This is a genomic window from Enterococcus sp. C63, assembly GCF_040887215.1.
Taxonomy (GTDB): Bacteria; Bacillota; Bacilli; order Lactobacillales; family Enterococcaceae; genus Enterococcus_B; species Enterococcus_B hirae.
This window is the reverse complement of sequence record NZ_JBFOFI010000002.1, coordinates 115,343-173,013: the sequence shown is the minus strand read 5'-3', so window position 1 is coordinate 173,013 and position 57,671 is coordinate 115,343. Positions and strand designations below refer to the sequence as shown.

Here is a 57,671-nt window from a genome sequence, read left to right as displayed (position 1 = left end):
CGACAAACGGGGTAATAGGCTTCATTTCCACCAATTTGTACCTGATCCCCCTCGTAAACTGGTTGACCATCGATATAATGTAAATTCATGATTGCTTTCTTATGGCAGAACCAGCAGATCGTTTTCATCTCTTCGATTTTGTCTGCATAAAGCAATAGATATTTTGATCCTTCAAATAACTCATTTCTAAAATCATTCTTCAAACCAAATGCCATCACCGGAATGTTTAATTCATCAACAATTTTCGTAAACGCAATTACGTGTTTTTTCTTTAAAAATTGCGCCTCGTCGATCAATATACAATATGGCTTATCCTCCATTTGAAAAATAACATCAAAGACATCTGTTTCTTCAAAAATCGGCGTGGCTTCTCTTTTTAACCCAATACGACTAGAGACAACACCAACACCATCTCTGGTATCGATCCCACTTGTCATCAAGACAACTGGTTTATTCTGTTCTTCATAATTATGTGCGACTTTTAAGATCTCAATTGTCTTGCCGCTATTCATTGCGCCATACTTAAAAAATAGTTGTGCCATTTACTTGCTCACCTTCCAGTTTGTTCCTATGGTATTATACTTGATTTTCATTATTTTTTACAGTGAGAATTTTTCATCTGGTAAAAACGTTACTTTAGATTAAAACACTCATACATTTAAAACAATAGCTGCGTGTCTTTCAATTCTTCAAAATCAACTAGTGGTTTGGGAAAACAGATTTTTTTGCTATACTTAATAAAATTCATCTAACTTATGAAGTCAGGAGTGACCTTATGTCAGAAATCTTCAATCAAATCGCAAACCATTATGATACTCCCGAAAGAAAAGCACTAGCAAAAATTATTCAAGACGAACTAATTTCTCAACTACCTTCTTCCACCAAAGAACTGACTTTTATGGATTATGGCGGAGGTACCGGTTTGGTTTCGTTAGCTTTAGCTGACCGATTCAAGCAACTTCTTCTAGTTGATTCCTCTGATGCGATGCTAACAATTGCTGAAGACAAAATTAAGACTAGCGGATTAACAAACGTCTCTTCGGTAACGTTCGATGCCACAACCGAATCCATCGATCAAAAAATCGATCAAAAAGTAGATCTTATTTTGATGTCATTAGTCCTACTGCATATTCCTGACACACGTTTGATCTTAGAAAAACTCTACCACATGCTTACGCCAAACGGTCAACTTTTGATCATTGATTTTGATTACAATGATGCGATCAACCATCCAAAAGTCCATAATGGATTTGACCATGAAGCACTTATGGCTCTACTTGAACAAATTGGGTTTCATTCCACGAATATCTACACTTTTCACTCTGGTAAAAATTTATTCATGAACCAAGATGCTTCTTTGTTTTTTGCTAGCGGAAAAAAATAAAAAATAAGCCACAGAATCCTTAAAATAGGAAAAACTATTTCGGATTCTGTGGCTTATTTTCTGGGCTAGACAACTTGGTCATGACCACTGTTGCCTACATTTTTGCTCATGCTCTTTCTGATACCTGCTCAGAAAGAGACTTAAAAGATTTTGATTTCGTTTAAAGGCCAGTAACGGAAAACTACTTTTCCTTGAATCATGTCTGCATCCACCAAACCAAATATTCGGCTATCTTTAGAGATCAAACGATTATCTCCTAAAACTAAATATTTTCCTTTGGGCACGACATATTCAAAATCACTTGTGAAATGCTGCGAATTTTCAGCCTGTGCTTGGAAAGCTTCACTGTAAGAATATTCATTCTGCAATTTATCTTTCGCAAAATCTTTTTTAAACTCATTTAAATAAGACTCATTATATTTTTTACCATTAATCGTCAATTGATCATTTTCCATTTTCACGGTATCGCCCGGCATGCCAATGATTCGTTTAACGATCATTCGTTCTTCATCTCCAGGTTCTTTCGTCGTGATAATATCAAAGCGTTCATACTTTGAGATTTTCGACGAGATCAATCGTTGACCATCACTCAACGTCGGATCCATTGAATGTCCATTAACGGTAACTGGCGTAAATACATAGACCCGAGCTAATAAAATAGCTGCTAGTACTACGATCAAAATACCCCAATTTTTAAAAAATTCTTTCACAACATACCTCCCGCTTTACTTTTGTTTTCTCTTCGTATTATTCAATTGATTTTTTTATTGTTCTTTTTTATTTTACCTTTTTTAGAAAGTAAAGGAAAGAATAAGAATACATCACGTATAACTCTATTTTTTTCTTTTATTATTCAAAGGGAGATTCTGTCATTTTTCATCCACAATTTTCCAATCTGTCTTGATCAACGTGATCCATTAACTTCGTGAATGCTTTCTTCGTTGACTTCTACTGTAAACCATTGCTTCATTTTCTGGTTGTTCTTTTTTCACGATAAGTTTTAAACGATAAGGCTCATGATACCTTAAGCCTTCTTTGACGAAGTCACCACCTACAATAAACAACCCAACTGGTTCGAGCTTTTCATCCGCCGAATCCATAAGAATCGTTCCAACAGGGGCTAAATCCGAGTAGCTGCGCCCAATACTCAACTGATATTCTTTTTCTGCTACTTTTTTAACGTAATAATAAGGATAAAGTGTGTTACGATCCACAAGATAGCCATCCATTCTTCCTAGATCATTTGTTTTAATCTCACCATTCCCGATTAAATAACGCATGTTTTCAGCTAATCGCAATTGATAATCTTCATCATAAGAAACACTGACTTCTTTCGTGTTCACTTTGTCGATTGCACCGCTATTCAGTATCGCTTCTTCTGTTTGAATATTGAATGCTTCTTCCGGTAAATATTTGACAAACAATTGTGTCACATCCGCTTTGGTATTCTTATCCAGAAAGTAATAAAATACATTCAAAATGATAAAATACACTAACACTAAAAAGCCGATTCCATACAAGAAAAATTGTAAGTAATTTTGGTTTTGCCAAAGTCCATAAATAATCCGTAAAAGATACATCGTTGGGATCACACTTAAAATCGTATAGCCTCGATTTAAATATTTAGGACTAATATCTAAATAACCTAAAAACTTATGCACGCTATTGATAATATCTAATAAAATTGTCATTGTGAATCACCTGCTTGCTGATTATACACTTGCTTCCCATCTGTATTTTGGGTTGGCGTTACATTTTTCACGGTAGCCTCTCCACTATCTTGTCCTTCAGTACTTGGTGTCGTATTACTTGGTACTGTTGACGAACTTGAGCTTGGTTCTGTATGATTTCCTCCATTGATCGCATTCGTATCACTGGTTTCGGATGAACTGCTTCCTTGCTTGTCAGACTTTTCTTTCGAACTACTTGGTTGCTCTGTAGAATACGTATTTTCATTGGTTGAACTCGTATTTTCTTCCCATGTGCTCGATGAATCATTCGTCTGATCCAGTGTTGTCGACGTTTCATTAGATGTGGTCTCTGGTGTTGATGTTGGTGTTGTTTCTTCCACCGAACTTGAACTAGGGGTACGATAACTTGAACTGTTGACAACACCGGTCGCAGTAGCAACGATTGTTGAAATAGTTAAGACTGCTATTGGTTTCAAAATAGGTGCTACTTTTCGCATCATATCTCTTCCTTTATGTTTTATTTTTCATCACTATTATTTTTTATGCTTGGTCTAAAATTCATTTTTCCACCAAACTGAATATTCGTTTTCAATCGAATCAATCGCTTTTATTTTGACACTTAATTATACTTAACATAAATTTCTTATTTTTTTCTTACGTTTTCTTGAAAATTTTATAATAGAGCTAATTAATTGAAATTTTTGAACTTGCTAAATAATCCTTTGCTTCTTGATTTATTTTCTTTAAATCACAACCTTGCTGTTTAGCTGCAAAGACACAGCCACAGTAACACTGACGAAAAATGTCATACTCTTTACACATCTGGATCGATCGCTCATATCCTTTATTTTTCTTAAAATCACTTGGTAAGTAATGAGTTCCATAAATTTTTTGGATATCCATCCCGATTTGGTTGATCAGAGCAGCATTTTTCTTGGGTGAGATCGTTAATGCACTCCCAAAATAATCATAACCAAGTTCTTGGGCTTTTTGTGCTACCAGGTCTAAACGCATATTAAAACAGGCACTACATCTTGCGCCACCTTCTTTTTCTTCCGTAAGGCCTTGCGTAATGACCATTTTATTAAACTCGCTGGGGCGGTAATCATCAACGATCAGCTGAACATGATGATTGGTTTGCTCGTTAAACTGATCAACAAATCGCTTTTGTTCATGGAGTCTTCTTAAATATTCATTTTTAGGGTGGATATTAGAATTTGAAAAAAATAAAGTAACCTCTGCAAATTGGCACATAAATTCTAACGTATGTGTGCTACAAGGAGCACAACAAGTATGGATTAATATTTTTGGTCGAGTTTCTTCTTGTTGCCATTGTTGGATCATTTTTTGTAGTACTCGATCATAATTTATTTTCTGGTTTTTCATTTTTTCAACAATTACCTTTGCATCAATCATTGGGAGACCTCGCTATTCTTCAATTCTTCCATAATTATATGCTATTTGATAGCAAATCAAAAGAAAACGTACATTTTGTTTAAGATTTCTTTGAGTATTATTTATAACCTCGGTATACTGAAAGAAACAACTTTTAAAAAGGAGGATAGTTTCTTGAAATTAACCCTTTTCATGCGGAAATTAAGACGTCGAAGCGAACGTTACGCTTCTAGTCACTTTTCTTCAATCCAAGTCATTGTTTTTTACTATCTTATTATGACCATTGTCTCTTTAGGATTGTTTTACATTCCTTTTTTTCGTGAACCAGATAGTCATGTACCTTTTATCGATATGCTTTTCATGGCGATCAGTACAATCAGTGTAACGGGATTGTCCACATTTGATATTAATTCGGCTTTTAATGATAACGGGGTAATCTTACTTGAAATACTATTCCAAGTAGGTGGATTAGGGATTATGATGATCTCTACTGCTTTTATTATCTTTTCTAAACGAAGAATCACGTTACGACAGCGACAACTGATCATGACGGATATGAATCAGCCACGATTATCTGGTATTGTTCGTTTGATTCGTATCACCTTTGTAATTTTGTTGTGGTTCCAAGTCCTTTTTGGCGCTTTCTTTTCCATTTATTTCTATTATCGAGGCTACTTTGATCATTGGCGGGATGCTCTTTTCTATGGATTTTACCAATCGATTTCTGCTGTGACCAATTCGGGTTTCGATGTCACAGGAAACTCAATCGAGCCGTTTGCACATGACTATCTGTTCCTATTTGTTATCATGTTTTTGATTTTTATTGGTGGGATAGGATTTCCTGTTTTGATGGAATTTCGTGAATGGATTTTGTATAAACGCTCAAAAGCAAAATTACCGTTTCGCTTTTCCTTATTTACAAAATTAGCGGTTTTAGCCTTTATCATCTTATTTGTTGGTGGGACGCTGTTAATCTTTTTACTTGAAAAAGACCATCTTTTTCAAGATTCTAGTTTAAGTGTCAAGTGGATCAATTCTATGTTTTACTCTATGACTACTCGTAATGCTGGCTTACAAATCCATGATTTGGGTAATTTCCAAATCACTACATTGATCGTTTTTTCTTTATTGATGTTCATTGGATGTAGCCCCAGTTCGGTAGGTGGTGGGATTCGTACAACGACCGTAGCAATTATTGGTCTTTATCTCTACTCTTTCCTTAAAAGCGAAGACAACATCAATATTTTTGGTCGTCGAATCGATAATGATGATGTGCGTAAGTCAGTCGTTGTATTTATGTTATCTCTTGGTATGTGTTTTTTCTGTATCGTCTTTTTATCAGCTACAGAAAATCAGCCTTTAATTGCAATTATCGTTGAAGTAACTTCAGCCTTCGGAACCACTGGCTTATCCCTGGGAATTACTGGGAACTTGTCAGTAATTGGGAAAATCACGATCGCAGCTTTAATGTTTATCGGTCGTATCGGTATGTTGTATACTTTGATGTTATTTGTTCCAAAAGAAACACGAGATTTAGGCTACGAATACCCTACTGAAAAAATTATCATTGGGTAAAATTTCAGACAATCGACAAACCTTGAAAGGCTGAATCTGTGTTTAGTATACAAAAATGCATCCTGTGTCGCTCTAATAAAAATAACCCAAAGTAGTCAGAAAATAGAAAAGCTATTTTCGGCCACTTCGGGTTATTTATTTGTACTGAAAGCTTTGTTCTTATTTGTCTAAGAGGATAATAAACTTCCTAAAACAAAAGCAATTAAATCAAAAGCATAATGCACTGCCCAACTAGTATTCAATGACTTTGTTTTTAAATAGGCTTGGTTAAACCAAAGTCTAATTCCTCCTTGAACTAAGATGACTTGCACAATCGTGAACAACGCTGAACTTCCTAGATAAGTTTCAAAATGAATCAGTCCAAAAATAATTGCTGTGAGCAATGATGCCACCTTAGTATTGATCCCCATTTTTTTACGTAAAGTATCAAATATAGTGATCGAAAATAGTTCTTCTCCCAGTAAAGCAATTGGTAAAATAAATACAAAAAACCACCAAGGATTATCTTGCGCACTATTTGCTTTCGTCTGAATATCTAACAACTGTGCCAGTATTCCCATTATCATCGAAGCCAACATACCATAAATTTGTGAACCAACTAAAATCAGCAAGAATGTTTTTATCAATCGTTTAGGTGTACTAAATAATTGCCTCACACCAACAAAACCAAATACCAGTAAATAGCTTACTAAACCACTAATAACAAGAAAACTAAACTGAATATAATAAAAGTCAACCTGGGTCAACCCATAGAACCCTACCCCTAACACTCCAAAAGCAATCATTATTCTAAGGACTTGATTATTTGGTTCTGTAATTCTTTTTGTCATATTTCTTGTTCCTCTTCCGTTAAATAATTATCATTTGTTCATTGATTAGTCGCTGACGACCCTTCACATGAGTATTGTTTACGTGTCTTTTATACTGCCCCATCTCCTCAAACAAGCCTTCATCATTGACAGATTTCCAATGATTTATCATGAATGTTTTCCTTTAATTTTCCATAGTATAATCATCTACGAATGAAAATTCTTTTATAGTCCTATATTTAAGACTTTTGGTACTTTGTATCTAAAAATAATCTGACCATAAATACAATAAATATGCGAATAATTAGTTTTTTTGAACTCCACTTGACCTTCATTCGTACTTATTTGTTATAAGAAACGTGCGGATAACACCCCTCGTCTAACTCTACTAAATTCTCTTTCTTTCAGTCGCTTTTCTGGTCACTTTTCCAAAAGTATCTTTCTTAGAATTTTGACAATTTTTTTGCTACTATTACTTCATTACATAAACACATAAAATAATTTTGATGGAGAGATACTATGGAGTATGGTCAGTTAGTACGAAAAATCCGATTAGATAAAGGTTTTTCTCAAAAGGAAATCTATTCAGGAATCGTAACAAAATCTTATTGCATTGAATTTGAAAAAGGAAACCATGACTTGTCTTTCCGACTTTTAGCTCAAGTGTTGGAGCGATTGCTGGTAGATGTGGAAGAATTTATCTTTTTATATGACTATTATCACTCTTCTTCACAAAATTTATGGAAACAATATGAATTGGCTTCTAATACAAAGGACTTAGAAAAGCTCTTTGAGATCTATCAAACGACAACCGCTTCAAAAGATAAAAAAATTCAGCTTCTAAACGCTTTAACTAAAATTGGCCATGATCAATTGAGCGACCATCAAATAGACAATGAGACCTTGGAGTTCCTTGTTGATTATTTAAAATCCATCGAAACATGGACACTACAAGAAATCAAAATTTATACCAACACCTTGAATTACTTTTCAGAAGAACAGCAACAAATTTTCTATAAAAATTCATTAAAAAAAATTCAGATCTATCAAGAATATCCCGCTGGTAAAAAAATTTATTTGACGTTGCTTCTTAATAGTTGCGGTCATTTTATTTCCTATGGGAATTTCTTTTTAGCAAAAGATGCGCTTAGTCATTTAAAGGAATTAACTACCGGAACTGAAGATACAATCTTTAAATTATATCGTATTTATTTTGAGAACATTCTGATTTACTGTACAGAAGAAAAAAGCACAAGTGAAACAATGATCCACTTTATTATCGAAACCTTAGACAAACTGGAGTATTCTTTTTTAAGCGAACAATGTACACTCTTTTTTCAGACGATCAAAAACAACTATTAATTCACTATAGTTATTCCTAAAAAATCAACTGTTATCCGCTGGGGCTATTCTTAGACTAAACGAAACTTCAAATAAACAATCAAGCCTAGTACCAATCGTTGTTAGACAAGAGAATTGCAACCATTTCTTAAAAAAAAGAAAAGCAATTTAACCTTTTTTTGAACATATGGTATGATTAATTGAATTTACTCGTCGTTAAGACGTTTTATGGAGGTTACATAATGGGAGTACGCAGTCAATTTGCGATTGCTGTTGGTAAAACATCACAATGGGCATTAAAAACCTTCTTTAAAGGAGGATCAAGTTTACCGGGTAAACTTGCACTTAAAATCGACCCACACATTTTAGACAGTCTTGCAAAAGATTATCAAGTGGTTGTCGTTACTGGAACAAACGGAAAGACATTGACAACTGCTTTGACAGTTAATATATTACGGCAACAATTTGATGAAGTATTAACCAACCCAACTGGGGCAAATATGGTTCAAGGAATCGTTTCTACTTTTTTGCAAGCCAAACCTAAAAAAGGGCAAAAAAAATTCGCTGTTTTAGAAATCGATGAAGCAAGTTTGAGTAAAGTAACTGAATACATGAAGCCTGAACTATTTTTATTTACAAACATTTTCCGTGATCAAATGGATCGTTATGGAGAAATCTATACCACCTACAAAATGATTGTAGACGGAGCAGCGAAATCACCTGATGCCACAATTATCAGTAATGGAGATTCGCCAATCTTCAACTCTGTGGAAACAATCAATCCTCGCCAATATTATGGGTTTGATCATGAAGAAGACCATGAACAAATGGCTCATTATAATACGGATGGTGTGCTCTGTCCTAAATGTCATCATATTTTACATTACAAGATGATCACGTATGCAAATTTAGGGAAATACTATTGTCCAAACTGTGACTTTAAACGTCCTGAACTTGATTATCGTCTAACGGATATGTTGCGCATGGACAATGTCTCAGCTGATTTTACGATTGATGGTCATAACTATGGAATTGAAGTGGGCGGGATGTACAATGTCTACAACGCGTTAGCTGCCACAGCGGTAGCTGAATATTTTGGGGTAACCCCTGAAAAAATCAAGCAAGGACTAGGATACGACGAAAAAATATTTGGTCGTCAAGAAATCATTGATATCAATGGTAAAAAATGTACACTCGTACTTGTTAAAAATCCTGTTGGGATCAATCAGGTCATCGATATGATCGGCTTAGCCCCTTATCCATTCTCACTAGTTGCTTTATTAAATGCAAACTATGCAGATGGAATTGACGTTAGTTGGATCTGGGACGGGAATTTTGAACATTTTGCTGATATGGATATTCCTGCAGTGATCGCTGGTGGGGATCGTCATACCGATATGTCGTTACGTCTAAAAGTTGCAGGAATCCCTGAAGATAAGATCATCGAAACAAAGGAACTGAATGAAGTCATTAAAAATATCAAACAATTACCGACCGAACACGTCTACATCCTAGCTACCTATACAGCAGTTCTTCAATTACGAAAAGAATTAGCGAATCAAGGATTTATCAAAGGAGGGATGAATCATGCCTAATTATGAATTGAATATCGCCCATCTCTACGGTAATTTGATGAATACTTATGGAGACAACGGCAATCTATTGATGCTTAAATATGTCGCTAAAAAATTAGGTGTGACCTGTCATACCGAAATTGTCAGTCTGCATGAACCATTTGAAGCAGATAAATATGATCTAGTCTTTTTTGGTGGCGGACAAGATTATGAGCAACTGATCATTTCAAAAGATATCCAAGAAAAAAAAGCAGCACTAACAAACTACATTGAAAATGATGGTGTGATGTTAGCTATCTGTGGCGGGTACCAATTCCTTGGACACTATTATGTGGGTGCCAATGGAGAAAAAATCCAAGGAATCAGTGCATTAGACCATTACACCTTAAGTCAAGAAAATAATCGTTTTATCGGCGATATCGTTATCTATAATGAAGAGTTTAATGAAACCTATTATGGCTTTGAAAACCACAATGGGCGGACATTCTTAGGGGAAGGCGAACGACCTTTAGGAAAAGTCGTTCAAGGTCACGGAAATAATGGTGAAGACCAATCCGAAGGCGTCATTTATAAAAATGTTTTTGGCTCTTATTTCCACGGACCGATTCTTGCCCGAAATGAGAATCTTGCGGAACGATTGATTCGTTTAGCACTTAAACAACGTTATGGAACAGAACTTGACTTACCAGTCGAATCTTTAGCATAAAACATAACTTTTGTTACCATAAATATTTGCTGGATTGTGATTGGAAATGAATCAATAGTAACAAGCGCAACACCACAACAGAAATAGCAAACTTTAATAATTGAGCCAAAGAATACGAAAATCACTGCTCTGATTTCTGGTATTCTTTGGCCTATTTTTGATCAAGTAATGATTATTACCTTGGGATACGATTGGAAAAGCAAATGACTTCACTGACGATAAGAAAGAATCGTTTGAAAAAGCGAACTAACTTTTCTGCCGTTCCCTCTTTTCATTAACACTTCAACACTATTTTTTAACTAATAATTTTAGCTAATTTGCCAATCAGTTTTTCTTTTTTATTATTCTATTCCCCTTAATTAGTTACCCTTCGACAAATAACAACTGAATCCAAGACCACTCATTCCCTATCATTGATATCTGATTGACCAATCATTTCTAATCGTTGTTCCCACAATAATTGATTTTCCGGATCTTCATTTTGCTGGTATAACTCAATAAAATCGATAATGATGGAAGCTTGTTCGATATAAGTTTGTAATATTTTTTTCACTTCTTCCTCTTGGATCAATTCTAAATGTTTCGTTGTTTCTGCAATCTTCTTCTGTTTTAAAAAAAACAGCCCTTTCTGTAAATAATTTTGGTCTAACTTTTTTGATAGTTCTTCACTTTCTAAATATTTATTTAATATCTCTGCTTCGGCCAATTGTTCTAATTCAATGTAAGCAAATGCAAGCATCACTTTTCTTTTGTCAGGTAAATTTTCTGGGGACGTTTTAATAACTACTTCCCAATTTTTTTCAAAAAAAGCTAAATCAAATTGTGCATCTGCGGTGGGGTAATATTCATTGATCTCTTTCAACCATGTAAATTCTTGTTGCTCTGTCAAATAGTCGATCAATTCATGACGCTTTTCTGGATATTCCGTTGCTGCTTGAAGATAGGCTTGCGCTTCGATTAATTTTGCCCATTCCTGCTCCTCTGTCGTGGTAATTTCTTTTTGATCTACTTTCGTAATAAAGTGTGGCCACATTACGCTAATGCCTATGAAAAGACTGAAAACAATCACCACAATAAACCAGACCCTTTTGATCGTGGGGATCAAAGATAGTAATTTTCCTTTGGTTGATCTGCTAGGTTCACCATACTTAATTGCTTTTTTCGTGCGTATCGCTGCTTTACTTTTTGTCGTCTTCTTTTTACTTCGGACTATCTGATATTGCCCACTGATTATTTCTTCTATGGCATCCTTTAACGGAAATTGTAATTCCATTGAATGAAGAAGGTGATTTTTATGATTATAAATCCGAATACGACAACTACCTATGCTTTTATTAAGGATCGTTTGTTTATTGACCTCTTCTAATAAAATGAGGGCCTCGAAAATCGGTAGACGTTCTTCTTCGATTTCTAGCCTTTTGACATGATCAATCAGTACAGTTTCTCTTGCCATAGATAGACATCCTTTTCATTTACCAAAAGTGATGGACAAAACCGGTATTTTCATTCTGCGTATTCTTTCGATTCCTTTTCAGCTATCTCTATTGGTTGATACCTTTCCACCAAAAAGTGTTTTGTAGCTGAATCAAACACATACCAAATTTGAAACAGCCCTTCATTCTCAAGTGTTTTAGTAGACTTACCTTCTTGGTTCAAACTATCAATCGTCCTTGTGACGTTGGCAATCACTTCAATTTGTTGGTCATTCACGTGACGTATAAAATTCTTACTTTTTATAAAACGAGAATGACCAAAAAATTGTGGAAAAAAATCGCTTTGCTTTCTGCTTTCTTCTTCAGCAATTTTCGCTTGTTTTGCTAAAAATTTCTCATAATTCAAATAATTATCCCCGTACTCTGTGAAAGTAAAATACGAGCGTAAAAAATCATTGACCTGTTGTTCCGAGAAATGAGCAACAGGTATACGGTTATTTGCTTCTTGTTGTGTGTTCTTTTTACCAAAAGTATATCCAATACTTACCGCTATACTGCTACTGATAACCAAACAAGCAATCGTTGTAAATAATTGATGTTTATTTCTGATTTTTACCCGCTCCCTACGATTCGATAAAAGTAAACTGGTGCCAGTTGTGGATCACCATAATACCCTGCAAATGGAGTAATGACGACATCACCATTTTGACTAAATCCTTTTTTCGTAGCGGGTGTACAGTGAATAATCGTTTTTCCACCAGCATCTAAAAAGAATCCTGTATGCCCAAAATCGCCCGACGAATTACCTTTTTCTCCCCAAATAAATAAGTCACCTGCTTGTACTTCGGAATAGTTGATCGGATAGAGAAGTTGTCCTTCCAAACCATAAAGTGTTTCTGTATTTCCCAACGTACATTTAGTCCCATTTCATTCAACACCCAAATTACGTAAGACGAGCAATCGTGATAGGGAAATACGCCTCTTTGGTTTCCCTGAGAATAATACACACCTTTTTGATGAAGACTTTGTGCTTTAGCTAAAAGAGCCTCATGAAAGTCAGAGAATCGCTCCCACAGCAATCCCATCTCTTGCTTTCCACCCAATTGCACCATTAATTGTTTGATCGCAGGCACCCAATAACGATTGAGCCCCATGGGATCATTTGTCGCATCAATAGGACAATAGACCGCTCCTAATTGTTCGACAGTTACTCGTTGCTGGTCAATAATCAGCTTTTTAAGTGTTCGACCAGTTGCTTCGATTCCTTCGTCTAACGTACGATATGAAATTAAACCTTGATCATTCATTAGACCAGCTGGGTTATTTTTTTCTAGGATTCCTTTACTAGTCCCCCAAGCACTTTCATGAATCATGATCGCCGCTAAGATCACCGGTGAGATGCCGTTTCTTTTTGCTTCTTGTAAAATTTTATCTGCTCGATCGCTAAACGCATGACACTTAAGCAGAATTAATTGCCGAAATGTCCATTCATCAAATGACGTGTTTTGATTACCAGAGTCTAATTGGAATGTTTCCGAATATGCTACTTCTTCAAAATAAAAACTTGGATTTACTGATTGTCCATTTTTGGAATATTCAATGGTTACTTCATTTTCTTTCTCTACAGTTCCAATCAATTCCCCCGAAACGACTTCTTGGTCATGATTGACTAATGGTGAAACATTCTTTAAGACAAGCTGTCGATTATTGAATTGGATCACGATTGACTGATCAGTCACAGTCGTTTTCCCAGCCATCGGAGCATATAATTCTATATTTTTCTCAGCTTGTAATTGGATTCCCTGAAATAGCTTTTTTTCTTGGCCATCGAGAAAGTAACCATATCTTTGATTGACCATTAATCGATGATCTTCCTTAAATGGCGATTGTAGTTCCATCAATTGACGATAACGACCAATCGTTGAACCAGCATTCAATCGTTCTTTCAATTCTTCTGTCCATTCAATGATCTGAGTAAAATATTTTGTTGTTAATGTTGCTTCGTTCCCTTTTGCATGAAGGGACCATAAGTTATCATGGATCTCATGAATTTTCGCTTTGATTACTGGATTTTCGAGTTCCACATTCTCATAACAAATACCCAAATAAGACAATACTTCATCAATATTAGAAACCAAATTCATATCTTGTGTCATCCCCATCTGTCCGTTGATTTTAATAATGTTATGCTGCTGACGAAGCACTCGATTTTTTTCAACATCCAAATGAGTCATGTACGTCCAAATATTTGTTAATTCAAATTCATTGATATTGGGTACACTCGAATAAATGACACTGGTTATCCCTATCGTCAGTAAGAATAGTAATACACTACTAAGAACCATGAGTGATCTAAAAAAATGCCATTTATTGGGCTGAACAGCTAAGAACTTACGACGCTTTTTTCTGAAGGGAACTAACATTTTATTTGTAACGCTCCGTTTTATCGATTGATTCAAGCTACTTGATAGAAAAATTTTCCGATACTCATTGTCTCGTTTGTTCCAATTAGATTTATTCATCGGATTGTTCCTGTTTTCTTTTTATCCGTTCCTCGGGATCAGTCGTGATTAATTCATATAATCTTGTGGTTGAATCAACGGTATTAGAAAAAGGCACGATTGCATGACCTGCACGTATCAACCCTGCACCTTTTGGCGGATGGATCAAGTGTTTTTGTTGTTGAGTAGAAAGACGAAAAAGAGTAGAAAGTTCGTCCAGATCACTTTTAGCCTGTTTTAGCATAATGATAAATTCAGTGTTGCTTAGCATCCTCCGTGCTTTATCTGAAAGCAGTAACGTCTCCACATTTTGCGTGATCCCTGTAGGAATTGCTCCCCACTTTCGGATACGACTCCATAATTCAAAAAAATAATTTTCACAGTAAGGATCATTTAGCATCAACTGCATTTCATCAATGTAAATCCACGTAGTGATCCCTCGATCCCGATTACGTACCACCCGATTCCATACTTGCTCTAAAACCACCATCATCCCAAATGTTTTTAACTGACTTCCTAACTCTTTGGTGTTGTAGATGATAAAACGCTTATTTAACTCAATATTTGTCGTATGGGAAAAAATCGCTAAAGAACCTTCAATATATAATTCTAAGTCTAATACTAGTGCCTGCGCTTCTTTTTCCGGCTGTTCTTTGAGCAACGTAAACCATTCCTTCGCTAATGTTGGCATTTGCTTGTCCTGAGAATGAAAATAGTTAAAATAAGTCAAGCGAGTCACACGATCAATGATGGAACGTTGTGCGGAATTCAAACCCGATTGTCCACCGATCAAAGCTTCAAATGCTGTTAACAAAAAGTCGGATTTTAATTTTACTGGATCAACTTCCCCACTTAAATCATCTGTGATATCCAATAGATTGATAAATGTATCGGTATTTGGTGCAATTTTAACAATTTGCGCATCAAAAGTTTGCCCAATTAATGTATCTTCATCTTCAGGATCAATCGAGATGATTTCGTCTGTTGGATTTTTTAGTAGTGTAGTAATTTCTTCATATTTTTTGGCTATCCCTTTTCCTGAGCCTGAACTACCTAAAATCATTCCACTTGGGGTATTCAACCGTTTCCGATTGATCCGAACTACATTTTTCGTTAGCTCATTCATTCCATAGTATTTACCCTCCTCGTGGTCAAGTTCTTGCGCAGTAAATGGAATAAAGATAGCTGCACTTGCTGTAGTTAATGTTCGACGAGTGGTTATCCAATTTTTTCCAAATGGAAGGACGGAGTTCATCCCTTCTAGTTGTAAATAATCCAAATAATGAAAGCCACAACCATTTTTTCTGGCAATACTCAAAACTCGTTCGGCTATATCAGTCAATTTTTCTTTTGTGTTTGTTCTGAAATAGACAAAAACCGAAACGAAAAATAAGTTCTGTCCTTCTTTTAACAAATCATCTAATAATAAATTAGCTTCATTGATACTATTGGTTAATTCATATGGAATACTTGTATAAGGATCGTAGCCTTTTTGAGTTGCTTTTCTTTGAGCAGCAACTTTGTCTCCTTCCATATAGGCTTTTTTTATTTGAACCAGATGATTGGCTTGCTCAGCCCCGACTGGATCAATGTGGATCGATAACGTGATTTCTTCGGGTATTTCCATCAATTCTGCCATGAGTTTATCTGACAATCTAGCTGGATAGTCTTTTAGGTAAAGAATCTGGGCATATTCCTCATTGATTTCAAAATAGTTTTTCTTTTTAAAATTAAAACTGGAAGGAGCAATCACAGCTTTTGTTGAAAGATGATTAAAGACTAAATCGGAATAGTTAAATTGAAAGTGTTCCGATGATTTCAACAACTGATTGACCAATTTTAGACGCTTTAAACCGTCCAATGGGTCAACCGTTGAGCCAATTTCTTCCAAATTTCCGATTAAATTCTTTTCGATTCGTCCCAATAATTGTTTTGCCTGCTCTAAGTGATTGGCTGGAGTACTGAAAGTCAAATAGTTTTCTTTTGTAAAACGATTCTCCCCTTCATTGATTTTTTGAAGAAGCATCTGATTGACTTCTTCACGATAGCTATCATGTTGATCGCCTTTACTCTCATAAAAAAGCTTATCCGTCATCTCATCAAGCTCAACTCTTTTTTTTAAGATCGTGATTGTTAGATGGATCGTATCATCAAGACTGTTCAATAGTTCGCCATATTTTTGGAAAATCAACAATTGTTCGTCTTGTTGAGCAATTTGATAATTCACATCTGAAAATCGAACACTTTTGGAATAATAATTAGGTACAATTTCACAAATGCCACTTTCAAACATTTTTTCATAACGCAACAAATCTTGGACATTACGCTTTGGCGCTAACTTTTTTTGATATTGCCCTCTTTTTTTCTTTTGTTTTTGCATCAAACGAATAAATTTTTTATTATTAGTTTCCGTACTCAACTTGTTTTCTTTCGGCACGCTTACTCCTTTGACCCACCATGGCATTTGAATACAACTCCTCTACAATAGGATAAGTATAATAATTCGCCAATTGAAAATAATTCCATCGAATCTGCACATACTTTTCTAAAGGTAAGTGATTAGGTGTCAGCCAGCCCACTGACAAGATAGGGGCACTGAGTACCATAAAAACGATCCCGATATCATCAATCGGATACTTCCAACTGACATAATTTAAAATGCCCAGAGGAACGATAAAAAGCAACGTTACAACAGCAGAGATAAATTGTCTTAACGAAACGCCAAAAAACAATTTTTCTTGGTAGGTTAAAATTTCTTTTCGAATTGGTACTTCAATCATCGATTTTATTTCCCTCCAGTTAAAAATGATTCTCTAGGCAGTTGCAAGAATGATTTTTGCCCATTTATTGGTATAAAATAAACTAGCACATAATGTTAGACAATTCCCTGATATCCCACTGATCACTGCAATCATTCCCTGTTTTTCATCAATTGAAAACACAGAATGTACGAGCAGTGGATAAAAACTTAATATAATAAATAAGAGGATCCCTTGCAGGGAGGAAGCACAAACTAATTTCAAAAAATTTTTACCAATCGAACTAACTTCTTCATTAAGAAACGTCACAAGAGGTAATGGAGAAATGCTAAAATACAAATAAATTTCAAAAAAACGCATGAAAATAACCAGTTTTGTTAGCACACTTGTTAGTACGGATAAAATCAACGGGATCAACAAAATAATTAACAACGTAAGTTTTTCAAAAAAGCCCCAATGGTAGATTCCCTCAATCAATGAAAGAACATCAACAGCCTTACTTCCACCTTCTCGAATCCCAATTTGACTGATACCATTACTGATTGTTGTACTAATTTCAACGATCATATGGATAAATATTGTTAAATGGCGCATGATCAACAGGCTTACTCCTAATTTAAGAAAGAGTGGGAGGAACAACTCCATGCCACCAAAACCGGAATAATTTCCATAAATCTTTTGTGCCATTTGTTGAAACTCCAGCAATAGTAAAAAGCCTAGTACAGAATAAGCAATTGGTTTGATCACTCCATTCATAATTAACTCACTGTATTGATAGATATCAGGTAGATAGGTTTCTAGATTTTGTAGTAGCATATTTTTAGGGTCGTTTGAAAAATTTAATTGATCAGCAATTGTTTGTAATAAAAATTTGATTGCACCGTCCAGCTTAGCCACTTCCTTAGATTGAAATAGTTGCTACCCAAGCGCCAGCTGCAACGATAACAGCCCCACCAACGATCTGAAAAAGAGCATTTTGCATTCCGGGACCATTATGTTCTTTGATAGCCGCACCGAGTTGAATAATCCCCCATACAGTGAGCAGACTGCCAGAAGCAAGTACTCCTTTTGAAAACAACGACATCGCTTGCTCAAAATAGTCCATACTATTCTTTCTCCTTTTCTATCGCTTGTTGATTCATAACTGTTACTTGGTAACTAGCATGTACCCGCTCAAAAGAATCACTGATACTCAAACTGACAGTGTAAGTTCCTGGTTTGTTGACATCGACGTTTTCAGTCACTTCGACATCTGTTTAAAGATAATGTTTCTTCTTTGTCGTAAACCTCAATTCCGGCTAGCGGATCAAACGCCTCTCCAATAGTTAGCACCTTATCGGCTATGCCTATAAATCGTGGTGGTTCATTGATGACCGTGATTTTCCCATAACCACTGGTTGTTTTGCCATTTGTATCAGTGACTTTAAGAGGAAGCAAATATTTTCTTAATTTAGATGTATCGATCCGATTCCATGCTGCTTCATCTATTTCAATATTTAATCGTTCTAATGGATCTTCTCGATCTGAAACAACCAGTTGTGCAAAATAATCTTCTTTCTTCAAAGCAGAGAAAACATTGACTTGAAGATCCGCCTGGATAATTTTAGGGGCTTCATTCGTTACTTGTACGAGAAGTCGTCTCTCCTCTGCATATTTTCCATATCGATCTTGCACATTGCCAATCCTAAAGAAATATTTTCCTTCTTTATTGGAATCAAAATTAGTTTCTAAGATATTGGTTTTAGTTAATGAGATATCTCCGTCTTCCCTATCCCAAGCTTTCACATAGTCGAAAATATTCAACTCTTGATTTATCTGATGGTCAATCCATTCGGGTATATGGATTACCGGTGCATCATTTTCAATTTTGACAAACGCTTTCGTTTTCGCTTGAGCCCCATGTCGATCATTGACAGAATAAAGCACCTCATAGCTTCCTTCTTTGTTGATATCAAGATTTGTTTCGACTTCAATCTTTGCGGTTAAATCCCCATCTTCTTGGTCCATTGCGGATACTCCTGCTAACAAATCAACTGGTACACCGATCTGCTGGTACATTGTCGTCTGCTTCAAGTTGATTTTCGGTAAGCTATTAACAAAAAAGTAGATGGTGGCATCTGTAAACATTCCTGCCGAGTCGGTGACACGGATCGTAAATTTTTGCTCGCCTAGCTTCGACGTGTCAATAAAATTATGTTTGACTGTGGGAAAAGCGTCGTTACCCGTGAGAATCTCAAAATAGTCTGTTGGTTCAAATTTACTATATTGCTCAATGACCATGTAAGTGGATGCTAGTGAAATTTGTGGTTTCTGCCAAGTCGTTTGGTCACTCTCACGATTCTTTTCTTTTTCAGCAGAAACTGGAGGGGCCTCATAGACTGGGGCTTGTTTACTATCCGCTCTTTCTTTTGAAGTTTCTAAAGTTGTGACTTCTGTTTTCTTTTTTTCTTTAGCAAAGGCAACGACTAATTGCGCTACCTCATGCTCTAGTTGTTGAAGTGGCAATTCCGTTCCCTCAGTTTTAGAACTAAAATAGTCAAATTGTTCCATGACTGCGATTGCCGGATCATGATCCTCTTCAAGAAAATAATGAGTGGGTATTTCTTCTTTTTCTATGTTTTTTGTATCAATGATATTTGCTACTTGTTTTTGTTTACTTGCTACTGTTTTTTCCTGATTGTGACTTAGGTAGATGCTAGTAATTCCTGTGATACTTCCACTGATAAAAAGGAACAAAAGTCCATATTTTATCCTGCCTAGATTCTTTTTCGATAACTGATCTACAACGATTGAACGTTTCACCATTCTTTAGACCATCCTTTCTTTTATCTTCTAAACACTTTGATCATACTTTTAGTAAAAATAATCGAAATCAATTTTTTCACAACTTTACATGTTTCTGCTTTTTTTGAAGATAGAGATAACTGCTAACGATAATAATCAAGCTCAATCCAAGAAGAACCATCTCTAGCGAACGTCGTTCATTCGTTTTTGGCAGTATGCTTTGCTTTAATAATAATTGTTCTTTTTTTAATGTAATTGTCTGATCTTTGTTCCTTAAATCATCCTCACGTCCTACTTCATTTTTTTGCTCTTCTTCGTAATATAAGACGTGGGTCGCTGTTAATTGATCGCCATCTTTGAGGATATTTGCCTTCAACTCAAGAAATACTTCAAATGTATCTTCTTTACTTTTCGCAGTATAGGTAGACGTTGATTCACTGACCACTTCTCCTGTTTTTGTATTCTTATATTGCGTAAAAACAGTATAAGTGTGTCCGATTTCGATTGCCTCGCCTTTGACCCACACCACATCTTTCAACTGATTGTCTACTGTTGGATCAAGTGTTTTTTCGCCAGCAATATCGGTAAATAAAGAGGTCAACTCTAATGGTTCCCGTTCATTGTAGGCTTCAAGAACAAGTAACTCGCCGTCCTTTTCAACCGTGACAGAAAAATCCATTGGTTCTTCTAATGGCAAATAGCCTGCCAAAGGTTCCACTTCAACAAATTTATAGTCGCCATAAGGTAGTGCCTCTACATTGATTTTCCCTTCTTTATCAGTCAAATATTTTTCAATTAAGGTTTCAGTCAATTCTCCATTTTCATCCGCTGCTATGTTGTATAAATGAAATGGGACATTTTCTAATGGTTGTTCATTCAACCGATCTCGTTTGATCAATTGGATATCTTGTCGAGCTAAGCGATTCGGAACTTCTAGGCGAATCAAGGCATCCGCATTCTCTTCTGTGACACTAAAAATGAGTGGTTCTTCTAGTGGTACATATCCTTCTGGTGCTTTGATCTCATGGAGTTCATAGCGATCCACACCCCAAGGCAAACTTTCTGTGGTAATGATTTCGCCTTTGTCATTGGTTTCAAAAATATCGGTCTGTTCCGTGTCATTGGGTCGTACCATCGAAACAAATTCGCCTTCTCCTTCATTTGCCCATGTATCAAAAATTTTGAACTGAGCGCCTGCGTAAGGAATGTTCTCGCCTGTCTCTTCATCCACTTTGACAATATGCAATCGAGATTCAATCACTTCATCTTCCAATAAAAAGAAATGGGTATAGCCGTCTTCCGTGATCGTCACTTCAAATGGTTCGATCAATAAATAGCCATCCACACCTTTGGTTTCTTCAATGGTATACGTGTCATAAGGTAGATTCTCAAACTTGAAATACCCGTTCTTACCAGTGACTTGGATATATTCTTGTCCAGTGGTGTGAGAAGTAGCTGTCAGTTCAACACCTTCTAAAGGTGGCTTTACCCCCTGTTGCTCTTTCGCCAGTCTGGCAATTACTTCAAAAACGGTTTGAGGAATCAAGGGGCGTGAACCAAACTTATAGCCTTCTACATTTCCTTTGATGACTCGATCAGTCACCGTTTTACTGTGAAGCGCTACGGTTTCATTTTGTCCAGCATACGTGAGGTTAACGGTATGTTTTGTATCATCCAAATTGTAGCCTTCTGGCGGTTCGATTTCTTGGAGATAATAGGTTCCTAACTTTAATCCTTTCACCTCTGCTTGTGCTATGCCATTGACATCTTGCATCGTTAGTTTACTAATAGAAGTCCCATTCTTATCGGTTAATTCGTAAACAGCTCCTACCAATTGAGAAGCCCCTTGTGGTTTACTGCCTGTTTCTTCATCTTCTTTGATCACTTTGAGATTTGCTAGTTGCTCTTTATTATCTAAACTGATCGTGGTGGTCTCATTGGCTTTGATGGTCACTGTCTGAGGTGTGGCATTGAGGACATAGCCATTCGGTGCTTTGATTTCTTGTATCGTGACTTTTGTGTCGACTAACAAATCATTCCAGGTAGCATAGCCATCAGAACCTGTAGTGATTTCTTTGGTTTTTCCATCAGACGTAGTAAAACGAAAAACGGCACCTGCCAATGGTTGCTTGGTCGTTTCATCTACTTTGCGTACACGGACATTGCCGTTTTTTAAAACAGTTATGGTTAAAGAAATTTTTTTACGTTCATTTAATCTGCCAACCATCATATTTTGGGTATATGGGTGTTGATAAATTAGCGGAACACCTTGAAAAGTAGAGGCAATATCATAGTCAAATTCAACTCGACTAGTCGCTTCTGCATTTTTGTTGGCAAGAATCGTTAATTGATTTCCTTTTTTAGAAATACTTAGTCCTTGTGAGACGAAAGATGGTAATGACTGATAATTACTAAAGGCATGGGTCGTGTCAGTTAAGGTGATACTTTCTCCAACTTTTAAGGTTATCGTTTGTTTGTCAAAAGAAGGTGATGTATAGAAATAATTGACATTTTTCATGACAGCAGATTTAAAGGTTTGATAGTCCGTCATCGAAAATACCCCTGAAATACTTAACGGTGTAATCCCTTGTTGTTCCCATGCCAAAATTTGAGTCATCAATTCTTTTTTCAACGTGTGGCCCGAAACCATCAGCCCGTAATACTTAATCAAAGAAATTTTTTTCATCTGTTCAGTATTTCGCTCAGCGACTGTATAGCCAGAGTTATTTCCAAGATTAAGTGCAGCACCTGGTTCTATGCACAAGGCAATTTCATTGTTGATCCGTTTACCGTACCAACCATATTCACGTACACCGTTCGATAAGCGAATATCAATATTGGAGATATGAGCATTGGGGTCAACATAAATCGTTTGATTGTTTCGTTGGTGGGTTTGAGTTTCTCCTAAAGCAGCATGAATCGAGTGAGTGATGTAGTTCGAAGGAGTTGTCGTATATAATTTGCCGTCTTCAGTTTGAATCAACTGATTCTCTTGAAGAAAACTTATCTTACGATCGTCTTGATCTGTATTTTCTAAATTTCCTGCTAAAACAACAAGTGGTCGGCAAAACGAAACGGATAATAAATGAATGATCAAAAATATGCGTACAACTAACTGGTATTTTTTCATCGAAATTCTCCTGTTTTTTGATAATAAACCTGCTTATCTACAAAAGTTCTCTCATAAACATAGAATTACTACTGACACTAAAAATCAAAATATTCGCTACTGAATCAAGCGAATCACATATTCATTTTTAGTGCGGTCATACCTTAAAACGCCACTTTTTTGTATCTGATTGATCAATTTTGCTTTGTCTCCATTTGTCCATCCATCTTGATGAACAAGCTGTTCATATTCACGCAAAGTAATCTGTTTTCTTTTACTACTACGCATAAAAGTTAATAATCGCTGGAGTTCTGTCATCAAGTTGTCACTCCTTAAAAATTTTAAGGCCACACCATTTTTAGGATAAATGGAAACCTGACTTTTTTAGGAAAAAGCCAACCCCTATCCTCACGGTCCTCGGAAAAAACATTACGTAAGAAATTTTTCTTCAAACCGTTAATCACAGTTATCGGTTCCGTCCTCCGTAAGAGATTCTAGTCATACTTTTGCTGTTAGCATGCCAACACTAACAGGACTGTCATTTAGTTGAGCATCGATAAAGATTGACAGCAAATCATCGTTATCAGTTAGATTGCTAACCAGTAATGATGCTCACATATAACATTTTCAACGAACAAATATGTTTTTTTGCAACGACTAAACTTGCCAAGCTTTTACTTTCATTGGTCGTTCCACGTACTGTAAGTTTTGTTTTGTGTTCCTTCGTTTAGCAAAGATAAGACCGCCAGAAGAAACGGCTGTTTTTATTTGTGGATAAATCTTGTAGTCAGGTAATTCTTTTTTTGTCTCTTGATTGATAAACTGTCCATTTCCTAAATTAGCCCACGTAGAACCATCAAATAATCGAATCGTTAGTGCTTTACTTCGAATTGCTTTTTTTGAACAGATTCGTAACACGTAAATCCCTCCTCACTCTATAATTACGATTTATTTGCGATTCTTCCAAAAAAAATAAAAGACATTGATCAACTTAAGTCAATCAATGTCTTTCAGTTCAGCTTATTTTGTTTTGGGGAAGAGTTAGATCATTACAGTGATCGTAGCAGCAGCTAAAATCAAGACTAGTCCAATAACTGTAACAGTCATTTCTTTCTTGGTTTTCTTTTGTCCTAGGAACCAAATACCAGTCAGTGTCGCTAATACTACGGATGTTTGAGAAAGAATAAACCCTGTTGCTAACCCATTCATATCTGGTTGAGCTGAAATTAAATAAGTTAAAGCAGCGAAGGCAAAGAAAAATCCTGAAAAAATATGTTTATAAGAGACAACTTCGACAAACGCTGATTTTTCTTTAAAACTTAAAACAGCTGAATAAACAACAGCAACGATTACCATACCAATTGCTTGAGGTAAAAAGGCATGCATTCCATCAATTGAAGTTGCTTGAGGAGCTGCGGAATAAGCCCAGTAGCCGATTTCACCTACTGCTAACAAAAGGACCGCTTTTTTCAATAAGTTACTGCCTTCTGTATTTTTCTTTTCAGTCCAAACAGTCATCCAAGCACCTAAAATAATCAAAACTAAAGCAAAGGCACCCAAGACTTTCGCAGTAGCGCCTGGCCAATTTCCTAAAGCAAACACGCCCCACAATGAAGCTCCTAATAATTGAAAAGCAGTAGTAATAGGCATTGCACGAGAAGAACCAATCAAGGTAAAGGATTGGAATGTAATGATTTGGGCGATTGCCCAACCAACACCAGATAAGATTGAAAAAGTCAGGTCAGATCCTGTTGGTAACTCCATTCCTTTATATAAAGCAAAAACAATTGCAAAAATCAATGTTCCTAATGTTGAACCTAAAATTTGATTGACCGGACGTCCCCCGATCTTAGATGCGATCGTAGGATATAACCCCCAACCAAGTAGTGGGCCTAAGCCAATTAAAAGCGCGGTAGTATTCATGGTAGACTATTCCTCCTTCTTTTTTAAAAAACGACGCCGCTTTCTAAAATAATATTAGCATAAGGTGTCATTTCCCCTGTGCGAATAAACGCATGACACTGATTCAAATCAGCTTTCATTTTACTATGAGGGATAAAAGTAATAGGTGTTTCAGGTAGCCGTTGTTGAATTTCCGATAATACTTTAGGGTTTTCTGACTTGATTTCTTCAGCTAAATAAATACGTTGAACTTCTAACTCTTCAAGCACATTGTTCAAGACTTCCATAAAGCTTGGAATACCATTATCCACAGCCAAATCGATTTTTTCAGTTGTCATCGGCACGGGCATACCTGCATCACCGATACTTAATGTGTCAAAATGTCCCATTTGTGCGATTACACGAGAGATATCTGAATTGATTACTTTTGATTTTTTCATAATAAAAACGTCCTTTCTTAATTCAATTCTTGTTTATATGGAATAGAAGGTTGTGCGCCAAAACGTTGAACAGTCAAAGAAGAAGCTTTATTTCCATAAGTAATTGCTTCCTCTAAATTACTAAAATCAGTTGCTAACATGCTACTCATCGCACCAATGAATGTATCACCTGCAGCTGTCGTATCGACTGCATTCACTTTGAACGCTGGCACGATCCCATTTTCGCTGTTTTTAATCGAGTAAAATGCGCCTTTACTTCCGATCGTGATAATTACAACTTCGATTCCTAATTGATGTAAGTGAGCTGCAGCCTGTTTTAAGCTTTCTTCGTCCGTAATCGAAATCCCTGTTAAAATTTCTGTTTCTGTTTCATTAGGAATAATCATATCTGTTACTTTCAATAACTCTTCAGGCACATTTTCTAATGCTGGGGCAGGATTCAAAATTGTTTTTACTCCAACCTCTTTTGCTAGTTTAAAAGCTTCAATCGTACTTTCTACAGCGCTTTCAAACTGTGCGATGATAAAATCACTTTTTTCGATGATCGCTTTGTTTTGTCTAACTTGTTCTGGTGTAAACGCATTGTTCGCTCCGGCATGGATCATAATACTATTTTCCCCAGCATCATCAACGATGATGTAAGCTTGACCAGTCGCTTGGTTTTCAAGAGTTGCGACACCTTGTAAATTGATTTCTTCTTGTTCTAAAAGCTCAGCCATTGTTTTGCCAGCTTCATCGGTACCAATCGCTCCAATAAAATGAGTAGTAGCTTCTGAACGTCTTGCAGCAACTGCTTGGTTTGCTCCTTTTCCTCCGCCAGCTGAAAATGTTTCTTTCGTGTGGATCGTTTCTCCTGGCTTAGGCATATGTTTGACTCGGATGGTCCGATCTAAATTAATGCTACCGATAACTGTTACAGTGTTCATTCCTTCATCACTCCATATTACATATTAATTGAATCAAACGCCATTCATCAATAATTAAAACGTTTTAACTCTACACCGAAAATATACCACAGATTGAAAGCTATTTCAAGAACCTATTTTTCCTAATTTTTTATTAGCAATCAGCAGCTTCATTTTTACCAGCATTCTAAAACAAAAAAGCTGAACACTTGTGCTGACTTGCTTCAGTTAGATCTTAGTCTAACTTAAGACATTCACAACACAAGGCTCAGTTTTTTTATTTCACAACACTAATCAGAAAAAATAACCATCTGCAAAGTTAACTAATAAATCACTGATTCTTTATTTCGATGCTTTACCTGGTTCAGAGGCAATGATTGATAACTCTCCTTGAACCGTCCATTCTGTCACATCATTTGGTAAAATAAAACTTGCCCCTTTAGTTAATGGGTAAATTTTTTCATTAACAACTAACTCTCCTGCTCCATCGATTACTGTCGCTAATGTATAAGGTGCTTGTTTTTTAAATGATGTAATTCCTTTGATATCCCATTCATAAACATTAAAAAACTCGGTCTCTAAATACGTAACGATCGAAGAATTCCCTTTACGTACTTCTTTCATTTGAATCTGTGGCGTAATAGCTGGAACAGTTGTCACATCAATTGATTGTTGGATATGCAATTCACGCGTATTGCCATTGGCATCTTTACGGTCATAATCATATACACGATAAGTCGTGTCCGAGCTTTGTTGCGTTTCTAAAATCATGATCCCTTTACCAATTGCATGGATCGTTCCACTAGGGACATAGAAAAAGTCGCCTTTTTTAACTGGGACTTTTTTCAATAAGTCATCCCAACGACCCTCTTGGATCATCTCAGCAAGTTCTTCTCTTGTTTTTGCATGATGGCCATAAATGATTTCTGCTCCAGGTTCAGCATCAATGATATACCAACATTCTGTTTTTCCTAACTCACCTTCGTGCTTCATTCCATAAGCATCATCTGGATGGACTTGTACTGATAATTCATCTTCTGCATCTAAGATTTTAATTAATAATGGAAAGACAGGCTCAGTTGGGTTGCCAAACAATTCCTTGTGCTTTTGCCATAACTCGTCTAATTTTTGTCCTTGGTATTCACCGTTTTCAACGACACTTACACCATGTGGATGTGCGCTGATCGCCCAATCTTCACCGATTTTGTCATTAGGTATATCAAATCCAAATACTGATCTTAAACGGCTGCCTCCCCAAATCTTTTCTTGAAAAACTGGTTTTAAAAACATAGGTTCTTGCATAGTTCAAACTCCTCTCAATGTTCATAGTTATTATAGCATCATTTTTTTAATAACGCTTTCTCTTTCAAAAATTTTTCAACAATTTCATCACGACAACGAATATAAGCTTCACGATGATCCGTTGGATGGATACGGTTTGATAAGAAAATAAATGCTTCTTGTTCAATAATGTCAATTAGTAAGAACGTGCCCGTATAACCAGTATGAAAAAGAATTGGTTGCTGTTGTTCTAATCCTTTTTTTAAATCCCATCCTAAGGAACGATTGCCTTTTTTCGTTGGCGTATGATCTTGTAAAAGTGAACGAATCGTTTGTTCTTCTAAAAAACGCCCATTTTCAGCTTTCCCTAAATTCAAATACATTTTTACAAAGGTAATACTGTCCTCTAAATCAAGAAACAACCCAGCATTTCCTGCATGCTCAGCGAGTACTCTCGCTTTAGGATCATGTGTAACGCCCCGCAAAACCTCACCTGAAGCGAGTTGTTGTGTGGGAACAATTCTTTTAGAAGGATAAGGTAAAAACGTACTGTGCATCATCCCTAAAGGCGCTAATACTTGTTCTTCAAATAATTCTGTGGCTGGCTCTTGGAAAATCTCTTCAAGCATCAATCCTAATAAAATCGTGCCTGCATCTGTATATTTCACTAATTTCCCTAACTGATCACCAGGTTGAAGCTTTAAATAGGCTTCGATCAGCTGTTCTTGAGAGAGTTGATCTCGATTAGGAATCCAAGTTTCAATATTTGATGTATGAGTCAGTAAATGTCGTATCGTGATTGTTTCATTTTCAAAAGCCGGTAAATAATGGTGTAACGGTTTGTCTAAGTCGATTTTACCATCTTCCCACAAGCGCAACACTAGACTGGTGGTAGCGATCACTTTTGTTAAAGAAGCCACATCAAATAATAGATCTGCTGTCATTGGTTGGGTTTCAGGTACGATCTGTGCATGACCTGCTGAAAAAGTTTCAACATGCTTATGCTTAATAAACGCACCAACAACACCAGGATAATAACCTTCTTCAAGTTTATTTAAAATCAACTGTTTCGTTTCTGGGTACATTTTATTCTCCTTCTCTGTCGAAGAAATCAATTTTTGTTCATCATGCTAAATCAAATCATATAGCTTTCTCCAAGAGGATGCAAGTAGATAAAGGTCGTGAAAGAAGCGATTAGCTCCGAGCGAATAAGAGAGGATTTTTTAAAATAGCTTCTCATATTTTAGAAAATCATCGCTTATTGCTGAGGAGTTGCTTCTTGAACGCCGTGGGTAAGGTCGTGAAAACATCGGTCAGCTCCAATGACAATAAGAAAATTTTTCAAATCAACTTTTCTTCCATCATCTTATATCTTAGAGAAACTTCTTTAGTTGAAGAGTTGTTTCTGGTATCTCTTTATATATTGAACAAAAAATCAGCTTTCGATTTCCGTTGTTGCTTGTGATGCGCTTTGCCAACAATGAACAAATGCAAAAGCCCCTAAACATCAAATCGTTAGGAGCTATTTCTACCTATTCAATTATTTGTCTTCGCTTTATTTTTTGGCTTTTTTTGTATCGATCACAAACCACCATTCGATACCAATCGCATCATAAATTGTTAACACAGTATGCCTTTGATCGATAAAGAAGTCAACTGCAGTTTCATTTAAATGCTGAATCAACTGTTCCATGCTTTCTTGATCAATCACGAATTTCAAGAAATCTAAACCTAATACTTCATGAGTCGGCAATGCTAATGCCTCACTATTTGCTTCTGAGATTCCTACATGGAAGTTCCCTTCATTTAAAACATGTAATCCGCTCTTTTCTTCCCGAACTTTTAGTCCCAGTAAATCACTTAAAAAACGGCGTTCTTCTTCGCTATCAAAAACGTTTAAATGGATTTTTTCAAAGTAAGAATTAGCGGATAATTTTTTGTAACGCTCTTCTGACTTACGTAATAATGACTCTTGATCCATTGCTTCTGGTTGATTTCGTTCTTGAACATTGTCCTCTTCGTGATAAATTTCTAATTCGTTACCTTCTGGATCCTTAAGTAAGATCCCCATGCGCCCTTGATCTTCTAACGCATCTTCAATTGGATAGTTTGTTTTACGGATACGGGAAAGGATATCAGCCATTTCTGCTACCGTTGGAATAATCAATGAAAAACGTTTCAGTTTTTTGATTTCCCCAATGTAATCATGCGCTCTAGGACTTTCTTCTAGCAATAGCATCTCACTATTTTGCTCTTGTGTCCCTAAAATAGCTAATTCATTTTCTTCCCGTTTCAAATCAAAACCGATCGTATTTTTGTAAAAATCAATCATTTTATCTCTATCTTTAACCCGGATTGCTACACTTTTTAGGTAAGTAGTAGACCCCAATTTAAATTCTTTCATTTTTCTTGCTCCCCTCTACGTCCAGCTTTATTTTAACGATGCTTCACATTTCTTTCAAGCAATAAATGGGTTTTTATTAAAAAAAATGTGAGAATTTTCGCATTTTCCACGCAATACTGCAATTATTTTTAAATAACATTCATTATAATAAATAAAACGCATGGAACGCTTCAGATGCTCTTTCCATGCGTTTTACTATTAATGAATTGTTAAGAAACAGCTTCTTCGGAAAACTGGCTGTTATATAAATCAGCATAAAATCCATCTTTTTCCATCAATTGATCATGATTTCCTGTTTCAACAATTGAACCATGGTTCATGACAATAATGTTATCAGCATCTCGAATGGTTGACAGACGGTGAGCTACTACAAAGCTTGTTCGATTTTCTAATAAACGATTCATCGCTTTTTGGATCAAAATCTCTGTCCGAGTATCCACACTAGAAGTTGCTTCATCAAGTATCAATACATCCGGATTAGCTAAAAATGCCCGAGCAATCGTGATTAACTGTCGTTGCCCTTGGGAGATGTTGCTGGCATCTTCATTTAATACCGTTTGATAACCTTCAGGCAGTTTGCGAACAAAGTCATCAACATGGGCAGCTTTGGCTGCTTCAATCACTTGTTCGTCAGTTGCATCATCGTTTCCGTATTTGATATTGTCGTAGATGCTACCTGTAAATAGCCATGTATCTTGCAGAACCATTGAAAATTGAGCACGTAAGTTATCTCGAGATAAATCTCTCGTATCTACCCCGTCATAACGGATACTTCCGCCAGAAACATCATAGAAACGTTCTAACAAGTTGATTAAGGTCGTTTTACCAGCACCAGTTGGACCAACAATTGCCACCATTTCTCCAGGTTTCACATCCAGATTAAAATCTGTCATCAATAGTTGATCTTTGGTATAACCGAATTGAACATTTTCAAAACGAACTTTATATGGTGTGTTCTCTTCAACAGGTAACCCAGATTTTTTATCAGACATTTCCTCTTCATCCAGCACTTCAAAAACCCGTTCCGCAGATGCAACAGTTGACTGGATCGTATTCATTAAACTTGCAAGTTGAGTAATCGGCTGTGAGAATTGTGTCGTATATTGTAAGAACGCTTGAACGTCCCCAAGTGTCATATTCCCATTTGCAACTTTGACCCCACCTAATACAGCAACAAATACATAGCCAAGATTTTTAACGAAGTTCATCAAAGGCATAATGATGGCAGAGATAAACTGCGCTTTCCACCCAGCAGCATATAACTTGTCGTTTTCTTCTTCAAAAACTTCTTGGTCTTTGGCTGTATGATTGAAAGTTTTGACGATCGTATGACCACCATAGGTTTCTTCTACTTGGTTGTTTAAGAGACCTAAACTTTTTTGTTGATCTGCAAAAAAGACTTGGGATTTTGGTGCAATGATCATCACGACGATCAAACTCAATGGAATCATCAGTAAAGCCACTAACGTCAATTGCCAACTAATAGAAAGCATCATAACGATGACACCGATCAAAGTAACTGCACTTGTTACAAACTGTGTTAAGTTTTGTTGAAGGGTACTGGCAATATTATCCATATCATTGATTGCACGAGACATGATGTCTCCATTTGTATGTGTATCATAATAAGAAATCGGTACACGATTCATTTTTGCTTCTAGATCATGACGTAACTCATAAACTGTTCGTTGCGATACTCGTGTCATAATAAATTGTTGTAAGAAATTGAATACTGCAGAAATCAAATACATCACAATAACCGTGGCGATGATTTGAGCAATTTTATCAAAATCAATTGGGAATTTAGAAATTTGTTGCCCCGCTTGCATTTGTTTTGCACCAGCCATCACCCCATTAAAAATCTCAGTAGTTGCTCTCCCTAATACTTTTGGTGTTTGAATCTGGAAAATGACTGCTGCAATCGCTAATACAAATACAGCAATGATCGCAACCGAGCGTTTTGACATATAGCCAAATAAACGTTTCACTGTGCCCCAAAAATTCTTTGGTTTTTCTCCTTTTGCCCCAATGTTTCGACCGGGTCCGTGACCGCCGCCAGGCATTGGTCGTTGAGAAGGTTTGGTCGTTCCTTTACTCATGCTAGATCCTCCTCTCTTAATTGTGAATGAACGATTTCCTGATAGGTTTCATTCGTTTTAAGAAGTTCATCGTGTGTGCCTTTGCCAACTAGTTTTCCTTCATCAAGGACTAAGATCATATCCGCATCCATTACTGTACTTACTCGTTGTGCAACTAAAACCGTAATACTTTCTTTCATATTTTGTTTTAAAGCTTGACGTAATTTTGCATCTGTTTTAAAGTCCAAAGCCGAGAAAGAATCATCAAATACATAAATGTCAGCTGGTTTGACTAATGCTCGAGCAATCGCCAAACGTTGTCTTTGCCCACCAGAAAAATTCCCTCCGCCTTGTTCAACATGGCTGTCTAAGCCCTCTTCCATTTCTGAAACGAAGTCTTTGGCTTGGGCGATTTCTAACGCTTTCCAAATCATTTCATCAGTAGCATCTGCTTTACCGTACTGCATGTTTTCTCTGATCGTGCCAGAGAACAACATGGCTTTTTGTGGAACAAAGCCCATCAATTCACGCAAATTATACTGAGTCATATCGGTAATACTTACACCATCAATCTTGATTGTTCCTGATTCGACATCGTATAGTCGTGGGATAAGGTTGACTAAAGTAGATTTACCCGAACCAGTTCCACCAATAATCGCAACAGTTTCGCCTGATTGTGCTGAAAAATCAATATCTTCTAACGCTAGTTTCTCAGCTCCATGGTACCGGTAGTTGACATGTTCAAATGAGATTGTGGCAGCTTTACCTGCAGGAGTCACCTCAATTGGGTTCTCAGGATCTGAGATACCTACTTTTTCATCTAATACTTCATTGATCCGATCAGCAGAAGCTTGCGCTCGAGGGACCATGATAAAAATAGCTGAAAGCATCATAAAGCTAATTAAAATTTGCATAGCATACGTCATAAATGCAATTAGGTTTCCGACTTCTAACGTCATATCTGCTATGTAGTGTCCACCAAACCAAGTAATTGCTACGTTTGTTCCACTCATAATCAAGGTCATCATCGGCATCATCAATGCAACGATCGTGTTGACTTTAATTGCTGTATTTGTATAATCTTTGTTTGCTAAATCAAAACGATTTTCTTCAAAACGTGTCTTATCAAACGCTCGGATTACCCTTACCCCTGTTAATCCTTCACGAAACACTAGGTTCAAACGGTCTGTCTTCTTTTGCATGCTCTTGAATAGTGGTACCGCAAAAAACATGATTCCGCCGATCACCACTAGCATGATTGGAATAACTACTAAGAAAATTTTGGTTAATTGATGATCTTTTTGATAAGCAAGAAAACTTGCGCCAACCAATGTGATCGGTGCATTGATCATCATTCTTAAAAACATTTGCGTAACCATCTGGATTTGTGTCACGTCATTAGTTGTACGGGTAATCAAGGATGCTGTACCATATTTGTCAAATGCATCTTTTGTTAAACTTTCAGATTTTTTATAAACATCGGTACGTAATTGCTTTCCTAATTTTTGTGACTCACGTGTAGCAAAAAAGGTATTTGCGATCGCTGCAATAATACTAATCAAAGAAAAACCGATCATAACAAAACCTGTTTGCCAAATATAATCAACATCACCTCGTGCTACACCTTTATCAATGATATTTGATGTGAGCGTCGGCAAATAAAGATCTGATAAAACTTGGATAACCATGAACAACGTGGCTGCAATAGCTGAAGTCAGTGAAATCCGTTTGACGATTTTTAGCATGTAATTCCCCTCTTTCTATTGATATACGCCGTCTTTCAACCATGATAGTTTTAATTTAAATTCTTTAATGGCATGATCCACGGAGTAATTTTCGTTTTTTGAAAATGATTTATAGGCATGAGCAATCGTAGTAAAGACGATATTCATGATCAATTGGATCAGTAGTTCCAGTTCATGATCATCGTTTACTTTCAGTGTCGTTCGATCAATCAATCCAATTAATTCTTTTGCCTCTTTTTGATGTTTTGCATGTGAATGACGCTGATCATCTTTTGTATGTGGCACGACTTTACGAGAAGCACGATAGTCCAAGTTCATGAAAAGATTACGATAAAAAGAAGCATTTTCCCCGACTAAAATCTCCCGAATGATTTTAGTAAAATAAAGCTCGAATCCTTCGAATAAATCCCCATCGACATCTTTTATCAGTTGGAACATATCTTTTGAACTATCACGTCGAACAGTTTCAAAATAATAATAGTAAAGATCCTCTTTGTCTTCAAAATACTGATAAAAACTACCTCTAGGGATTTCTGCGATTTTCACGATATTTGCGATGGAAGCATCTTTTAATGGTACTCTGGAAAATTCAATCCTAGCTGCTTCTAATAAACGTTTCTGCTTTTCCTCTGGTAGATGAAAAAAAGTTTTCGTAGGCATCTTTTTCCTCCTTCCTAAAATGACACACTGTCACATGACACTATGTCATTGTAACACCAAGAAGATGTTTTGCAATGCTTTTCCATATTTTTTTCATGAAAAGACTAAAAAAATTCATAATTAAAAATCGAACCTTAAAAAAACTTGATAGCCTTTTCTCTTTCAAGTAAACTAGCTATGTTAGTCAGATAACAAGTCAGCTTAAAGGAGAGAATATTATGGCATCAGTTTTAGTAGTAAAAGGGCACCCATTAACTGCACAGGAATCACGTTCAGTTAAAGCATTAACAACTTTTTTAACTAGTTACAAAGAAAATCATCCGGAAGATGAAGTGACTGTTTTAGAGCTTTATCGTGATGATATCCCAGAAATCGATGAAGAATTACTTTCAGGATGGGAAGCACTTCGGGCAGGTGCTGAGTTCTCTACTTTGTCTGAAAGTCAACAACAAAAAATTGCTCGTTTCAATGAATTGACCGACCAATTTCTTGCTGCAGACAAGATCGTTATTGCGAATGCTTTATGGAACTTGAATATCCCAACAAAATTAAAAGCTTGGTTTGACACCGTCAATGTGGCTGGCAAGACATTCCGTTATACTGAAAACGGACCAGAAGGATTAGTTTCTGGTAAAAAAGCTTTGCACATCCAATCCAACGGAGGCATTTATAACGGTCAAGACTTCGCTTCTCAATATGTCAAAGGCATCTTGAACTTTGTCGGTATCGATCAAGTGGATCAATTATTTATTGAAGGTATCGACTATACCCCTGACCGTGCAGAAGAATTGATGCAATCAGCTTTAGATAAAGCTGCAGCATTTGGTCAAACGTTCTAATAAAAACTACTTGCAAGTTTACTATAAAGTTAGTCCCTTACTAACTTTGATTGTTGCATAGCGAGTACCTAAAAATTTCTTAAAAAAATTAAAAAAAAACGAAGAATCTCGAAAATAGTTAAACTATTTTCGCTTTCTTCGTTTTTTAGTCATGTGTTTTTAGTGCACAGTTGGTTAGTCACTTTGTTTTTCTTCATATAAACTAGAGATAGTTGTATACCATTCAAAAACATGTGAGATAACCACTTTTGCTGCAGCATATACTGGAATACCTAAAATCACACCGACGATTCCAAACAGCTTCCCAGAAGTTAATAAAACTAATAAGATCGTGACCGGATGGATCGCCAATTGATTCCCTAAGACTAATGGAGAAATCAATCGTCCTTCAATCGTTTGTTCTAAAGCAAACACGATCAGTACTTTGATCAACATGATCGGTCCCGCCACGATTCCTAAGAATACGGCCGGAATCATTGCTAAAAATGAGCCTAGATAGGGAATCAAATTTAAAAAGCCGGCAATGATCCCTAAGGTGACTGCATAATCGAGTCCAATGATTGCAAATCCAATCATAAACATGATCGCTACTGCAAAAGCCACCGTCAATTGTCCACGGATATAAGAAGAAACTTGATCGTTCATTTCACTTAATACTTTCAAAGTTGGTTTTCGCATACGTGTTGGTAGGAAATTCACAAAATAAGGGGCAAGTTGCTTGCCATCTTTCAATAAATAGAAAAGGATAAACGGCATAGTTAGCAAAGCAACAATAATCGTAGCAACTGCTCCCACAAAACTTCCTAAACTTTGAACCGTACTTTTTGAAATATCTTGGAGCATATCACCTGCTGAACTCATGAACTTATCGCCAGTAGCTTCCAATTGTTCCCTAAATTGGTTGAATAGAGGATCTCTTAGTATTTCTGTCAATTTATTATCGATCGTATCCACATATTGAGGAAAATGATTGATAAAACTCACGGTTTGCTCTTGGATTTTAGGAATGATTACCACTGTTCCCCAAGCAATCAGTGCCACGACTAATACAAATAACCCGATGATGCTATAGAGCCTTGGAACTTGGCGCTTTTCCAAATAGTCAACAACTGGATTCATCAAATAATACAAAATTGCCGCTAAAATAATGGGTAAGCCAACGATCGCCAGGAATTGCCAGATCGGGGCAAATAGATAGGACACCTTAGTAAATAAAAAAACGATCAATAAGATCAAAAGTACTACTAATAACGCAGTAACGACTTGATTATTTAAAAACCATCGCCAAAACCAAGAGACTGGTTTTGATCGCTTGTTTTTCCCTTCCATAATCTCACCTACTTGTATTTGATTTGTGTACCGACATGAATCTCAGGTAACTGATGTGGTGTTAAGTAAAGACCGTTCACAATACTATTTTCCTCAGAATAATGATCAAAAATCAGCGTAACATGCCCTACTGTGTTTAAATTTTCATTTGCCAATCTTCCCACATGTTCAATCTGATATTCTTGTTGATCAAAAAAAAGTGAATCCCCTTTTTTTAATGAAAATTTTTCGGTAGAAGTAATCTTTTGGATCACTGAATAGTTACGTAGTGTAGTTGTTGCTGTTCGATCAAATAAAATCAAGATCGGTTCTTGTTCACTTACTGCATTTTCTCCGATTTCTTTGATGGTTGCATGAATCATTTTATTCTCTCCTTTGTTACAAATTCTGTCGCTCAACTCTATATTCAGTATAACATATTCTCATTGTTTAACTCTCCTGTTTGAAATGTGCTAAAATAAACAAGGAACCTATTTCATACATTCTAGGAGGGATAAAATGAAAGAAAAAATCATTTTAGGGACGTACACAAGACGTGTGAGTGAAGGAATTTATACCATTGAATTAGATACAGAAAAAGCAGAAGTCTCAGGATTGAAGCTAGCTGTAAAAGAAAATAGTCCAACTTACTTAGCAAAAAGTGAAGCTGGTAATCTTTATAACGTCACAAGTCTGGACGGTTTAGGTGGGATCGGGGCTTACGATCAAGAATTCCATTTTTTGAATGCGGTAACAGAATCAGGCGCTCCTTTATGTTACGTTGCAGTTGATGAATCTCGTCAATTAGTATATGGTGCTAATTATCATAAAGGTGAAGTCAATGTTTATCGTATTCTAGACGATGGAGGTCTCGAAGCAACTGATGCCGTTTTTCATCAAGAAGCAACTGGTCCTCATAAAAATCAAGACCATGCACATGTCCATTATACTGATTTAACTCCAGACAACCGCTTAGTGGTTTGTGACCTGGGAACGGATCGGGTCTATACGTACGATGTATCTGATCAAGGAAAATTAACTATAGTTTCTGAATTTGTGGCAGAACCTGGAACTGGTCCCCGCCACCTTGTCTTCCATCCTGCAAATGAAACCATTGCTTACCTATTTGGTGAACTTGATAGTACTGTTCGTGTGCTTTCGTATAATAAATCCCAAGGCAGCTTTGAAGAAAAACAAAAAATTAGTACACTACCAGCTGATTTTCAAGGAGAAAATGGTGGTGCTGCAATTCGTATTTCAGATGATGGTCGATTTGTATATGCTTCCAATCGTGGCCATAACTCAATTGCAGTCTTTGCAGTTTCTGAAAAGGATCAACTGTTGGAATGTATCCAAATTATTTCTACTGAAGGCGATTTCCCTAGAGATTTCGCTTTAGATCCTACGAACGACTATGTCTTATCTGCCAATCAAAATACCGATAATCTTACGCTTTTCGCGCGAAATAAAGAGACTGGTTTACTAGAATTACGCCAAAAAGACATCTATGCACCAGAATGTGTCTGTGTTTATTTTGAAAAGGAGCAGTAACATGAACAAAGATGAAGTATTGGATCGATTACGGGAAGAGTTAGAAATCCCTTTTTTCCAAGGAAAGTTAGAAGCAAAAGAATATAGTGAAGCAGATTATCAAAAATTAAAACAAGATTTACTTCAATATTTTGATGATTATGTCAGAAATGTTGAAAATTAAATAAATGATCGGAAAAGTACTACTTGATTTGATCATGAAGAAAAAACTCGAAACAACTTTTTCACGTTTCGAGTTTTTTGGCTTAGTGTTGAAACTCCGCTGGGTATATTATTTGTTCATCTGAACTACATTGTTTTCGGTGAACGATTTGTTGAGAGCATCCTCTATAAGTTGAATTTGAATATGGAGGGATTGAGTTGAACTGAGACAAACGATCGGTAAATAGCAAAAACCGTCAAGTTGGTTAGGCTTGACGGTAAAAGTGAATTATTCGATCGAGTAATTCAAAATTGTTGTTGGTATAGGTTACTTTCATATAATAAGTGATTGACTGATTTTTATCATAAAAAACATATGATAATTAAATTAAAACACTCTATTTTTCAACGAAACTTTATACTGTTTTATTTTTTCAACAATAAATTTGTCATTTTTTGGATGGCTGAAGAAATATTTTCCGTCGCTTGATCCTGTTTTTCTTCAGAAGCATCAAATAAATCATGGTCAACTCCAGACTCTGGTTGGATACTTTGAGTCATTTCTTCACAACCAGCCACGTAGGAAGTATAGGCTTTTTCAAAACTTTTATGAATACCCATTACTTTTGCTGGTGGTCGCAACTGACTGATTTTTTTCAATATCACACGATATTTTTTTGTTCCTTCTTCAAACAAATGAACGATTTCAGCTAACTCTTCTGGAGACAAGTCTTCCGTTTTTTTCTGATCAATCGCTTCTCTGATCACTTGATATTTTGGATGCATCTGTTCACCGATCTCTTCCGTCTCTTTGACCATTCGATCGACTGATTGTACATAATAACCAATATTTGGTAACATTCTTTCTCCTACTTTCGGTTTTATTTCTCTTTTATTTTACCTTTTTTTAGCACAATTGAATAGGCTTTCTACCCAGAGTAATAAAGTCATATGTTATTTTTCAAAAAAATTTGTTTGCAAACTGTATTTTTCTCCAGAAACAATATCATATTGAATCATCTCATAAGCTTGATAAAGTTCTGCTTGTTTTTTGTTTAATTGTGCTTCCCGATGCCATTGCCCCTCTTGGTAGTATAGTTCTCGCTCAAACGCTGGTAATTCATTTTGAAGTGCCAACAATAATTGATAAAACCCAGTTGTCTGTTGATTAGTCTGATTCATCAAGTCAGCAGCAAAATAAAAGGGACTTGTAACAGGAGCTTCGGTTTTTTCTAATTCTCCTTGACTATCAAACATCAAAAACTGTGTTTCGTGTAAGGTGTGTTTCTCATTACTATTTTGAATGGTGTCAGAATAGATCCCTGGTAAATGATCTCCCCAGAAAACAACTAGTGTTCTTCTTGATAACTTCTTCAGTTCTTCCGTGAACGCTTTTAAGGATTGGCTACTATACGAAATATCTTGAAGATAATTTTCTAAACTACTTATCCCACTATTATCCTCTGTTTTGGCTGTATATTCGAGCTGCTGATATTTTCCATCATAAGGCATATGGGTTTGCATCGTCACAAGATGGATAAATTTGGGTGTATCGTCCTCTTTTAAAAGATCCATCACTTCTTGATAAGCAGAAGCATCAGAAATGTAGGGATTATCTTCAATGGTGTCTGTATACGTCATCGTATTTTCACTAATAAATTCATCAAAACCTAAAACCTCGTAAACATCTTTTCTTTTGTACATAGAGGTGTTATAAGGATGGATCGCAGTCGTATGATAATTTTGATCTTTCAATGTTGAAACGATCGAAGGTAATTGATTCATTTTGGGTACTAGCATTGTGTAGGGTGTTGTTAATTGAGCATTGAATAGTCCCATTGAAAAACCAGTTAATGCTTCAAATTCGATATTGGCTGTTCCCCCACCATAATTTTGAGAAAGCATCTGACCACTATAAGTCTGATCAGCCACCGCATAATAATCTGCCAAAGGATCACCAGTAATTTCCACCCCATTCAAACGACTAGGATCTGAAAAACTTTCGCTCATCACATAAATGATATTCGGTTGTTCTTCTGAGGCAGTTTTATTTTTTTCATCTGCCAGCTTTTGATAGTGTGATGTAATTTCCTTGATTTTTTCTTCAGAGTACCCTTTTGGCTTTTCCATTGGATCGATTTTTAAATTGTATAAGAAACCACCAATAAAACCTGTATTATAATAATTCATCTTTTGACTATAAGGAATCCACAAAGCCGTTTTGTTATATGCTTTACGTAATAAATTATTTGGGTTATTGAAATGACTAATATAAATAAGCGCAAAGATCGTAGTAAATAATGTAATCACTCGGATGGCTTGAAATTTCTTGTCTTTCTTAAAACTCCGATAGATAGCCCAGCAACCACCTGCTACCACCAATAGAATCATTCCTGCTAATAGATAAAACGAGATTGTGCCTGTCATATCTTTTAATAAACCAAACTCTTTGATCATCTTTAGGTCGTCGGGATAAATCGGTTCTTGTCGATAGGTCATTTTTAAATAGTTTGCGTAACCTAATATTCCAATGCCAACAAGATAAAAGAATGTTCCAAAGAGAAAAGAACCTAATACTGCCACTAAAAAAAGGAAGATCATTAATAACACTAAACAAGCTAATAAAAATTTTTCCGTATGCCACGAGAAAGCAAAATTTACAGCTAAATCAAAAGAAAGATCGTTTTGACACCATTGTAAATACAAATTACTTAGTCCAACGACAAAAACGATACTTATCGCCACTAATGTATATTTTAACCAATTTTTCTGTTTGACAGACAATTGATTGAGACTATCTTTTATATGTCTTTTCAAATGGTTACTCCTTTAATTCATTTATTATTCGATACCGCTTTCCTTATTTTAATGATTTCCAGATAACAAGTAAAGAACTGTCTGCAAACCCTTATCTTTTTTTATTCGTTGTCCGATTTGATTGCTCACAAATTGTCGACCGTTCAATATCGTATTGTAAAAGCATAACAATGGTATGCAAGTAGCGACTTATAAAAAAGGCGTTAAAAAATCCTCCATGCGTTTATAATCTTAATTAATAGTACTTCATTGACGTACTACTACAGAATAGAACTGAAACCCAATGAATAGCTATTTTTAATCTTTTGTCTTAAATCTTGAAAAAGAACATGCGGTTCATATTCTCTTGATAATAGAAATAACCCGCTATATCCAGAAAATGCGAGAAGCTGTTTTCGGATATAGCAGGTTATTTTTCCATCTGAACTTTACTATGACAACCTTATTTTTTACTAAATAACGAGTTCATTAAAAACAAGCAATGTTACTTCATTCATTGGTGTGATCTTCAACAAAGTTTTTAGGCTTATTTCCAAAAATCATCTAACACCGAGATAGGTAAGTGTCGTTTATGCTGAGTTTTGTTCCACCAAGCTTCAATTTTTTGTTTGGCATCTGTTGGAACTTCTTTACCTTCTAAATAATCATCAATCTCAGTGTAAGTAACACCTAAAGCAACCTCATCGGCGATCAACGGCTTGCCATCTTCCAAATCAGCTGTTGGGATTTTGGTATAAAGTTTCTCAGGTGCCCCTAGTTCTTGTAATAATTGTTTTCCTTGACGTTTGTCCAAGCGGAATAATGGTAACAAATCGGCGCCACCGTCGCCATACTTTGTAAAGAAACCAGTAATGTTTTCAGCTGCATGATCCGTTCCCAGGACTGCTCCTGCATGCCCACCTGCAATTGCATACTGTGTAATCATCCGTTGACGAGCTTTGATATTTCCTTTATTGAAATCACTGACTTCGATCCCTGCAGCGACTAATTCAGCAACTTGCGCATCGACAGCAGGTTTGATATTCACTCGTAGGCGAACGTCAGGCTGGATAAACTCAACTGCAGCTTTCGCATCCTCTTCGTCTACTTGTTCGCCATAAGGTAAGCGTACAGCGATAAATTGATAACGATCGTCTTGTGTTTCTTCACGCATTTCTTCCATTGCTAATTGAGCCAAACGTCCCGCTAACGTAGAATCTTGTCCCCCACTGATTCCTAAAACAAAGGTTTTTAAGAAAGGATATTTCTTTAAATAAGCTTTCATGAAATCAATACTAGTTCGAATCTCACCTTGTGGATCAATGGTTGGTTTGACACCTAATTCTTGGATAATCTCTTCTTGTAAGCTCATTCTTTTTCCTCCTTAATATTCATTGTATAAAGTAGCTACGTTTTTCTTCATCCGTTCCATCGTAGCCATTTTATGATTCCAACAATCTGTTGATAAATCAACTGGGTATTTTTGTGGATTAAGGTCACGTTTGTACTCTTCCCACAGTGAATCAAGGTTATCACGTGTATATGCTTTGATTTCATCTAAAGTTGGTAATTCATAGACCCGTTCGCCCTTCACGAAAATATCTTGTAAGATAGGTCGAGCTGTAAAGTCACGCACCGTTTTATTGATAAAGGTATGCACAGGATGAAACATAAAAATCTCTGCTTCCTCTCTAGGATCTTCATCCCAAAGCGTAACGTAGTCTCCTTCTGATTTGCCATCAAAATTGCGAGTGATTCGCCACACTTGTTTCTTGCCAGGAGTTGTTACTTTTTCTGCATTGCTGGAAAGCTTGATTGTATCGATCATTTTGCCCTCTTTATCTTCAATTGAAACCAATTTGAAGACTGCACCAAGCGCAGGTTGGTCATAGGCTGTAATCAATTTCGTTCCTACACCCCAAACGTCGATTTTAGCTTTTTGCATTTTTAAATTTAAAATCGTTGCTTCATCTAAATCATTTGAAGCATAAATTTTAGCCTCAGTGAAACCAGCAGCATCTAATTGTTCACGAACACGCTTCGAAATATACGCCATGTCGCCACTATCGATACGAACCCCAAGGAAATTGATTTTATTACCTAATTCTTTTGCTACACGGATCGCACTAGGCACACCAGATTTCAAGGTATCGTAAGTATCAACTAAGAACACGCAGTCTTTATGAGTTTTCGCATAAGCCATAAACGCTTCATAATCATTTCCATAAGATTGAACAAGTGCATGCGCATGCGTTCCACTTGCAGGAATCCCAAAGATTTTCCCAGCTCTGACATTACTAGTAGCATCTGCTCCACCGATGTAAGCAGCTCGAGTTCCCCAAACAGCAGCATCCAATTCTTGCGCTCTTCTAGTACCAAATTCTAACAATGGATCATCGCCGATCACTGATTTGATTCTTGCTGCCTTCGTAGCGATCAACGTTTGAAAGTTCACCATATTCAGTAGGGCTGTTTCAATCAATTGACAATGTGCTAACGGACCTTCCACTTGGATCAATGGTTCATTGGCAAACACTAATTCACCTTCACGCGCCGAGCGGACAGTAGCTTTAAATTTAAATTCTTTTAAATATGTTAAAAAACCTTCTGGGTAGATGTCCATTTTGCGTAAGTATTCGATGTCTGACTCACTAAACGTCAAATTTTCTAAGTATTCCACAAGACGTTCTAATCCTGCAAACACGGCATACCCATGGTTAAATGGCATATCACGGAAATAGCATTCAAAAACAGCGTGGAGATCCGCACGACCTAATTCCCAGTACGTTTGCATCATGTTGATTTGGTATAAATCAGTATGCAACGTCAAACTGTCATCTGGGTAAATTTTATTCATCTTTATATTACTCCTCTTGGCAAGTTTTCATTTCTTATCCATTATAACAAAAAAACGCTAGAGTAGAAGAAATCTTGATTATTTTCTGAAAAAGGACAAATGAAAATAAATTTATAACCCAGAACAATAATGAACCAACCTCAAAAAATTTAGACTAAAAAGTGACCTTTTTTGGGGTCGACTTTTTTATGGTTACAGACAATTTTGAAGTGAAATTAAAAGTTGTCCAATCTTCCATGATTTTTCCGAAAAAACTGAATTTAATCACCGCTTCTCTCATAAAAGACTACAGACATTAGGCTGTTCGCCCTCCGTACAGTGCAGAGGACAAACAGCCTATGTCAATTTTTTTACTTCCCACTTTTAGGTGTCGTGCCTATAGGAATATTTAAAGAAGTGAAAGGTTATAAATTTTCTATTTTTTATAAATGAACAGATAGTGCTAATAAACTTTCCGCCTTCTTGCATAAATTACTTAAATGAACGATGTCGCATTTTCCTACAGCCTTAAGAATCAGCGTTCTAGCTTCTTTGATTGTTTCAGTTGTTGTGTTTGGAGATAATGTGGTATATGTATTGTCGGTAAATAAATTGTTTACAGCCTCTACAGCATTTTGGACAGCTGAATCTACTGAATTGGTACTTTCTAATAACAATTTTTCCGCCTTCTTGCATAAATTACTTAAATGAACGATGTCACATTTTCCTACGGCCTTAAGAATCAACGTTCTAGCTTCTTTGATCGTTTCAGTTGTTGTGTTTGGAGATAATGTGGTGTATGTATTGTCGGTAAATAAATGGTTTACAGCCTCTACAGCATTTTGGACAGCTGAATCTACTGAATTAGTACTTTCTAATAACAAGCTTTCCGCCTTCTTGCATAAATTACTTAAATGAACGATGTCACATTTTCCTGCGGCCTTAAGAATCAGCATTCTAGCTTCTTTGATCGTTTCAGTTGTTGTGTTTGGGGATAATGTGGTATATGTATTGTCGGTAAATAAGTTGTTTACAGCCTCTACAGCATTTCGGACAGTTGAATCTGAGACAGTTACTTGTTGAGCTGCATTAACTGTCATGGTATTTATTGTCCCAGCACTAATGCACAAAAACGAGGTAAATAATAATAGTTTACTATATTTCATCAAATCAATCCTTTTATATTTTATTTTTTATCATGACATCCTAAAGTCTATATTCTCTAACCATTAATAAATGTCGGTATTGATTTTTCTCCAAGTAATCGGATGATTATGTTTATTCTATAATAGATATCTGTATGGGTTTAAATTTGATCATCATCTAAATAAAGCATCCTTGGATTCAATAGAGATCTAATAATACATAGTTACATAAACTTAATTTTCTTTTCCTAAATAAAAAAATATTACACTTTGCGCTTTCTTATATATTTAACGACCTCCCTTTATCTATAGTAATAAGATTTATGTAACGTATCTCCCGACACTTAGCATTATATACTGATAAAGAGGTACCATCATAAATTTTTTTTTATATTTTAATAAGTATTAGGAAAGAGTTATAGTTTGATGTTGGAATTGTTGTAATAAACTAGATAAAAAGTGAAGGAAAATCGAGGATTTCTATTATGCCAAGAGATTCAGTTGATAAAGCAGGTAAAATTGTTGCCGTCAACCTGATGATCGAAGAATAATTTTTTGTGAAAGAAGTTAGTCTTTAGCAAAAAAAACAGGCTCACCGCTTGTATCGTTGGATTCAAGAAGTTAAAAAATATAAAGCAAGTGCGTTTCTTAGAAAAGGGAACGCACTTTTTGATGCTCATGATGACATGAAGAAATTAGAACAAGAAAAGCATTACTTAAAAGAGGAACGAAGCTTATAAAAAAGTTCCTAGTTTTTTTGAAGTCAAACAAGCGTCCGATTCCAGTTCAAAAAAACAGAAAGAAGTTTTCTTCTTTCTGTTGAATTTATCCTAAGATTTCTCGTTACCAACCTCGTGGGACAAAGAGACTCAATTCAGAGACATCACCTCAAACTCAGATGGAAATATTTAAATGTATTAAAACTTACTACAATACTAAAGGGATGCATTTTGCCCTTAGTCATCCATCCCTAGAGACCTTGAAAAAAATTTTTTCTCTTGTTCTCTGAACCAAGTATCTAGTTTTTCTTAACAGCTCCAATTTTGAGACCGGTACACAACTTACTCATTTGCAGAAGACTGTTTTATTTTTCCTCCACTGAACGACCTACTTTCTGTTCAACAATCACGATATCTTTATTTGGTCGTTTGAATTGGACACCTGCTCGTTCTAAGTCTTGTTTTACACCAATATGGACCTTGACGTCTTCACGTTCTGCTTTCAAAATACGACGGATTGCAAAATCAATTTCTTGCTTGGTGATTTTTTTCTTCGTATTAATCATCAATAATTGGGATTTTTCATACGTATCAATGTATAAAATCTGTGTTCGATCAAGCGAATAAAGTTTATAATATTTGATGGCTTTGCTACTAAAGAAAAAATCTACTACTTTAGGATAAAACGTCTTAATATTTAAATTACTTGTAACTGGCGTTTCGATTAATTTCATCTTATTCCTCTTTTCTATTATTATTTATAACAAGCGCCCAACAAAGGAATCGCTTTCAACATGACATATTTAAAGCAGAAAAATTCATTTTTCTACTTTACTTATTATAACATAAAAATAAACACAAAAAAATATTCAAAATTTCTTGACCTTCTAGTTACGTCAAGGAATAAGATCATTCTATAAGGAGGTTAAGCATGGAATATACTATAAAAAAAATGGCAGAAATTTCTGGTGTTAGTCCTCGTACTCTGCGTTTTTACGATCAGATCCACTTACTGAAACCATCACGGGTGACTGAGTCTGGCTATCGGATCTACACTAGCCAAGAAGTTGACCGACTACAACAGATTTTGTTTTATCGCTCCCTTGATTTTAAGTTAGAACAAATTGCAGAAATTTTAGATAATCCAGCTTTCGATCATCGACAAGCGTTGATCCAACATCAAGAAATGTTGCAAGAAAAAAGAAAACAGCTCGACACACTATTAATGACTATTCAACATACATTGGAGAGTTACGAAGGAGGAAAACCGATGAAAGATCATGAGAAATTTGAAGGATTTAAAAAACAAAAAATAATGGAAAATGAAACAAACTATGGACAAGAAATACGAGAAAAATATGGAGACGACACTGTTGAGAAAGCAAATAAAAAATGGCAAAATATGTCTGAAGAAAAATTTGAAGAAATGCAGTCTTTAGAAAAACAACTCTTAGCTGATTTGACAGCTTATTTACAATCAGACTCTGATCAAAAACTAGCATTGAAACTATTTGAAGAACACAAAAAATGGCTTACTTTTAGCTGGCCTTCTTATAGTTCCGAAGCTCATCGTGGCTTAGGCTTATTGTATATCTCTGATGAACGATTCACCGCTTACTATGATGAGCGTTGTGGAAACGGAGCTGCCCAAGCATTGAATACGATCATTCAAACATACGCGGTTGAATAAGTTGTCTTTGAGTGGACGTTCATTTTAGGAAATAAGTAGCGAAGATCTCACTTTATGATCCATCCTGTCAGAATGCAGACACTACATTCTTTCATAATCCATTAACGTCAAAAAGAAACCGAAGCAATCACAAAAATAGGAGAAACTATTTTTGGCTATTCGGTTTCTTTTTTAGGTTTTTGCGTTACTTCGATCTACTTTTGATTCCGCATTAAAACCATTTCGACTATCGCACAATAAATCGATAAGGAATTTTGATTTGATCTTTTTTTTCTTCGATAAAAAGTAGAAAGGCCGTTTCTCCACACTCTCTTAAGCCATGGTCAATCGTCGAAAAAGACATTAGCTCACTGATCAACAGATTATCACGACCAACAAGACGGTTTTTACTTTCTAAGATGGAGCTTTGCAATATACCGGCAGCAACTGTATCTGAATTAGTGAAGACACCATCTACCTTTTTTTCTTTAAAATACGTCGCTGCATTCACCCCTTGTTCATAGTCAATACAGTTCCAAAAAACATTTTCCTCTTTGAAATCGGGAAATATTTTTTTACAAAGTTCCAACGTCACTTTTGTATTAAAACTAAGACGACCACTTCTTCCTAAAGTAACGCCAAGATTTTCCACGCCTTGATTTTTTAAATACAATAATGCTTCAGTAATAGATTGTTCACGATCGATAAACACGCAACCAGCTTCTGTTTCTTTTATTTCTTCACAAAAAATGATTGGCCCATACTTTTGATAAGAGAGCAATACATCTAAACTGTTGGCACGAGAAGTAACGATCAAACCATCAAATCGTTTACCTGCAAATTCTTCTAAATACATTCTCTCTCTTTCTGCCTGATAATTTGTTGGTAACAAGGTCACCTGATAATCTTCGTTGAAGGCAACTTCAATGATCCCACTAAGCAATTGATCGAAATAAGGATGATCCGTATAAGGCAGAATAACACCAATATTTTTTGTTTTTCCATAACTGAGCTGTCTGGCACTTGCATTAGGAACATACGATAACTCATCAATGACGGATAGAATCTTGGCACGTTTTGTTTCGTCGACATAAGGATGATTATTGATCACCCGTGAAACGGTAGAGACAGAATAGCCCGTCAGTTTTGCAATATCTCTGATGTTTGTCATGCTTTACTAAAACCACCTATACAAAAAGATTTTCCTGTAAATAGTCTACCACAGCATGCCCACATTCAAAAAATTGATAGAACGTTCCATCATATTCAAAGCTAATACGTTGCCCACCCAGATACGTATCTTTTGCCAATCCACTAATTTCATCTAAAGGAATTTTTTTCATTACCGTTTTATTTAACCCTTGAGGACTAGACAATTCAAGCATTGTTTCTTTAAATTCAACAAAAGCATAAAAATAGTCATTCGTAGCGCCATTGGTCGTTTTGATATAAGTATTCATCAGTAATTCCTCCTTTTTGATGAATTGAGTATAGCTTATGAAACGCGTCTCATAGCAAGATCTTTGCTTCACCTTCTAAAAAAACGAGCAATACGATACATACTTTTGTCTTCGAATCTTTAAACTTGTCTTTGACTTTTTAAAAAGCAGAACTTTATTTTAATTATCTAGAAAAATAAGTTCAAGTACCTCATTCAAACTCTGCTACTATGCATTTAAACCATTAATTGAGAGGAGTTTTTCAATTGTATAAAAAGACGAAAAAAACAGGTATACTGAAAAGAATACAGAGACTAATAAAGTATAAAATAAAGACCATACTACAACGCAGAAGATTAGTAAAAATAATGAGAAGAAAACATCGAATAAACGAACGAAGGTCTAACCTAGTAAACATTAAAGAATACTGCCTAGTAGAGAAACCTATGCCATTAAAAAGTACAAAGGAAAATAATCACTCCTTGTTGTCTAAGAATGAGAATCTGAAAAGGATGGAGAATATAAAGAAGAAAAAGAAAAAAAAGAAAAAAATAGTAGCATATCAAGATCCTCTAGCTTCACGTATATAGGTCGTTCTAGACCATAAGCAACTATCCGCATCGAATGATTGATTAACTAAATATCTCTTAATTTTTTTGCCCTTTTACTTAAAACAAAAAAAAGAAGAAAGAACCCTTTTATATCAGGGTTCTTTCTTAATTACTACATCATGCCGCCCATCATTGATGGATCCATTGCTGGCGCTGCAGGTGCTGCTGGTTCTGGTTTGTCAGCAACTACTGCTTCAGTTGTTAATAATAGAGCTGAAACAGATGCAGCATTTTGTAATGCTGAACGAGTAACTTTGGTTGGATCAACAATCCCTGCTTCAACCATATTTACCCATTCGCCTGTTGCAGCATTGAAACCTGTTCCTAATTCAACATTTTTCAATTTATCAACGATGACTGAGCCTTCATATCCCGCATTTTCTGCGATTTGACGAATTGGTTCTTCTAAGGCACGAACAACGATTTTCACACCTGTTGCAACGTCCCCTTGAGCTTCAACTGCTGAAACTTTGCTGATGACATTCACTAATGCTGTTCCACCACCAGAAACCATACCTTCTTCAACGGCAGCACGAGTTGCATTCAATGCATCTTCAATTCGTAATTTCAATTCTTTTAATTCTGTTTCAGTTGCTGCACCAACTTTGACCACTGCAACCCCACCAGCAAGTTTTGCTAAGCGTTCTTGTAATTTTTCACGGTCAAAATCTGATGTTGTTTCAGCAATTTGGTTTTTGATCAATTGAACACGTGCTTCAATGGCTGTTTTATCGCCAGAGCCTTCAACGATTGTTGTGTTATCTTTGTCTACCACAACTTTTGAAGCATTTCCTAGGTTTTCGATTGTTGCATCTTTCAATTCTAATCCTAAGTCGTCTGTAATCACTGTTCCGCCTGTTAGGATAGCGATATCTTCAAGCATTGCTTTACGACGATCACCGAAACCAGGTGCTTTCACTGCAACAACGTTAAATGTCCCACGGATTTTGTTCAAGACTAATGTTGGTAAAGCTTCTCCATCCACATCGTCAGCGATGATCAATAGCGGACGAGATTGTTGTAAGATTTGTTCTAATAAAGGTAAGATGTCTTGGATATTAGAAATTTTCTTATCTGTGATCAAAATGTATGGATTTTCTAAAACAGCTTCCATTTTGTCATTGTCAGTCACCATGTATTGTGACAAGTAACCACGATCAAATTGCATCCCTTCTACAACATCTAATTCGGTTTCGATTCCTTTTGATTCTTCAATAGTAATAACGCCGTCATTGCCGACTTTTTCCATTGCATCGGCAATCAAATGTCCCACTTTTTCTGAACCAGAAGAAACAGCTGCAACTTGAGCAATTGCTTCTTTAGAATCTACGACTGTTGAAATGTTGTGCAATTCTTCAACAGCTGCTTTGGTTGCCAATTCGATCCCACGACGAATACCTAAAGGATTTGCCCCAGCTGTTACGTTTTTTAATCCTTCACGAACAATTGCTTGGGTTAACACAGTAGCGGTTGTTGTTCCGTCACCTGCGATATCATTGGTTTTAGAAGCCACTTCAGAAACTAATTTTGCACCCATGTTTTCAAAATGATCTTCCAATTCGATTTCTTTTGCAATTGTTACGCCATCATTAGTAATCAATGGTGAACCGTATGATTTTTCTAATACAACATTACGACCTTTTGGACCTAATGTTACTTTTACTGTATCAGCTAATTTATCAACTCCACGTAGCATTGCTGCGCGTGCATCTTCTGCAAATTTCAATTCTTTTGCCATGTCTATTCACCTCATCAAATTTTTTTCGTACTTTTTTATTTATTCAACGATCGCCATGATATCTTTTCCTGCAACGATCAAATATTCTTTTCCTTCAAATTTTACTTCTGTACCGGCATATTTTTCAAACATCACTTGGTCGCCCGCTTTTACAGCAGCAGGAACTTTTTCTCCGTTTTCCAATAAACGGCCTTCACCGACTGCAACAACTGTTCCTGTTTGTGGTTTTTCTTTAGCGGATGAAGCTAAAACAATTCCTCCAACAGTTGTTTCTTCTTCTTTTGCGACTTCGATAATGACGCGATCACCTAATGGTTTTAACACGATAAATCCCTCCGATAACTCTTTTTTTGGATTCGTTAGCACTCTTACACATCGAGTGCTAACCTACATTTTTAATAATACTCATACTTTGATTTTTTTGCAAGCTTTTTAAATGAAAGTACACTAATTTTATCCGTAACCGTTAGAAGTCCCTTAGTAATAGCCTCTAAATTGATCTATGTTATAATTAATTTCTATTCTTGCAGTCTACTTCTGCCTATCTTTAAGGAGGTATTTTATGTCATTAAAAAAATATAGTTTCGCTAGTATCTTTTGCTATGGACTCATTTTTCTTTCCCCATTGATCCTTTCCTCTATCGGAATCGTCCATACTGTTACTGACGTGATTACAGCAACGACGATTGCCTATATCCTAGGAGCAATTGTTTTAGCTTTCTTTTATTTCAAGCAAAATGAACCACTACCACTAGAAGCAGCCACTCCTAGTGCTTCGACACCAAAAATCATCTTATATGGGTTTGTTGGGATTTTCATTGCTTTGATCTTACAGGCACTTGCAGTGACGTTGGAAACTCTTTTATTTGGTAACAGCGCTCCTTCTGAGAATACACAAAATATTATTCAAATGATTCTTGAAGCTCCAGCCTTTTTAATAGCTACCACAGTCGCTGGTCCAGTCATGGAAGAATTCGTCTTTCGTCGTAGCATCTTAGGTATCGTTGGCAAATATACAAACTTTTGGATCGGGGCAATCGTTAGTTCCTTATTGTTTGCTTTTGCCCATAACGATGGCCACTTACTGATCTACTTTTTCTTAGGTTTTTTCTTTAGTCTACAATACAAAGCAACGGGAAGAATCTGGACCTCGATGATCACACATGTGGGAATGAATACATTGGTGGTAGTGGTGCAGATCGCCGTACAAAAGGGCTGGATCGCTGCTTCATGAGCTGCCAACTAACACCAATCTAAAGACTCGCCTTATACTATCTACTGACCAGCAAATCTTAGTTGCTGGTCTTTTTTGCGTGCTTTCCGATCCTAGCTCATTCTCTTAACAAATTTCCCCTTCATAGTCATGAAAAAGATCGATTTATTTAGAGCTATTCATTATGTTTTATCCGCTAGCTACTAGCATTTTCCATTTATCGTGACACTCGCCATTTCCTCTGTTAACCTTCTCAAAATACTTTGATGGTCTTCTCTAATAGCACACTTATTTTAAATACGACAGAAAATAGCAGTCATTGCCATTTGGATTATTTTCAGATCCTATTAAAATCATGTTCATCTAGATCTAACTATAAACATTGAATTAGATTGGTTCATAGAAAAATTTAACCACATCGACATCGTCTTATGTGCGCTCACAAGAGTTATCAACTTTGCACTAAACCAACTCGTTCCCCTTCTCTTCCAACTAAAGTGTCTTTGCTTTCGTTTTACAAAAATACGCAGTATGAGAGAAAAACAGCCTAACAAAAATGCGATTAAAAAACACTTTATTTATAAAAAGATAAATACAAAAGTGATTTTAAAACAATTAATATTGTTTTGTTTTTGTTATTAAATGAGGAACTTGCTAATTCATTACATACTTTAATTAATTTTATCAATCATTACTACTTACGAATGCACCATCTCTTAGAAAAATCATTTAAATAAAGACATCTCCTTTATATCAGACCGACTGCTGTCATCCACGATTTTATAAAGAATAAAACAAAAATAAAATTTTTTGTTAAAAAACCACTGTTTTTATTATATATCTATCAGACTATCATTTATTTAACTTTTACAAAAAGTTATTTTATATGTCACAAAATAACATTTTTAGGAACGTATCTTTCAAAAAATAAAGGTAGTGTGTTGCGAAATGAATATCTGGCAAATGATTGATGACTTATTGAAGAAATATTATCTGACGAATGATAAAGATATCTTAGATTTAATCATTTTAGATTTAGACCCTTATATAAAATCTTGTGCGCATCGTTTTGTATTTAAAGCACAATCTAACGGAGTATTTATTCCTTTTGAAGACTTCTACAGTAACCTTTGTTTAGCAATTTGGGAAGGCATTGAAGATTTCAAGAGTATCACAGGCTCCACGTTTAAAAATGTTACGTTGCGAAGGATTTATATTGCTGAAAAGAAGACTTGGAAACAATATAAAAAAACCGGAAGTAAGGTCTTCAATAAAGATGGGATTACTTATGACGTGACAAGATGGGAAAACATCGAATCGCTACATCATTCTAAAAATTGCACAGTCAAAAGCGCAGAACGTTCGATCGAGGAAAAACTTCTAATAGAAAATTTTAAAAAACAGGACTTTTTTAGAGGTACCTTCATCGAACTGCTTTATCACGGTTATTCTTGTAAAGAAATTTGTCTCCTTTTAGGAATCAGTAAGACTTACGATGCAAAAACCAGAAAAAAATGTCAACGAATCAAAGAATCTTTCTGGAAATATATTGCCTAATCACTATGTTTTTCTTTCCCTATTCATCTACTTTGAAAAATAGCAAAGCATTTCAATGGTATGTCTATCGTCAATGTGGATCACATCTGATTATGTTTCCAACTTTGAGTGGTATCGTTATCCCAAATGGAGAGTGCAAAACAGTGAAACATTTGGTATGTTTTAATCATTTTTCTAAAAATTTTTAGCTGGTTTCAACTTTTTGATTATGTAAAAGTAAGTGATACACCTATTAGGCGTAATAAAAATTTTCAATCTTTTCACTAATACAATAATAATGGGAAGCTAGTTTCACTTTGTATCTGTCTGTTTTGAGCAATGTCCCTCTTGCCTAGTCTTCTCTATTATATTTTTCATTTACGGTCTAACTATACTTGATCTTTGAATAGCTGTTTTAGCATTTGTCAAAAAATGCCGAAGGGACTGGGACAAAACTTGTCTCAATCTCCTTCGGCTAATTTTTTCGGAAAGGATCCTGTTAATCACAACTATTTTTCCTTATTTATTATTGACCATTCAGCACTTGTTTTAAACTAGTTTGGATCAACTGAGTATCTGCTGGATTGTCCAATTCCAATTGGCTAGCTTTGGCGTTTGCGGCAGCAGACGGTGTTTGAACAGATTGTTTCACCTTAGGATCTGTTAACGAGTTGATATATTCAGATTGTTCTTGCCACGCCTGCTTGATTAAACGATAGTATTCATCTGTTTTCTCGCTTTCATTAGCAATCGTTTCAGTAGTAGTTGAAGAATCCTTTATTTCTTGCACATTTGAATCCTCTGCAGGATTATTTCCCGTCGATTCTACATTACTAATAGGTTGATTTTCTTTTTCCTTGGTAGTACTATTTTGTGCATTTTCTGTAGAAGTCTTGGTGATCTGCGTGGAAGTCTGATCCGTGCTGGAAGAGGTACGATCAACTCCTGAGTATGAACATCCCGCCAACAATAACAACCCTAAAATAATAAAATAACTATTTTTCATAAACACACCTCTATTAAACAAACATTTATATTTAATTAAATATAATAAAAAATCACTATCAATAACCAATGAACAATATATCTTATCTAAAATTTAAACTATTATAGCCTTATTGAAAGTACACCTCGTTGTTAATAAAACGTAACTGAATGAGACAAAAATCCTCTCTGCTTTAAATGAACAAAAAAAACACTCAAAACAAGTTGTTTGAGCGTTTTTTGGGTTATATAGTTGACTACGGCTAAATCGAAAATAACTCCGTTGCTTCTGAGGGATCGGTATCATAAATATCAAACTCATAACCGACACCTAGATCTTTTTCTTTTAGGATATTCTCCATCGTCAAGTGAGCTAGTTCTTTTAGATTGTTTTCTTTACTCAAGTGACCAAGGTAGATACGTTTGGTACGATCACCAATAACATCAGTCATGACTAAGGCGCCATCTTCATTGGATAAGTGTCCCCGATCACCTAAGATCCGTTGCTTTAAATTCCAAGGATAAGGGCCCATCCGCAACATCTCTAAATCATGGTTACTTTCCATCAAATAGCCATCTGCATTTTTGATGATTCCTCGCATATGATCACTGCAATAACCTGTATCAGTTAACATCACAAATGAACGGTTTTCTTTATGGAAACGATAAAATTGCGGAGCTGCAGCATCGTGAGAAACGCCAAAGCTTTCAATATCTAGATCCCCAAATGTTTGCACCTTCCCCATTTCAAACAAATGCTTTTGTTCAATAGGAACATTCCCAATTAATGGAGACATTGCTTCCCATGTTTTTTCATTGGCAAACACATCTAAATGATATTTCCTTGCAAGTACCCCTACTCCATGAATATGATCACGATGTTCGTGAGTGACTAAAATCCCGTCTAATTGGTCAGGTGTCCGATCAATTTGAGCCAACAAAGAAGTAATTTTTTTCCCGCTGAGACCAGCATCTACCAAGAGCCTTTTTCTATCACTTTCGATATAAAGTGAATTTCCAGAGCTTCCACTGGCTAGGATACTGATTTTAAAAGCTGGTTTTTCTTCAGCCATTTGACTACTTCCCTTCTTACTTTGTAAACTTTTTTCATTATACTACTTTTTTAATGATCTTCCACCTTTGGAATCGTATTATTTGTTACAATCGTATTACTAAATGCATTGACCGACTCTACTTGGATCGATTTATCAGGCGTTTCTATCGCCACATACCAGACTGGAACATACACATTCTTTTCTCGCACTTTCAAAATACAAGAGTAAGCAAGCTGCCTCCAAAGGATTTTTGAACCTCGAGAAATCTTATTATTTACATACAATGTTTTGATTGCATCTTCTTCTGTGTGTAATTCTGTTTTTTCCCGTAATTGTTCAATATCGGATAAATGTGTCTGAGTGTACTTCGTGACCATGTAACTTTTATCTTGTTTATTCAGTGAAAACACAATTTTAGCTGTATCATCATAAAAAGGTAGGCCATCATATTTTTGACTTGCTTGTACTTCTGGCGTTGCGCTGTCTAGATCAGAAAAATTCTTCATATAAACATAATCGCTACCAAAGAGTACATTGTTTTTTTTGTTTAAAAAGCTATTCACTGAACTTCCCATTTTATCAGGATCAAAAATACTATTTTCTGATTCTGTCTCAGATAAAGTTTTTGTTAAGACATTGTCATTGAAAACAATCCCACTACTCAACAGTCCTTTTTTACTTGTCCCATGACGTTGACTATCCAGTTCCTTACTAAGGTCCGTTTCCTCCGCACTTAAATAATACCCTTGTCTACTTTCTGAAGAGATTTTACCAGTATAAGAAATGTCATCACTAGAAAGTCGTTGTTGAATGGATTCGGTTTGTCCTGATCGGATCACATTATTTTCTTGGCTGATCGTTTCTTGATAACTTCTAAATAAAAAAACATTTAACCCTAAAAAAGCAACGAAAAAAATCCATTCAATTTTTTTGAAATCCATTTAATTCGCCTCCGTTTCAGGTAATCGTCCAAGCAAATCATTGACAGCGTACCATTGACCTTGGTATTTTACATACCACTCAGGTAATAAATCGACGACTCGATTCGTTTCCTTGATATTTTGCCACGTGTAGCCAACAATCAACGACTCGATTTTTTCTTTGTCTGCCCCTTTATCCAAAAGACTCTGGATGACTTTTTCTGTTTGTGGCAATTCAACTTCTTCATCAGATGGAATCGGTACTTGGATCGTATTCAAGCTGGTTTGGATCTTCACTTGTGAATCTACTTGATCCGCTCCAATTTCAATCTCAACTTTCCCTTTACTGTCTGAACCAAATACAGGAAATCCTTCTACAAATATTCGATAATCGATCTGATTGTTCTCTCGATCAAAATAACGCATATTTCCTAATGAATTGCCTAATTTACTAATATATGGAAAACTTTGTGAGAAAATATTCGCTGTGACGTTGTCTTGTCCGATTTCTCCCCGAAAATCAACGATTTGTGTTTCTGAATGAATCCTCATCGTCTCATTTCCATCATAAAAAAGCAGTTCATTGCTCTCATTATTTGTTTTGACCTCATCTGGTTTTTGGAAAAAGGCATTTCTAAACAAAGTATATGGTTGTTGTGACAGGATATAACTATATTTTTTTAATTTGATTTTAT

55 protein-coding genes (2 of these 55 running past the window's edge) are annotated in these 57,671 nt (G+C 35.9%); 11 read left to right on the top strand and 44 right to left on the bottom strand.

Translation table 11 applies throughout. The annotated features are described in order from the left end of the window. Window positions 1-542: the 5' portion of a thymidine kinase gene (locus AB3H90_RS03445; protein ID WP_010719999.1), read on the bottom strand. It extends 43 nt beyond the left edge of the window; only the first 542 of its 585 coding nucleotides appear in the window; its start codon is at window positions 540-542; its stop codon lies beyond the left edge, outside the window. Window positions 543-775: 233 nt separating this feature from the next. Here AB3H90_RS03445 and AB3H90_RS03440 point away from each other — a divergent pair, with 233 nt between their 5' ends. After that, window positions 776-1,384 (top strand): class I SAM-dependent methyltransferase, encoded by a 609-nt coding sequence (locus AB3H90_RS03440; protein WP_368016181.1) that lies wholly within the window; start codon window positions 776-778, stop codon window positions 1,382-1,384. Between the two features lie 140 nt (window positions 1,385-1,524). On the opposite strand, the gene lepB is transcribed toward AB3H90_RS03440, so the two are convergent. The 4 genes from lepB to AB3H90_RS03420 all read right to left on the bottom strand — a co-directional run bounded on the left by lepB (window position 1,525) and on the right by AB3H90_RS03420 (window position 4,491). Next, window positions 1,525-2,094, bottom strand: coding sequence for a signal peptidase I (gene lepB / locus AB3H90_RS03435; RefSeq protein ID WP_010720001.1), 570 nt, complete (start codon window positions 2,092-2,094; stop codon window positions 1,525-1,527). 207 nt (window positions 2,095-2,301) lie between these two features. Next, window positions 2,302-3,075 (bottom strand): DUF6681 family protein, encoded by a 774-nt coding sequence (locus AB3H90_RS03430; protein WP_240273501.1) that lies wholly within the window; start codon window positions 3,073-3,075, stop codon window positions 2,302-2,304. Beyond that, window positions 3,072-3,572, bottom strand: a complete 501-nt coding sequence (locus AB3H90_RS03425) for a hypothetical protein (RefSeq protein ID WP_025480242.1) — start codon at window positions 3,570-3,572, stop codon at window positions 3,072-3,074. Before AB3H90_RS03425 ends, AB3H90_RS03430 begins: the two co-directional genes overlap by 4 nt. 187 nt (window positions 3,573-3,759) lie before the next feature. After that, window positions 3,760-4,491: an epoxyqueuosine reductase QueH gene (locus AB3H90_RS03420; protein WP_063626591.1), complete on the bottom strand. Its 732-nt coding sequence runs from the start codon at window positions 4,489-4,491 to the stop codon at window positions 3,760-3,762. 153 nt (window positions 4,492-4,644) lie between these two features. Between AB3H90_RS03420 and AB3H90_RS03415 the strand changes: the two genes are divergently transcribed. Beyond that, a complete protein-coding gene (locus AB3H90_RS03415; protein ID WP_010720005.1) occupies window positions 4,645-6,045 on the top strand; it encodes a TrkH family potassium uptake protein in 1,401 nt (466 codons plus the stop codon). A 167-nt stretch (window positions 6,046-6,212) separates the two neighbouring features. Here the strand turns inward: AB3H90_RS03415 and AB3H90_RS03410 are convergent, their stop codons facing one another. Continuing rightward, the gene (locus AB3H90_RS03410; protein WP_368016180.1) at window positions 6,213-6,875 is read right to left on the bottom strand and encodes a CPBP family glutamic-type intramembrane protease; all 663 of its coding nucleotides are present in this window, start codon (window positions 6,873-6,875) and stop codon (window positions 6,213-6,215) included. 498 nt (window positions 6,876-7,373) lie between these two features. Between AB3H90_RS03410 and AB3H90_RS03405 the strand changes: the two genes are divergently transcribed. The 3 genes from AB3H90_RS03405 (at window position 7,374) to AB3H90_RS03395 (ending at window position 10,475) form a co-directional block, all read left to right on the top strand. Then, on the top strand, window positions 7,374-8,216 hold the full coding sequence (locus AB3H90_RS03405) for an Rgg/GadR/MutR family transcriptional regulator (RefSeq protein ID WP_010738404.1): 843 nt from the start codon (window positions 7,374-7,376) through the stop codon (window positions 8,214-8,216). A gap of 221 nt (window positions 8,217-8,437) precedes the next feature. Next, the gene (locus AB3H90_RS03400; RefSeq protein WP_010738405.1) at window positions 8,438-9,790 is read left to right on the top strand and encodes a Mur ligase family protein; all 1,353 of its coding nucleotides are present in this window, start codon (window positions 8,438-8,440) and stop codon (window positions 9,788-9,790) included. Continuing rightward, a complete protein-coding gene (locus tag AB3H90_RS03395) occupies window positions 9,783-10,475 on the top strand; it encodes a type 1 glutamine amidotransferase (protein WP_034699589.1) in 693 nt (230 codons plus the stop codon). The genes AB3H90_RS03400 and AB3H90_RS03395 overlap by 8 nt, the downstream gene beginning before the upstream one ends. A 400-nt stretch (window positions 10,476-10,875) precedes the next feature. Here the strand turns inward: AB3H90_RS03395 and AB3H90_RS03390 are convergent, their stop codons facing one another. The 22 genes from AB3H90_RS03390 to AB3H90_RS03285 all read right to left on the bottom strand — a co-directional run bounded on the left by AB3H90_RS03390 (window position 10,876) and on the right by AB3H90_RS03285 (window position 34,476). Next, complete coding sequence (locus AB3H90_RS03390; RefSeq protein WP_368016179.1) at window positions 10,876-11,928, bottom strand: hypothetical protein; 1,053 nt, start codon at window positions 11,926-11,928, stop codon at window positions 10,876-10,878. A 50-nt stretch (window positions 11,929-11,978) separates the two neighbouring features. Further along, entirely contained in the window at window positions 11,979-12,479 is a 501-nt protein-coding gene (locus AB3H90_RS03385) for a hypothetical protein (protein WP_225428991.1), read from the bottom strand. A gap of 41 nt (window positions 12,480-12,520) precedes the next feature. After that, window positions 12,521-12,790 carry a peptidoglycan amidohydrolase family protein gene (locus tag AB3H90_RS03380; RefSeq protein WP_368016177.1) on the bottom strand — a complete coding sequence of 90 codons (270 nt, stop codon included), beginning with the start codon at window positions 12,788-12,790 and terminating at the stop codon, window positions 12,521-12,523. Then, window positions 12,673-14,430: a glucosaminidase domain-containing protein gene (locus AB3H90_RS03375; RefSeq protein WP_368016176.1), complete on the bottom strand. Its 1,758-nt coding sequence runs from the start codon at window positions 14,428-14,430 to the stop codon at window positions 12,673-12,675. Before AB3H90_RS03375 ends, AB3H90_RS03380 begins: the two co-directional genes overlap by 118 nt. Continuing rightward, entirely contained in the window at window positions 14,423-16,873 is a 2,451-nt protein-coding gene (locus AB3H90_RS03370) for a VirB4-like conjugal transfer ATPase, CD1110 family (protein ID WP_368016175.1), read from the bottom strand. The genes AB3H90_RS03375 and AB3H90_RS03370 overlap by 8 nt, the downstream gene beginning before the upstream one ends. Beyond that, window positions 16,812-17,189: a PrgI family protein gene (locus tag AB3H90_RS03365; RefSeq protein WP_368016174.1), complete on the bottom strand. Its 378-nt coding sequence runs from the start codon at window positions 17,187-17,189 to the stop codon at window positions 16,812-16,814. Before AB3H90_RS03365 ends, AB3H90_RS03370 begins: the two co-directional genes overlap by 62 nt. Before the next feature lie 33 nt (window positions 17,190-17,222). Beyond that, complete coding sequence (locus tag AB3H90_RS03360) at window positions 17,223-18,065, bottom strand: hypothetical protein (RefSeq protein WP_010720015.1); 843 nt, start codon at window positions 18,063-18,065, stop codon at window positions 17,223-17,225. A gap of 4 nt (window positions 18,066-18,069) precedes the next feature. Further along, window positions 18,070-18,273: a hypothetical protein gene (locus AB3H90_RS03355; protein WP_010720016.1), complete on the bottom strand. Its 204-nt coding sequence runs from the start codon at window positions 18,271-18,273 to the stop codon at window positions 18,070-18,072. Window position 18,274: 1 nt separating this feature from the next. Continuing rightward, window positions 18,275-18,412: a hypothetical protein gene (locus tag AB3H90_RS03350; protein WP_368016173.1), complete on the bottom strand. Its 138-nt coding sequence runs from the start codon at window positions 18,410-18,412 to the stop codon at window positions 18,275-18,277. Then, a complete protein-coding gene (locus AB3H90_RS03345; RefSeq protein WP_368016172.1) occupies window positions 18,405-19,973 on the bottom strand; it encodes an immunoglobulin-like domain-containing protein in 1,569 nt (522 codons plus the stop codon). Before AB3H90_RS03345 ends, AB3H90_RS03350 begins: the two co-directional genes overlap by 8 nt. 76 nt (window positions 19,974-20,049) lie before the next feature. After that, window positions 20,050-23,082, bottom strand: coding sequence for a SpaA isopeptide-forming pilin-related protein (locus tag AB3H90_RS03340; RefSeq protein ID WP_368016171.1), 3,033 nt, complete (start codon window positions 23,080-23,082; stop codon window positions 20,050-20,052). 96 nt (window positions 23,083-23,178) lie between these two features. Continuing rightward, a complete protein-coding gene (locus AB3H90_RS03335) occupies window positions 23,179-23,379 on the bottom strand; it encodes a hypothetical protein (protein WP_010720019.1) in 201 nt (66 codons plus the stop codon). Window positions 23,380-23,718: 339 nt separating this feature from the next. Continuing rightward, complete coding sequence (locus AB3H90_RS03330) at window positions 23,719-23,979, bottom strand: hypothetical protein (protein WP_010738415.1); 261 nt, start codon at window positions 23,977-23,979, stop codon at window positions 23,719-23,721. Window positions 23,980-24,102: 123 nt separating this feature from the next. After that, complete coding sequence (locus AB3H90_RS03325) at window positions 24,103-24,984, bottom strand: ribose/proton symporter RbsU (RefSeq protein WP_010720021.1); 882 nt, start codon at window positions 24,982-24,984, stop codon at window positions 24,103-24,105. Between the two features lie 23 nt (window positions 24,985-25,007). After that, complete coding sequence (gene rbsD, locus AB3H90_RS03320) at window positions 25,008-25,403, bottom strand: D-ribose pyranase (RefSeq protein WP_010720022.1); 396 nt, start codon at window positions 25,401-25,403, stop codon at window positions 25,008-25,010. Window positions 25,404-25,420: 17 nt separating this feature from the next. After that, complete coding sequence (gene rbsK / locus AB3H90_RS03315) at window positions 25,421-26,329, bottom strand: ribokinase (protein ID WP_368016170.1); 909 nt, start codon at window positions 26,327-26,329, stop codon at window positions 25,421-25,423. 321 nt (window positions 26,330-26,650) lie between these two features. Beyond that, the gene (manA, locus tag AB3H90_RS03310; protein ID WP_368016169.1) at window positions 26,651-27,610 is read right to left on the bottom strand and encodes a mannose-6-phosphate isomerase, class I; all 960 of its coding nucleotides are present in this window, start codon (window positions 27,608-27,610) and stop codon (window positions 26,651-26,653) included. Window positions 27,611-27,648: 38 nt separating this feature from the next. After that, window positions 27,649-28,674: a serine hydrolase gene (locus AB3H90_RS03305; protein WP_010720025.1), complete on the bottom strand. Its 1,026-nt coding sequence runs from the start codon at window positions 28,672-28,674 to the stop codon at window positions 27,649-27,651. Between the two features lie 470 nt (window positions 28,675-29,144). Beyond that, a complete protein-coding gene (locus AB3H90_RS03300) occupies window positions 29,145-29,993 on the bottom strand; it encodes a VOC family protein (protein ID WP_034699576.1) in 849 nt (282 codons plus the stop codon). A 209-nt stretch (window positions 29,994-30,202) separates the two neighbouring features. Next, window positions 30,203-32,092, bottom strand: coding sequence for an ABC transporter ATP-binding protein (locus AB3H90_RS03295; protein ID WP_010738420.1), 1,890 nt, complete (start codon window positions 32,090-32,092; stop codon window positions 30,203-30,205). Beyond that, on the bottom strand, window positions 32,089-33,816 hold the full coding sequence (locus AB3H90_RS03290; protein ID WP_368016168.1) for an ABC transporter ATP-binding protein: 1,728 nt from the start codon (window positions 33,814-33,816) through the stop codon (window positions 32,089-32,091). Before AB3H90_RS03290 ends, AB3H90_RS03295 begins: the two co-directional genes overlap by 4 nt. 15 nt (window positions 33,817-33,831) lie before the next feature. Further along, complete coding sequence (locus tag AB3H90_RS03285) at window positions 33,832-34,476, bottom strand: TetR/AcrR family transcriptional regulator (RefSeq protein WP_010720029.1); 645 nt, start codon at window positions 34,474-34,476, stop codon at window positions 33,832-33,834. Window positions 34,477-34,694: 218 nt separating this feature from the next. On the opposite strand from AB3H90_RS03285, the gene AB3H90_RS03280 reads away from it, so the two are divergent. Continuing rightward, entirely contained in the window at window positions 34,695-35,315 is a 621-nt protein-coding gene (locus AB3H90_RS03280) for an NAD(P)H-dependent oxidoreductase (protein ID WP_010720030.1), read from the top strand. 174 nt (window positions 35,316-35,489) lie between these two features. Here the strand turns inward: AB3H90_RS03280 and AB3H90_RS03275 are convergent, their stop codons facing one another. Together AB3H90_RS03275 and AB3H90_RS03270 are read right to left on the bottom strand one after the other, a co-directional pair. Next, complete coding sequence (locus tag AB3H90_RS03275) at window positions 35,490-36,644, bottom strand: AI-2E family transporter (RefSeq protein WP_010720031.1); 1,155 nt, start codon at window positions 36,642-36,644, stop codon at window positions 35,490-35,492. Window positions 36,645-36,652: 8 nt separating this feature from the next. Next, window positions 36,653-37,006 carry a PTS glucitol/sorbitol transporter subunit IIA gene (locus AB3H90_RS03270; protein WP_034699568.1) on the bottom strand — a complete coding sequence of 118 codons (354 nt, stop codon included), beginning with the start codon at window positions 37,004-37,006 and terminating at the stop codon, window positions 36,653-36,655. A gap of 136 nt (window positions 37,007-37,142) precedes the next feature. Here AB3H90_RS03270 and AB3H90_RS03265 point away from each other — a divergent pair, with 136 nt between their 5' ends. Together AB3H90_RS03265 and AB3H90_RS03260 are read left to right on the top strand one after the other, a co-directional pair. Next, window positions 37,143-38,174 carry a lactonase family protein gene (locus tag AB3H90_RS03265; protein WP_368016167.1) on the top strand — a complete coding sequence of 344 codons (1,032 nt, stop codon included), beginning with the start codon at window positions 37,143-37,145 and terminating at the stop codon, window positions 38,172-38,174. A 1-nt stretch (window position 38,175) separates the two neighbouring features. Continuing rightward, the gene (locus AB3H90_RS03260) at window positions 38,176-38,337 is read left to right on the top strand and encodes a hypothetical protein (protein WP_096708437.1); all 162 of its coding nucleotides are present in this window, start codon (window positions 38,176-38,178) and stop codon (window positions 38,335-38,337) included. A 404-nt stretch (window positions 38,338-38,741) separates the two neighbouring features. Here the strand turns inward: AB3H90_RS03260 and AB3H90_RS03255 are convergent, their stop codons facing one another. The 6 genes from AB3H90_RS03255 to AB3H90_RS03230 form a co-directional block, all read right to left on the bottom strand. After that, a complete protein-coding gene (locus AB3H90_RS03255) occupies window positions 38,742-39,176 on the bottom strand; it encodes a hypothetical protein (RefSeq protein ID WP_010738426.1) in 435 nt (144 codons plus the stop codon). A 93-nt stretch (window positions 39,177-39,269) separates the two neighbouring features. Beyond that, window positions 39,270-41,120, bottom strand: coding sequence for an LTA synthase family protein (locus AB3H90_RS03250; protein ID WP_368016308.1), 1,851 nt, complete (start codon window positions 41,118-41,120; stop codon window positions 39,270-39,272). Between the two features lie 538 nt (window positions 41,121-41,658). Then, window positions 41,659-42,483 carry an ammonia-dependent NAD(+) synthetase gene (nadE, locus tag AB3H90_RS03245; protein ID WP_010720037.1) on the bottom strand — a complete coding sequence of 275 codons (825 nt, stop codon included), beginning with the start codon at window positions 42,481-42,483 and terminating at the stop codon, window positions 41,659-41,661. Between the two features lie 12 nt (window positions 42,484-42,495). Further along, window positions 42,496-43,968: a nicotinate phosphoribosyltransferase gene (locus tag AB3H90_RS03240; protein WP_010738428.1), complete on the bottom strand. Its 1,473-nt coding sequence runs from the start codon at window positions 43,966-43,968 to the stop codon at window positions 42,496-42,498. Between the two features lie 422 nt (window positions 43,969-44,390). Further along, window positions 44,391-45,113, bottom strand: coding sequence for a hypothetical protein (locus AB3H90_RS03235; RefSeq protein WP_368016166.1), 723 nt, complete (start codon window positions 45,111-45,113; stop codon window positions 44,391-44,393). Between the two features lie 1,063 nt (window positions 45,114-46,176). Beyond that, a complete protein-coding gene (locus AB3H90_RS03230; RefSeq protein WP_034699551.1) occupies window positions 46,177-46,545 on the bottom strand; it encodes a DUF1827 family protein in 369 nt (122 codons plus the stop codon). Between the two features lie 197 nt (window positions 46,546-46,742). Between AB3H90_RS03230 and AB3H90_RS03225 the strand changes: the two genes are divergently transcribed. Next, window positions 46,743-47,501: a MerR family transcriptional regulator gene (locus AB3H90_RS03225; RefSeq protein WP_034699548.1), complete on the top strand. Its 759-nt coding sequence runs from the start codon at window positions 46,743-46,745 to the stop codon at window positions 47,499-47,501. Window positions 47,502-47,727: 226 nt separating this feature from the next. On the opposite strand, the gene AB3H90_RS03220 is transcribed toward AB3H90_RS03225, so the two are convergent. The 4 genes from AB3H90_RS03220 to groES all read right to left on the bottom strand — a co-directional run bounded on the left by AB3H90_RS03220 (window position 47,728) and on the right by groES (window position 51,592). Beyond that, entirely contained in the window at window positions 47,728-48,651 is a 924-nt protein-coding gene (locus tag AB3H90_RS03220; protein ID WP_368016165.1) for a LacI family DNA-binding transcriptional regulator, read from the bottom strand. Between the two features lie 16 nt (window positions 48,652-48,667). Further along, window positions 48,668-48,940, bottom strand: a complete 273-nt coding sequence (locus AB3H90_RS03215; protein WP_010738434.1) for a hypothetical protein — start codon at window positions 48,938-48,940, stop codon at window positions 48,668-48,670. Window positions 48,941-49,642: 702 nt separating this feature from the next. Beyond that, window positions 49,643-51,268, bottom strand: coding sequence for a chaperonin GroEL (groL, locus tag AB3H90_RS03210; protein WP_010720044.1), 1,626 nt, complete (start codon window positions 51,266-51,268; stop codon window positions 49,643-49,645). A 39-nt stretch (window positions 51,269-51,307) separates the two neighbouring features. Next, window positions 51,308-51,592, bottom strand: coding sequence for a co-chaperone GroES (gene groES, locus AB3H90_RS03205; RefSeq protein WP_010738436.1), 285 nt, complete (start codon window positions 51,590-51,592; stop codon window positions 51,308-51,310). 238 nt (window positions 51,593-51,830) lie between these two features. Between groES and AB3H90_RS03200 the strand changes: the two genes are divergently transcribed. After that, entirely contained in the window at window positions 51,831-52,502 is a 672-nt protein-coding gene (locus AB3H90_RS03200) for a lysostaphin resistance A-like protein (protein ID WP_368016164.1), read from the top strand. Between the two features lie 927 nt (window positions 52,503-53,429). Then, window positions 53,430-54,038: a BacL2 family protein gene (gene bacL2, locus AB3H90_RS03195; RefSeq protein ID WP_126344654.1), complete on the top strand. Its 609-nt coding sequence runs from the start codon at window positions 53,430-53,432 to the stop codon at window positions 54,036-54,038. Between the two features lie 505 nt (window positions 54,039-54,543). Here the strand turns inward: bacL2 and AB3H90_RS03190 are convergent. From AB3H90_RS03190 to yycH, 4 genes are all read right to left on the bottom strand, one after another. Further along, the gene (locus AB3H90_RS03190; protein ID WP_368016163.1) at window positions 54,544-55,023 is read right to left on the bottom strand and encodes a hypothetical protein; all 480 of its coding nucleotides are present in this window, start codon (window positions 55,021-55,023) and stop codon (window positions 54,544-54,546) included. A 241-nt stretch (window positions 55,024-55,264) separates the two neighbouring features. Next, a complete protein-coding gene (locus tag AB3H90_RS03185; RefSeq protein ID WP_368016162.1) occupies window positions 55,265-56,074 on the bottom strand; it encodes an MBL fold metallo-hydrolase in 810 nt (269 codons plus the stop codon). Between the two features lie 50 nt (window positions 56,075-56,124). Then, window positions 56,125-56,997: a two-component system regulatory protein YycI gene (locus tag AB3H90_RS03180; RefSeq protein WP_368016161.1), complete on the bottom strand. Its 873-nt coding sequence runs from the start codon at window positions 56,995-56,997 to the stop codon at window positions 56,125-56,127. After that, window positions 56,998-57,671 carry the 3' portion of a YycH family regulatory protein gene (yycH, locus tag AB3H90_RS03175; RefSeq protein ID WP_010720051.1) on the bottom strand. 640 nt of this gene lie beyond the right edge of the window, so only the last 674 of its 1,314 coding nucleotides appear in the window; its start codon lies off the right edge, out of view; it ends in the stop codon at window positions 56,998-57,000.

Coding starts and splice junctions, on each gene's coding strand:
- AB3H90_RS03440 (WP_368016181.1), top strand. CDS start 776: ATGTCAGAAATCTTCAATCAAATCGCAAACCATTATGATACTCCCGAA.
- AB3H90_RS03430 (WP_240273501.1), bottom strand. CDS start 3,075: ATGACAATTTTATTAGATATTATCAATAGCGTGCATAAGTTTTTAGGT.
- AB3H90_RS03425 (WP_025480242.1), bottom strand. CDS start 3,572: ATGCGAAAAGTAGCACCTATTTTGAAACCAATAGCAGTCTTAACTATT.
- AB3H90_RS03420 (WP_063626591.1), bottom strand. CDS start 4,491: ATGATTGATGCAAAGGTAATTGTTGAAAAAATGAAAAACCAGAAAATA.
- AB3H90_RS03410 (WP_368016180.1), bottom strand. CDS start 6,875: ATGACAAAAAGAATTACAGAACCAAATAATCAAGTCCTTAGAATAATG.
- AB3H90_RS03405 (WP_010738404.1), top strand. CDS start 7,374: ATGGAGTATGGTCAGTTAGTACGAAAAATCCGATTAGATAAAGGTTTT.
- AB3H90_RS03400 (WP_010738405.1), top strand. CDS start 8,438: ATGGGAGTACGCAGTCAATTTGCGATTGCTGTTGGTAAAACATCACAA.
- AB3H90_RS03395 (WP_034699589.1), top strand. CDS start 9,783: ATGCCTAATTATGAATTGAATATCGCCCATCTCTACGGTAATTTGATG.
- AB3H90_RS03390 (WP_368016179.1), bottom strand. CDS start 11,928: ATGGCAAGAGAAACTGTACTGATTGATCATGTCAAAAGGCTAGAAATC.
- AB3H90_RS03375 (WP_368016176.1), bottom strand. CDS start 14,430: ATGAATAAATCTAATTGGAACAAACGAGACAATGAGTATCGGAAAATT.
- AB3H90_RS03370 (WP_368016175.1), bottom strand. CDS start 16,873: ATGCCATGGTGGGTCAAAGGAGTAAGCGTGCCGAAAGAAAACAAGTTG.
- AB3H90_RS03365 (WP_368016174.1), bottom strand. CDS start 17,189: ATGATTGAAGTACCAATTCGAAAAGAAATTTTAACCTACCAAGAAAAA.
- AB3H90_RS03355 (WP_010720016.1), bottom strand. CDS start 18,273: ATGGACTATTTTGAGCAAGCGATGTCGTTGTTTTCAAAAGGAGTACTT.
- AB3H90_RS03345 (WP_368016172.1), bottom strand. CDS start 19,973: ATGGTGAAACGTTCAATCGTTGTAGATCAGTTATCGAAAAAGAATCTA.
- AB3H90_RS03340 (WP_368016171.1), bottom strand. CDS start 23,082: ATGAAAAAATACCAGTTAGTTGTACGCATATTTTTGATCATTCATTTA.
- AB3H90_RS03335 (WP_010720019.1), bottom strand. CDS start 23,379: ATGACAGAACTCCAGCGATTATTAACTTTTATGCGTAGTAGTAAAAGA.
- AB3H90_RS03325 (WP_010720021.1), bottom strand. CDS start 24,984: ATGAATACTACCGCGCTTTTAATTGGCTTAGGCCCACTACTTGGTTGG.
- rbsD (WP_010720022.1), bottom strand. CDS start 25,403: ATGAAAAAATCAAAAGTAATCAATTCAGATATCTCTCGTGTAATCGCA.
- rbsK (WP_368016170.1), bottom strand. CDS start 26,329: ATGAACACTGTAACAGTTATCGGTAGCATTAATTTAGATCGGACCATC.
- manA (WP_368016169.1), bottom strand. CDS start 27,610: ATGCAAGAACCTATGTTTTTAAAACCAGTTTTTCAAGAAAAGATTTGG.
- AB3H90_RS03305 (WP_010720025.1), bottom strand. CDS start 28,674: ATGTACCCAGAAACGAAACAGTTGATTTTAAATAAACTTGAAGAAGGT.
- AB3H90_RS03300 (WP_034699576.1), bottom strand. CDS start 29,993: ATGAAAGAATTTAAATTGGGGTCTACTACTTACCTAAAAAGTGTAGCA.
- AB3H90_RS03295 (WP_010738420.1), bottom strand. CDS start 32,092: ATGAGTAAAGGAACGACCAAACCTTCTCAACGACCAATGCCTGGCGGC.
- AB3H90_RS03290 (WP_368016168.1), bottom strand. CDS start 33,816: ATGCTAAAAATCGTCAAACGGATTTCACTGACTTCAGCTATTGCAGCC.
- AB3H90_RS03285 (WP_010720029.1), bottom strand. CDS start 34,476: ATGCCTACGAAAACTTTTTTTCATCTACCAGAGGAAAAGCAGAAACGT.
- AB3H90_RS03280 (WP_010720030.1), top strand. CDS start 34,695: ATGGCATCAGTTTTAGTAGTAAAAGGGCACCCATTAACTGCACAGGAA.
- AB3H90_RS03275 (WP_010720031.1), bottom strand. CDS start 36,644: ATGGAAGGGAAAAACAAGCGATCAAAACCAGTCTCTTGGTTTTGGCGA.
- AB3H90_RS03270 (WP_034699568.1), bottom strand. CDS start 37,006: ATGATTCATGCAACCATCAAAGAAATCGGAGAAAATGCAGTAAGTGAA.
- AB3H90_RS03265 (WP_368016167.1), top strand. CDS start 37,143: ATGAAAGAAAAAATCATTTTAGGGACGTACACAAGACGTGTGAGTGAA.
- AB3H90_RS03260 (WP_096708437.1), top strand. CDS start 38,176: ATGAACAAAGATGAAGTATTGGATCGATTACGGGAAGAGTTAGAAATC.
- AB3H90_RS03255 (WP_010738426.1), bottom strand. CDS start 39,176: ATGTTACCAAATATTGGTTATTATGTACAATCAGTCGATCGAATGGTC.
- nadE (WP_010720037.1), bottom strand. CDS start 42,483: ATGAGCTTACAAGAAGAGATTATCCAAGAATTAGGTGTCAAACCAACC.
- AB3H90_RS03240 (WP_010738428.1), bottom strand. CDS start 43,968: ATGAATAAAATTTACCCAGATGACAGTTTGACGTTGCATACTGATTTA.
- AB3H90_RS03235 (WP_368016166.1), bottom strand. CDS start 45,113: ATGAAATATAGTAAACTATTATTATTTACCTCGTTTTTGTGCATTAGT.
- AB3H90_RS03230 (WP_034699551.1), bottom strand. CDS start 46,545: ATGAAATTAATCGAAACGCCAGTTACAAGTAATTTAAATATTAAGACG.
- AB3H90_RS03225 (WP_034699548.1), top strand. CDS start 46,743: ATGGAATATACTATAAAAAAAATGGCAGAAATTTCTGGTGTTAGTCCT.
- AB3H90_RS03220 (WP_368016165.1), bottom strand. CDS start 48,651: ATGACAAACATCAGAGATATTGCAAAACTGACGGGCTATTCTGTCTCT.
- AB3H90_RS03215 (WP_010738434.1), bottom strand. CDS start 48,940: ATGAATACTTATATCAAAACGACCAATGGCGCTACGAATGACTATTTT.
- groL (WP_010720044.1), bottom strand. CDS start 51,268: ATGGCAAAAGAATTGAAATTTGCAGAAGATGCACGCGCAGCAATGCTA.
- AB3H90_RS03200 (WP_368016164.1), top strand. CDS start 51,831: ATGTCATTAAAAAAATATAGTTTCGCTAGTATCTTTTGCTATGGACTC.
- bacL2 (WP_126344654.1), top strand. CDS start 53,430: ATGAATATCTGGCAAATGATTGATGACTTATTGAAGAAATATTATCTG.
- AB3H90_RS03190 (WP_368016163.1), bottom strand. CDS start 55,023: ATGAAAAATAGTTATTTTATTATTTTAGGGTTGTTATTGTTGGCGGGA.
- AB3H90_RS03185 (WP_368016162.1), bottom strand. CDS start 56,074: ATGGCTGAAGAAAAACCAGCTTTTAAAATCAGTATCCTAGCCAGTGGA.
- AB3H90_RS03180 (WP_368016161.1), bottom strand. CDS start 56,997: ATGGATTTCAAAAAAATTGAATGGATTTTTTTCGTTGCTTTTTTAGGG.